At 36.8% G+C, this 57671-nt stretch carries 58 protein-coding genes (2 of these 58 cut by a window edge); 50 read left to right on the plus strand and 8 right to left on the minus strand.

The genetic code is table 11. The features are described 5' to 3' along the window. The 4 genes from IGL93_RS04650 to IGL93_RS04665 all read left to right on the plus strand — a co-directional run. A protein-coding gene (locus tag IGL93_RS04650; RefSeq protein WP_010775746.1) for a DUF916 and DUF3324 domain-containing protein crosses the window boundary here: on the plus strand, positions 1–670 show its 3' portion. The gene continues 392 nt to the left of window position 1, outside the view; the window shows 670 of its 1062 coding nt (coding positions 393–1062); its start codon lies off the left edge, out of view; it ends in the stop codon at positions 668–670. Continuing rightward, complete coding sequence (locus tag IGL93_RS04655; protein WP_002357965.1) at positions 663–875, plus strand: hypothetical protein; 213 nt, start codon at positions 663–665, stop codon at positions 873–875. Before IGL93_RS04650 ends, IGL93_RS04655 begins: the two co-directional genes overlap by 8 nt. A 226-nt stretch (positions 876–1101) precedes the next feature. Further along, a complete protein-coding gene (scrK, locus tag IGL93_RS04660; RefSeq protein ID WP_002357964.1) occupies positions 1102–1980 on the plus strand; it encodes a fructokinase ScrK in 879 nt (292 codons plus the stop codon). 90 nt (positions 1981–2070) lie between these two features. Next, on the plus strand, positions 2071–2319 hold the full coding sequence (locus IGL93_RS04665; protein WP_002357962.1) for a YtxH domain-containing protein: 249 nt from the start codon (positions 2071–2073) through the stop codon (positions 2317–2319). Between the two features lie 57 nt (positions 2320–2376). Here IGL93_RS04665 and nfsA read toward each other — a convergent pair whose 3' ends face one another. Together nfsA and IGL93_RS04675 are read right to left on the minus strand one after the other, a co-directional pair. Beyond that, a complete protein-coding gene (gene nfsA / locus IGL93_RS04670; RefSeq protein WP_002360554.1) occupies positions 2377–3111 on the minus strand; it encodes an oxygen-insensitive NADPH nitroreductase in 735 nt (244 codons plus the stop codon). Between the two features lie 83 nt (positions 3112–3194). Continuing rightward, positions 3195–3653 (minus strand): S-ribosylhomocysteine lyase, encoded by a 459-nt coding sequence (locus IGL93_RS04675; protein WP_002357960.1) that lies wholly within the window; start codon positions 3651–3653, stop codon positions 3195–3197. Positions 3654–3859: 206 nt separating this feature from the next. Between IGL93_RS04675 and IGL93_RS04680 the strand changes: the two genes are divergently transcribed. The 17 genes from IGL93_RS04680 (at position 3860) to IGL93_RS04760 (ending at position 21256) form a co-directional block, all read left to right on the plus strand. Then, positions 3860–4927, plus strand: coding sequence for an aspartate-semialdehyde dehydrogenase (locus IGL93_RS04680; protein WP_010775747.1), 1068 nt, complete (start codon positions 3860–3862; stop codon positions 4925–4927). A 33-nt stretch (positions 4928–4960) separates the two neighbouring features. Next, positions 4961–5833: a 4-hydroxy-tetrahydrodipicolinate synthase gene (dapA, locus tag IGL93_RS04685; protein ID WP_002357957.1), complete on the plus strand. Its 873-nt coding sequence runs from the start codon at positions 4961–4963 to the stop codon at positions 5831–5833. 30 nt (positions 5834–5863) lie between these two features. Then, positions 5864–7552: a ribonuclease J gene (locus IGL93_RS04690; protein ID WP_002375145.1), complete on the plus strand. Its 1689-nt coding sequence runs from the start codon at positions 5864–5866 to the stop codon at positions 7550–7552. Between the two features lie 124 nt (positions 7553–7676). Further along, positions 7677–9059 carry a bifunctional metallophosphatase/5'-nucleotidase gene (locus IGL93_RS04695; protein ID WP_002365512.1) on the plus strand — a complete coding sequence of 461 codons (1383 nt, stop codon included), beginning with the start codon at positions 7677–7679 and terminating at the stop codon, positions 9057–9059. A 34-nt stretch (positions 9060–9093) separates the two neighbouring features. Then, the gene (locus tag IGL93_RS04700; protein ID WP_002357954.1) at positions 9094–9723 is read left to right on the plus strand and encodes a YutD family protein; all 630 of its coding nucleotides are present in this window, start codon (positions 9094–9096) and stop codon (positions 9721–9723) included. 5 nt (positions 9724–9728) lie between these two features. Next, positions 9729–10499, plus strand: coding sequence for a TIGR01457 family HAD-type hydrolase (locus IGL93_RS04705; RefSeq protein ID WP_002357953.1), 771 nt, complete (start codon positions 9729–9731; stop codon positions 10497–10499). Continuing rightward, positions 10487–11140, plus strand: coding sequence for a TIGR01906 family membrane protein (locus IGL93_RS04710; protein WP_025192672.1), 654 nt, complete (start codon positions 10487–10489; stop codon positions 11138–11140). Before IGL93_RS04705 ends, IGL93_RS04710 begins: the two co-directional genes overlap by 13 nt. Before the next feature lie 126 nt (positions 11141–11266). Further along, complete coding sequence (locus IGL93_RS04715; RefSeq protein WP_002361647.1) at positions 11267–11836, plus strand: DUF1836 domain-containing protein; 570 nt, start codon at positions 11267–11269, stop codon at positions 11834–11836. After that, positions 11829–12689, plus strand: coding sequence for a DegV family protein (locus tag IGL93_RS04720; protein ID WP_010775751.1), 861 nt, complete (start codon positions 11829–11831; stop codon positions 12687–12689). The genes IGL93_RS04715 and IGL93_RS04720 overlap by 8 nt, the downstream gene beginning before the upstream one ends. A 117-nt stretch (positions 12690–12806) precedes the next feature. Then, a complete protein-coding gene (locus tag IGL93_RS04725) occupies positions 12807–13508 on the plus strand; it encodes an MIP/aquaporin family protein (RefSeq protein WP_002390101.1) in 702 nt (233 codons plus the stop codon). A gap of 173 nt (positions 13509–13681) precedes the next feature. Next, a complete protein-coding gene (gene yycF / locus IGL93_RS04730) occupies positions 13682–14386 on the plus strand; it encodes a response regulator YycF (protein ID WP_002357947.1) in 705 nt (234 codons plus the stop codon). Positions 14387–14392: 6 nt separating this feature from the next. Further along, entirely contained in the window at positions 14393–16222 is a 1830-nt protein-coding gene (walK, locus tag IGL93_RS04735; RefSeq protein WP_002357946.1) for a cell wall metabolism sensor histidine kinase WalK, read from the plus strand. After that, positions 16219–17529, plus strand: a complete 1311-nt coding sequence (locus IGL93_RS04740; RefSeq protein ID WP_002385989.1) for a YycH family regulatory protein — start codon at positions 16219–16221, stop codon at positions 17527–17529. Before walK ends, IGL93_RS04740 begins: the two co-directional genes overlap by 4 nt. Continuing rightward, complete coding sequence (locus IGL93_RS04745; RefSeq protein ID WP_002365516.1) at positions 17529–18383, plus strand: two-component system regulatory protein YycI; 855 nt, start codon at positions 17529–17531, stop codon at positions 18381–18383. The genes IGL93_RS04740 and IGL93_RS04745 overlap by 1 nt, the downstream gene beginning before the upstream one ends. 56 nt (positions 18384–18439) lie before the next feature. Then, entirely contained in the window at positions 18440–19246 is an 807-nt protein-coding gene (locus tag IGL93_RS04750) for an MBL fold metallo-hydrolase (RefSeq protein ID WP_002357943.1), read from the plus strand. Positions 19247–19456: 210 nt separating this feature from the next. After that, positions 19457–20371, plus strand: a complete 915-nt coding sequence (locus IGL93_RS04755) for a permease (RefSeq protein ID WP_002357942.1) — start codon at positions 19457–19459, stop codon at positions 20369–20371. 18 nt (positions 20372–20389) lie between these two features. Beyond that, positions 20390–21256, plus strand: coding sequence for a TIGR03943 family putative permease subunit (locus IGL93_RS04760; RefSeq protein WP_002357940.1), 867 nt, complete (start codon positions 20390–20392; stop codon positions 21254–21256). Between the two features lie 51 nt (positions 21257–21307). On the opposite strand, the gene IGL93_RS04765 is transcribed toward IGL93_RS04760, so the two are convergent. Continuing rightward, entirely contained in the window at positions 21308–21808 is a 501-nt protein-coding gene (locus IGL93_RS04765; protein ID WP_002382172.1) for a threonine/serine exporter family protein, read from the minus strand. Between the two features lie 5 nt (positions 21809–21813). Next, entirely contained in the window at positions 21814–22566 is a 753-nt protein-coding gene (locus IGL93_RS04770; protein WP_002357938.1) for a threonine/serine exporter family protein, read from the minus strand. Positions 22567–23001: 435 nt separating this feature from the next. On the opposite strand from IGL93_RS04770, the gene ireB reads away from it, so the two are divergent. The 4 genes from ireB (at position 23002) to IGL93_RS04790 (ending at position 25382) form a co-directional block, all read left to right on the plus strand. Next, positions 23002–23271, plus strand: coding sequence for a regulatory phosphoprotein IreB (gene ireB / locus IGL93_RS04775; RefSeq protein ID WP_002357937.1), 270 nt, complete (start codon positions 23002–23004; stop codon positions 23269–23271). Continuing rightward, positions 23268–23690 carry a Holliday junction resolvase RuvX gene (ruvX, locus tag IGL93_RS04780; RefSeq protein WP_002357936.1) on the plus strand — a complete coding sequence of 141 codons (423 nt, stop codon included), beginning with the start codon at positions 23268–23270 and terminating at the stop codon, positions 23688–23690. The genes ireB and ruvX overlap by 4 nt, the downstream gene beginning before the upstream one ends. A gap of 37 nt (positions 23691–23727) precedes the next feature. Continuing rightward, entirely contained in the window at positions 23728–24033 is a 306-nt protein-coding gene (locus IGL93_RS04785) for a DUF1292 domain-containing protein (RefSeq protein ID WP_002357933.1), read from the plus strand. A gap of 500 nt (positions 24034–24533) precedes the next feature. Further along, entirely contained in the window at positions 24534–25382 is an 849-nt protein-coding gene (locus IGL93_RS04790) for a helix-turn-helix domain-containing protein (RefSeq protein ID WP_002382173.1), read from the plus strand. A gap of 73 nt (positions 25383–25455) precedes the next feature. On the opposite strand, the gene IGL93_RS04795 is transcribed toward IGL93_RS04790, so the two are convergent. Next, complete coding sequence (locus tag IGL93_RS04795; protein ID WP_010775754.1) at positions 25456–26625, minus strand: NAD(P)-dependent malic enzyme; 1170 nt, start codon at positions 26623–26625, stop codon at positions 25456–25458. Positions 26626–26656: 31 nt separating this feature from the next. Then, positions 26657–27982 carry a 2-hydroxycarboxylate transporter family protein gene (locus IGL93_RS04800; protein ID WP_284954784.1) on the minus strand — a complete coding sequence of 442 codons (1326 nt, stop codon included), beginning with the start codon at positions 27980–27982 and terminating at the stop codon, positions 26657–26659. Positions 27983–28129: 147 nt separating this feature from the next. On the opposite strand from IGL93_RS04800, the gene IGL93_RS04805 reads away from it, so the two are divergent. The 3 genes from IGL93_RS04805 to IGL93_RS04815 all read left to right on the plus strand — a co-directional run bounded on the left by IGL93_RS04805 (position 28130) and on the right by IGL93_RS04815 (position 31881). Next, the gene (locus IGL93_RS04805; protein ID WP_010775755.1) at positions 28130–29680 is read left to right on the plus strand and encodes a Spo0B domain-containing protein; all 1551 of its coding nucleotides are present in this window, start codon (positions 28130–28132) and stop codon (positions 29678–29680) included. Next, positions 29661–30353, plus strand: coding sequence for a response regulator (locus IGL93_RS04810; RefSeq protein WP_010775756.1), 693 nt, complete (start codon positions 29661–29663; stop codon positions 30351–30353). The genes IGL93_RS04805 and IGL93_RS04810 overlap by 20 nt, the downstream gene beginning before the upstream one ends. Positions 30354–30537: 184 nt before the next feature. Then, positions 30538–31881 carry an NADH peroxidase gene (locus IGL93_RS04815; RefSeq protein WP_010775757.1) on the plus strand — a complete coding sequence of 448 codons (1344 nt, stop codon included), beginning with the start codon at positions 30538–30540 and terminating at the stop codon, positions 31879–31881. 52 nt (positions 31882–31933) lie between these two features. Here the strand turns inward: IGL93_RS04815 and IGL93_RS04820 are convergent, their stop codons facing one another. After that, positions 31934–32845, minus strand: a complete 912-nt coding sequence (locus IGL93_RS04820; RefSeq protein ID WP_002385983.1) for an LCP family protein — start codon at positions 32843–32845, stop codon at positions 31934–31936. Between the two features lie 277 nt (positions 32846–33122). Between IGL93_RS04820 and alsS the strand changes: the two genes are divergently transcribed. The 3 genes from alsS (at position 33123) to IGL93_RS04835 (ending at position 36723) form a co-directional block, all read left to right on the plus strand. After that, positions 33123–34775 (plus strand): acetolactate synthase AlsS, encoded by a 1653-nt coding sequence (alsS, locus tag IGL93_RS04825; RefSeq protein ID WP_002357923.1) that lies wholly within the window; start codon positions 33123–33125, stop codon positions 34773–34775. An 11-nt stretch (positions 34776–34786) separates the two neighbouring features. Continuing rightward, entirely contained in the window at positions 34787–35491 is a 705-nt protein-coding gene (gene budA, locus IGL93_RS04830) for an acetolactate decarboxylase (protein WP_002366507.1), read from the plus strand. Between the two features lie 149 nt (positions 35492–35640). Further along, the gene (locus IGL93_RS04835) at positions 35641–36723 is read left to right on the plus strand and encodes a PA2928 family protein (protein ID WP_010775759.1); all 1083 of its coding nucleotides are present in this window, start codon (positions 35641–35643) and stop codon (positions 36721–36723) included. 114 nt (positions 36724–36837) lie between these two features. Here IGL93_RS04835 and IGL93_RS04840 read toward each other — a convergent pair whose 3' ends face one another. Continuing rightward, complete coding sequence (locus IGL93_RS04840) at positions 36838–37599, minus strand: WxL domain-containing protein (RefSeq protein WP_025192058.1); 762 nt, start codon at positions 37597–37599, stop codon at positions 36838–36840. A gap of 230 nt (positions 37600–37829) precedes the next feature. Here IGL93_RS04840 and IGL93_RS04845 point away from each other — a divergent pair, with 230 nt between their 5' ends. The 19 genes from IGL93_RS04845 to IGL93_RS04935 all read left to right on the plus strand — a co-directional run. Continuing rightward, the gene (locus IGL93_RS04845) at positions 37830–38210 is read left to right on the plus strand and encodes a hypothetical protein (RefSeq protein WP_002393185.1); all 381 of its coding nucleotides are present in this window, start codon (positions 37830–37832) and stop codon (positions 38208–38210) included. 207 nt (positions 38211–38417) lie between these two features. Continuing rightward, positions 38418–39254: an ABC transporter permease gene (locus tag IGL93_RS04850; RefSeq protein WP_002382189.1), complete on the plus strand. Its 837-nt coding sequence runs from the start codon at positions 38418–38420 to the stop codon at positions 39252–39254. Next, entirely contained in the window at positions 39247–40026 is a 780-nt protein-coding gene (locus IGL93_RS04855) for an ABC transporter permease (protein WP_002357916.1), read from the plus strand. Before IGL93_RS04850 ends, IGL93_RS04855 begins: the two co-directional genes overlap by 8 nt. Positions 40027–40064: 38 nt before the next feature. After that, positions 40065–41105: an ABC transporter ATP-binding protein gene (locus tag IGL93_RS04860; protein ID WP_002384674.1), complete on the plus strand. Its 1041-nt coding sequence runs from the start codon at positions 40065–40067 to the stop codon at positions 41103–41105. Between the two features lie 26 nt (positions 41106–41131). Continuing rightward, positions 41132–42196 (plus strand): ABC transporter substrate-binding protein, encoded by a 1065-nt coding sequence (locus IGL93_RS04865; protein ID WP_002357914.1) that lies wholly within the window; start codon positions 41132–41134, stop codon positions 42194–42196. Then, entirely contained in the window at positions 42172–43956 is a 1785-nt protein-coding gene (locus tag IGL93_RS04870) for an adenine deaminase (protein ID WP_024041725.1), read from the plus strand. The genes IGL93_RS04865 and IGL93_RS04870 overlap by 25 nt, the downstream gene beginning before the upstream one ends. Beyond that, positions 43940–45268 carry an amidohydrolase gene (locus IGL93_RS04875; RefSeq protein WP_430600024.1) on the plus strand — a complete coding sequence of 443 codons (1329 nt, stop codon included), beginning with the start codon at positions 43940–43942 and terminating at the stop codon, positions 45266–45268. Before IGL93_RS04870 ends, IGL93_RS04875 begins: the two co-directional genes overlap by 17 nt. A 184-nt stretch (positions 45269–45452) precedes the next feature. After that, the gene (locus IGL93_RS04880; RefSeq protein WP_002385979.1) at positions 45453–46343 is read left to right on the plus strand and encodes a helix-turn-helix domain-containing protein; all 891 of its coding nucleotides are present in this window, start codon (positions 45453–45455) and stop codon (positions 46341–46343) included. Between the two features lie 219 nt (positions 46344–46562). Continuing rightward, positions 46563–47498 (plus strand): FAD:protein FMN transferase, encoded by a 936-nt coding sequence (locus IGL93_RS04885; RefSeq protein WP_002413405.1) that lies wholly within the window; start codon positions 46563–46565, stop codon positions 47496–47498. Between the two features lie 26 nt (positions 47499–47524). Next, positions 47525–48133 carry an NADPH-dependent FMN reductase gene (locus tag IGL93_RS04890; protein ID WP_284954783.1) on the plus strand — a complete coding sequence of 203 codons (609 nt, stop codon included), beginning with the start codon at positions 47525–47527 and terminating at the stop codon, positions 48131–48133. Between the two features lie 18 nt (positions 48134–48151). Continuing rightward, positions 48152–49408: an NADPH-dependent oxidoreductase gene (locus IGL93_RS04895; RefSeq protein WP_002360528.1), complete on the plus strand. Its 1257-nt coding sequence runs from the start codon at positions 48152–48154 to the stop codon at positions 49406–49408. Positions 49409–49819: 411 nt separating this feature from the next. After that, a complete protein-coding gene (locus IGL93_RS04900) occupies positions 49820–51310 on the plus strand; it encodes a helix-turn-helix domain-containing protein (RefSeq protein ID WP_010775763.1) in 1491 nt (496 codons plus the stop codon). Continuing rightward, positions 51261–51935 (plus strand): AP endonuclease, encoded by a 675-nt coding sequence (locus tag IGL93_RS04905; RefSeq protein ID WP_016630267.1) that lies wholly within the window; start codon positions 51261–51263, stop codon positions 51933–51935. Before IGL93_RS04900 ends, IGL93_RS04905 begins: the two co-directional genes overlap by 50 nt. Before the next feature lie 257 nt (positions 51936–52192). Then, positions 52193–53083, plus strand: coding sequence for a metallophosphoesterase (locus IGL93_RS04910; protein ID WP_016617220.1), 891 nt, complete (start codon positions 52193–52195; stop codon positions 53081–53083). 291 nt (positions 53084–53374) lie between these two features. Beyond that, positions 53375–54286, plus strand: coding sequence for an ABC transporter permease (locus IGL93_RS04915; RefSeq protein ID WP_002382199.1), 912 nt, complete (start codon positions 53375–53377; stop codon positions 54284–54286). Between the two features lie 14 nt (positions 54287–54300). Then, positions 54301–55182, plus strand: coding sequence for a carbohydrate ABC transporter permease (locus IGL93_RS04920; RefSeq protein ID WP_002357901.1), 882 nt, complete (start codon positions 54301–54303; stop codon positions 55180–55182). A 17-nt stretch (positions 55183–55199) separates the two neighbouring features. Further along, the gene (locus IGL93_RS04925; RefSeq protein ID WP_010775765.1) at positions 55200–56798 is read left to right on the plus strand and encodes an ABC transporter substrate-binding protein; all 1599 of its coding nucleotides are present in this window, start codon (positions 55200–55202) and stop codon (positions 56796–56798) included. 56 nt (positions 56799–56854) lie between these two features. After that, on the plus strand, positions 56855–57448 hold the full coding sequence (locus tag IGL93_RS04930) for a DUF624 domain-containing protein (RefSeq protein ID WP_010713489.1): 594 nt from the start codon (positions 56855–56857) through the stop codon (positions 57446–57448). Next, positions 57441–57671, plus strand: partial view of an acetylxylan esterase gene (locus tag IGL93_RS04935; RefSeq protein ID WP_002382200.1) — the 5' end (the start) only. The gene runs 687 nt beyond the window's last position; 231 of the gene's 918 nt are visible here — the first part of the coding sequence; it begins with the start codon at positions 57441–57443; its stop codon lies off the right edge, out of view. The genes IGL93_RS04930 and IGL93_RS04935 overlap by 8 nt, the downstream gene beginning before the upstream one ends.

Here is a 57671-nt window from a genome sequence, read left to right on the forward strand (position 1 = left end):
AAAGATGAAGGTGAAGGGACTTGATCAGCCTATCAAAGGAGTTGTTTTAGGCGGGGTTTACGCGCATCTCAAAGATGAAAAAGAGGAAGAGACCCAAACAACGGGCTTAACTAGTCGCTACGGGTTTAATGTTGCGATTGCCATGAGGAGTGCTGAGAATGCTCCTTTAACAGAGGTGAACCAACTGAAATTAGTGAAAGTAACACCTACAATTGCTTTAGGGGCCAAATCACTAAAGGCGGTCATTCAAAATCCGTATGCTGCTATTTTTCCAGAAGTTCGTTTAGAAGGTCAAGTGATAAAAAAAGGATCCTCTAAAAAAATTGCACAACGGACACTAAAAAATGTTCGCTTTGCCCCAAATAGTTCCATGAATTTTCATCTTGATTTGGGCAAACAACCGCTAGATGCTGGGACTTATATATTTACAGGACGTGCTATTTTACAACAAGATGAACAACAGTCTTGGCCTTTTCAACAAGAATTTACGATTAACACTCGTGAAGCAAAAAAATTGAATCAAGAAGCTACGGTCAAATGGGTCCTACCTACATGGTGGTTACCGACTTTCTACACGTTGTTAGTAATCACAATTGGGGCAATTTATAGTGTCATTTGGCGCAATAATTATCAAAAAACAAGCGAAAAGGAGAGTGAGAATAATGGCTAGTTGGTTTTGGTTGTCTGGCGGTTTAGCGGTCATTTGTTTTATGTTTTTCCTCTTTTCTTTGCTGACTAGTATGAGTTTTATTCAGCATGCAAAAGAACCCAGAAGTATTCTAAAAGAAACGCTTTTGAGTTGGTTAATGCTTTTACTTAGTGGTGGGTGGATTACAATCGGACTATTGTTATATTTTTCGCTAAAGAATCAATAAACAAAAAACGAGCATTCATTGTTAGATAACCGTGAATGCTCGTTTTTTTGTTTTAGGAAAATGCTCTTTAGCAACTTGCCAGATTTCATTGGGCAACCTGACTGAAATTGTTAAATTGTTCTGTCGAAACGACAAAAAAGTGGTAAACTAAACGTGTATGTTAGTTATTTAATCAAAAGTAATGTATCCGCTTACTTATAAAATGGAAACGAAGGAGCATATTGCAATGACAGAAAAACTTTTAGGAAGTATCGAAGCCGGTGGCACAAAATTTGTATGTGGCGTTGGGACAGATGATTTGACCATTGTGGAACGTGTCAGTTTTCCCACAACAACCCCAGAAGAAACAATGAAAAAAGTAATAGAATTTTTCCAACAATATCCTTTAAAAGCGATTGGGATTGGTTCGTTTGGTCCGATTGATATTCACGTTGATTCTCCTACGTATGGTTATATTACTTCTACACCAAAATTAGCTTGGCGTAACTTTGACTTGTTAGGAACTATGAAACAACATTTTGATGTGCCAATGGCTTGGACAACGGATGTGAATGCTGCGGCATATGGTGAGTATGTTGCTGGAAATGGGCAACATACATCTAGTTGTGTATATTATACAATTGGAACTGGTGTTGGCGCTGGAGCGATTCAAAACGGTGAGTTTATTGAAGGCTTTAGCCACCCAGAAATGGGGCATGCGTTAGTCCGTCGTCATCCTGAAGATACGTATGCAGGAAATTGTCCTTATCATGGAGATTGTTTAGAAGGGATTGCAGCAGGACCAGCAGTTGAAGGTCGTTCTGGTAAAAAAGGTCATTTATTGGAAGAGGATCATAAAACTTGGGAACTAGAAGCTTATTATTTAGCACAAGCAGCGTACAATACGACTTTATTATTAGCGCCAGAAGTGATTATTTTAGGTGGCGGCGTCATGAAACAACGTCATTTGATGCCGAAAGTTCGTGAAAAATTTGCTGAATTAGTCAATGGATACGTGGAAACACCGCCTTTAGAAAAATACTTGGTGACGCCTCTTTTAGAAGATAATCCAGGAACAATTGGTTGCTTTGCCTTGGCAAAAAAAGCTTTAATAGCTCAAAAATAACCATTTATTCGCAGTTCATGCATTATATTTGAAGGAAATGGCTAAGAATGATACTCTTATTATGTAATTAATTATTTAGGAGGGATTAGCATGGCAGATTTAAAAGGACGTTTTGACGATGCAAAAGATAAAGTAGAAGGTACTGCAAAAGAAGCGCAAGGCAAAGTTACGGATGATAAAGGCAAAGAACTTGAAGGAAAAGCTCAATCAACCTTTGCTGACGTAAAAGACAAAGCACGTGATGCCGGCGACGACCTTAAAGAAGGCGCTGAAAAATTAACTGATAAAGTTAAAGAAGGCTTTGAAGACTTAAAAGACAAATTTAGTAAAGATAAATAAAAATTAACAAAAGAGCGTGGGCTTACGTTATTTCAACGTAAGCCCACGCTCTTTTGTTTAGACATCAAATCCTTGTTTTTGCAAGAAAATTTTTACTTCTGGGCGACGATTATAAGAAAAATAGGACAAAGATTTCTGTGACCAATCCGCTGTTTGGGCGTTACTTGAGCGGCTGGCATAATAATCTTTTAATAATTCATCATATGTGTGCATATCTGTCAATTTGTCTGATTGGTAGTGATTTTCGCTTAAAATATTTTCAAAAGGCATCCGTGGTTTTACACCATTTAACGTTTCTGGTACACCGATTGTTAATCCGAAAAGTGGTACAGTTAATTCAGGCAAAGATAAGCGTTTGGCTACTGTGTCTAAGTCATTTCGAATGCCGCCAATATAACAAATCCCTAAATCCATAGATTCAGCCGCAATGGCCATGTTTTGCGCAGCAATCGTTGTATCAACGGCAGCTACTAATAATGATTCTGGTGTCTTTAAGGGTTCCAATGATTGCCCCTCTTTTGACAAAATCGTTGCATGACGATACAAATCAGCAACAAAAACATAGAACACACCAGTGTTAACGACATAGTCTTCACAATTCGCTAAACGTCCCAATTCTCTGCGTAGCTCAGGATCTTTGATTTCTATAATTGTATAAGCTTGTAAAAAATTGGAGCTTGATCCTGCTTGAGCTGCAGTAATTAACTGTTGTTTCTGCTTGTCCGTTAACGCTTGCTTTTTAAAATGACGAACGGAACGGTGACTTAGTAATTGTTCGATTGTTTGATTCATAAAAAACCTCCGTTTAAATTAAGAAAGAGAACAGAAAAACCCACAGCTTAATAGTGGGTTTCTCTGTCGTTAATTGCTAAAGATTACAGAATACGTTCAAATGGATCTAAACTAATTCCTTGGTCTAAGACGATTTTTGCGTATTCTTTCGCTGCAAATAAAGAATGATCTTTGTAGTTTCCGCACTCTTTTGCAGAGACTGCTGGAACAACTTCTGTATTGATTACTTTGTTTAAAACGTTGACTAATGCATCACGGATTTCTTGTGGTGAATGTTGATCCCACATAATCATATAAAAACCAGTGCGGCAACCCATTGGCGAAATGTCAATGATTCCTTTTAATTCATCACGCATGTTAACTGCTAATAAATGTTCCAACGTGTGTAATGCGCCTGTTGGTAGGGCATCTTTGTTTGGTTGTAAGAAACGTAAGTCATATTTTTCGACTAACGCATCACCATTTTGTTCTGTGCCAGCAAGGCGAACATATGGTGCTTTTACTGTGTTGTGATCTAATTCAAAACTTTCTACGCGTGCCATGAAATTTCGCTCCCTTTATAATTAAATTCGTTTTAACTATAACAAATTTAAGTCAAAAGTCAATGGATAGTCCTTTGATGGGTAATAGTTTTAAAATATCATGGGAAAATAAAAAAATCATTTTTTTGACTATGTAGGTTTTTTCAATACTATGGTAAAATAGGACAAGTAGCTTTTACAAGAAGGTAAGAGGGGAGTATGAAAATATGGAAAAAGAATATCATGTTGCCGTGGTAGGAGCAACAGGTGCTGTCGGGACAAGAATGATTGAATTGTTAGCAGAAACAAGTTTGCCAATTGCCAGTGTGAGGTTATTGGCGTCTAAGCGTTCTGCTGGACAAGAGATTCAGTTTAAAGGGCAACCTCTTATCGTGGAAGAATTAGTCCCGGAATCATTTGAAGGAATCGATTTAGCATTATTTAGTGCTGGTGGGAGTATTTCCGAAAAGTTTGCACCAGAAGCAGTTAAGCGCGGAGCTGTTGTTGTTGACAACACTAGCCATTTTAGAATGGCAAAAGATGTTCCTTTAGTTGTTCCAGAAGTGAACCCGGAAGCCTTGAAAAATCATCAGGGAATCATCGCAAATCCCAATTGTTCTACGATTCAAATGATGGTGGCCTTAGAACCAATTCGGCAAGCGTTTGGCTTAGAACGAATCATCGTTTCAACGTATCAAGCTGTGAGTGGCGCAGGTATCGGTGCGATTAATGAGCTAAAAGAACAAGCTGAAGATTTTTTAGAGGGAAAACCTGTCAGCGAATGGTCAGCTGAAATTTTACCAGCTGGCAGTGACGAAAAACATTATCCAATTGCTTTTAATGCGTTGCCTCAAATTGATGTTTTTTCAGAAGCAGGGTATACCTACGAAGAATGGAAAATGATGAATGAAACAAAAAAAATCATGGGAGACAACAAGCTAAAAGTCGTTGCCACCTGTGTCCGTATTCCGGTAATTTCAGGACATTCTGAGTCTGTTTATATAGAAGTGAAACAAGCAGATGCATCGGTCTCAGCCATCCAAGAATTAATGGCGCAAGCTCCAGGTGTAATTTTGCAAGATGAGCCAAGTGAACAACTATATCCACAAGCGCTAAATAGCGTCAACCAGAAAGAAACATTTGTCGGCCGTATTCGTCAAGACGTTGACGTGAAGAACGGTTTCCATTTATGGATTGTGTCAGACAACCTATTAAAAGGAGCTGCTTGGAACTCGGTCCAAATTGCTGAAACGCTACACGAAATGAATTTGCTTCGTGTACCTGAAAACGACTAGAAGGTTTGTATTGTATACTCGGGAGGGAATAGGATGGATTTAACGAATGCAACAATTATTACGGCAATGGTTACGCCGTTTCAAGAATCGGGAGAAATAGATTTTGATAAACTACCGCAATTGGTAGACTATTTATTGGCCAATCATACAGAAGGCGTTATTTTAGCAGGAACAACTGGTGAATCACCCACGTTAACTCATGAAGAAGAATTACAATTATTCCAGCGAATGATTGAACTGATTGATGGACGTATTCCGATTATTTGTGGTGTGGGTACGAATGATACACGTGACTCAGTCGCTTTTGTGAAAGAGTTAGCGACAATCGCTGGTATCGATGCTGTTTTGGCGGTTGTTCCTTATTATAATAAACCAAATCAAGAAGGTATGTATCAACATTTTAAAACCATCGCAGAAGCAAGTGAACTACCAATTATTTTGTACAATGTTCCTGGTAGAACGGCTGCATGTCTAGAAGTGGAAACTACTTTGCGCTTAGCACAATTGGAAAAAATTGTGGCAATTAAAGAATGTGCAGGGTTAGATGCAATTACTGAGTTGATTGAAAGAGCGCCAAAAGACTTTCTAGTGTATACTGGAGAAGACGGGTTGGCTTTTGCCACCAAGGCACTTGGCGGACAAGGGGTTATTTCGGTAGCCAGTCATGTCTTCGGTTCGTCAATGTATGAGATGTATCAAGCGCTGGAGCAGGGGAACTTGCCGGAAGCGGCTAAAATTCAACGACAGTTATTACCAAAAATGAACGCATTGTTTTCAGTGCCTTCACCGGCACCCGTGAAAGCGGCCTTAAATCATTTAGGTATTCCTGTTGGAAATTTACGTTTACCTCTAGTTGCTTGTACACCAGAAGAAGAGCAAAGAATTATTCGCACGTTAGAGATTTAAAGAACGTGTAATCATAGAGAGGTGAAAAGAGTGAGTACAATAAAAATCGTTCCATTAGGCGGCGTTCGTGAAAATGGAAAAAATATGTACGTTGCTGAAGTGGAAGATGAAATTTTTGTACTGGATTGTGGATTACAATATCCAGAGAACGAACTTTTAGGAATTGACGTTGTCATTCCGGATTTTACGTATTTAGAAGAAAATAGTGAACGAATTGCAGGGGTCTTTTTAACACATGGCCATGCAGATGCAATTGGGGCCTTACCGTATTTGCTTTCAAAAATTCAAGTGCCTGTTTTTGGGACAGAATTAACGATTGAACTAGCAAAACTAAGTGTCAACAGTCATGCGGAAACGAAGAAATTTAAAGATTTCCATGTGATTGACCCGCATACAGAAATTGATTTTGGTCAAGCAACGGTGAGCTTCTTTAAAACAACGCACACCATTCCAGATTCGATTGGTGTTAGCATCAAAACAAAAGAAGGCAACATTGTTTATACTGGTGATTTTAAATTTGATCAAAGTGCGATTGAGATGTATCAAACCGATTATGGCCGTTTGGCTGAAATTGGGAAAGAGGGCGTCTTGGCGTTACTTAGTGATTCATCAAATGCTGAAAACCCAGTCCAAGTTGCTTCCGAAGCCCAAATCGCTGATGAAGTGTTCGATACGATTCGCTATTGGGAAGGACGAATCATCGTGGCATGTGTGGCAAGTAATTTGCAACGGGTTCAACAAGTATTGAATGCAGCGGATCGTTCTGGTCGTAAAGTCGTTTTGACAGGCCAAGATTTTGAACGGATTATTCGGACGGCGATGAAATTGGAAAAATTACAATTGCCAAGCGAAGATCTATTAGTAAAACCAAAAGAAATGAAAAAATATGCACCTGAACAGTTATTAATTTTAGAAACAGGCCGGATGGGAGAACCTATTAAGTCACTTCAAAAAATGGCTAATAATACACATGGTGTCGTTCGAATTGAAGAAGGCGATTTAGTTTATATTACGACAACGCCGACAACGGCCATGGAAACAACGGTTGCCAAAACAGAGGATATTGTCTATCGGGCCGGTGCTACGGTGAAGCAAATTTCCGACAATTTACGTGTGTCTGGTCACGCTAATCCGAATGACTTGCAATTGATGCTGAACTTAATGAAACCAAAATATTTCATTCCTGTCCAAGGTGAATACCGTCAGTTAGCTGCGCATGCGGACTTAGCACACGAAATTGGCATGCCTTATAAAGATATCTTTATTACAGGTCGTGGGGACATTTTAGAGTATACAAAAGGTAGAATGTCGGTAGCTGGCAGCACAACGGCCGAAAATATTATGATTGACGGGATTGGTGTCGGCGATATTGGTAATATCGTTTTACGGGATCGTCGTATTCTTTCCGAAGATGGTATTTTTGTGGCTGTTGTGACAATTAATCGCCGAGAAAAACGAATTGTTTCACCAGCTAAAATTACTTCTAGAGGTTTTGTTTACGTTAAAACAAGTAAAGACCTAATGAAAGAAAGTAGCAATATTGTTACAGAAATTGTTGAAAAGCATTTAGAAAGTGACGATTTCGAATGGAGCAAACTGAAACAAGAAATCCGCGAAAACTTAAGCCGTTATTTATTTGAACAAACCAAACGTCGTCCTGTGATCTTACCAGTTATCATGGAAGCGACGCAACGCAAGCGTCCCAAAAATAACGCATAGTTCGTCCTGATAAAAGCAGGTGATTTTAGGAGAAATTCTTCTAAAGTCATCTGTTCTTTTTTGTAACTTTCTTCTATAAATATGGTACTATTAATCAGAGCGCTGAATAAAGGAGGCGATTTTAGTGGAAGAGATTGTGTTGTTCCATACCAATGATCTTCATTCTCACTTTGAAAATTGGCCCAAAATACGGCGTCTGGTTAAAGCCAAACGTTCGCTGTACCAAAAAGAGGGCAAAACAGTCGTAACCATTGATTTAGGTGACTTTTCAGATCGGTGTCATCCTTTGACCGAAGCAACAGATGGCCGAGCAAATGTAGCTATAATGAATACATTAGCGTATGATCTGGTTACAATTGGAAATAATGAAGGAATCGGCAATTCAAAGAAACAATTAGAGCATTTATATGATCAGGCAACATTTGAAGTGGTCTTAGCTAATTTAGAAGAACCAAAAACCCAAACGTTACCAGATTTTTGTCAAGCATATAAAATTATGACAACTAAAGAAGGCACAAAGTTAGGGTTTATTGGCTTAACCGCACCATTTCCTTTAACGTATAATCCCAATGGGTGGACAATCAAACAAGTGGAAGCAGTCCTTCCTCAACTGATTACAGAAGTTGCGCCTCAATGTGATGTTCTCATTTTGCTTAGTCACTTGGGGATAGATACTGATTTTATGATTGCGGCGAATTATCCTGAAATTCAAGTGATCTTAGGTTCCCATACACATCATTTATTTAAAGATGGTGAAAAAATTAATCATGTGCAACTAGCAGCTGCTGGCAAATATGGACAGTATATTGGTGAAGTGCATCTGTTTGTGGATGCCGACACGAAGCAAGTCACAAGTTATGCGAAAACGATTGAAACAGCAAGTTTAGAAGAGCAAGCAACTGATGCCAAGGAAATTGCGGGTTACTTAACGGAAGGTCATCGACTATTGCAAGCGCAGCAAATTGCACAAATCCCTGAAACCTTGTCAACGGACTTACGGCAACCGCATGCCTTTATAACTGTTGCCTTGAAGGCGTTAAAAGAAGCGGGGCAGACCGAAGCGGCTGTGTTGAACAACGGGTTATTTTTAGCAGATTTACCAGAAGGAATAATCAATGCAGACCAATTACATGAGGCCTTGCCTCATCCAATGCATTTAATCAAGGTTACCTTGAAAGGGTCAGACATGAGCCGTTTGATTCGTGAAATGGAAAAAAGTCGTCAATTTCTGCGGAAATTTCCGATTCGCGGGATGGGCTTCCGCGGGAAAATTTTTGGCGAATTATGTTATGATGGGATTCGTTTTGAGCGAAATAGCCAGACCGTTTTTTGGCAAGGGAAACCTATTCAGCCAGAGCAGAAATATACGCTGACAACAGTGGATCACTTTCAATTTGTTCCGTTTTTCCCAACGATTGAGTTAGTTGGAGAAGTCGAATTTTTATTTCCAGACGTTTTAAGAACTGTCGTGGCGAACTATCTGCATGCCCACTATCCAATCAAATAAAAACAAGGTATAATAAAAACTAGGTGGTGAAAAAATGACAGACAAAAAGACAACCGAAAAAAAAGAAACAGAAACTGCTGCAACCTTTACAGAAGAACTAACAGCAGTTCTTGAAGAAATAAAAGAAGAACCTGTAAAAGAAAAGAAAAAAGGGGAAATTGTCACCATTGTGAATGAAACAGATATTCAAATTGGTGAAAGAGAGTACCGAATTGTTAAAAATCATCGTGATGCCTTTGATCCTGAACGCTTAGGTGAACGGTTTAGTGAAGTATTAGCGCGTTATGATTATATCGTAGGAGACTGGGGCTATGAACAGTTACGCTTGCGTGGCTTTTTTGATACTTCTAATCGTCGGGCAGCGCCGGATCAACGCATTGATACACTAGAAGACTATTTGTATGAATATTGTAATTTTGGCTGTGCCTATTTTGTAATTGAACGAACAGGGGAACGTAAAGAAAAAACAACGCATCGTCGTCGTCGCCATAAAAAGAATAATCGTTCTAACGCGTTTGTCGAGGAAAAGAGTGCGCCCGCTAATAAAAATAGCAAGCCAGTGATTCGTACGCGAAAAGAAGAAAATAAAAAAACGACTACACCCAAACAGCCTAGTCCCAAAAAATCTGGCAAAGGCTTTACGATTCGTCAACGTGAGGAGTAAACAGAGTGAAAAAAGACTATCAAGGATATCTAATTGATTTAGATGGAACGATTTATTTAGGAAAAGAACCAATTCCAGCCGGAAAACGTTTTGTCGAGCAGTTACAGGAAAAAGATTTGCCTTTTTTATTTGTAACGAATAATACCACTAAATCTCCTGAAACAGTGGCACAACGTTTAGCAAATGAATTTGATATTCATGTCCCAGCATCCCTTGTTTATACAGCGACTTTAGCGACGATTGATTACATGAAAGAAACCAATCGAGGCAAGAAAGTCTTTGTCATCGGCGAGGCTGGTTTAATTGACTTAATTTTAGAAGCAGGTTTTGAATGGGATGAAACAAATCCTGATTATGTTGTCGTGGGACTTGATACAGAATTATCTTACGAAAAAGTGGTTTTAGCTACCTTAGCCATTCAAAAAGGGGCGTTGTTTATTGGGACCAATCCAGATAAGAACATTCCGACAGAAAGAGGCTTATTACCTGGCGCAGGTTCAGTTGTGACGTTTGTGGAGACAGCTACTCAAACGAAACCAGTTTATATAGGCAAACCAAAAGCGATTATCATGGAACGAGCGATTGCGCATTTAGGCGTGGAAAAAGAGCAAGTAATTATGGTTGGAGATAATTATGAAACCGATATTCAATCAGGGATTCAAAATGGTATTGATAGCTTGTTAGTTACATCAGGTTTTACTCCTAAGTCAGCTGTTCCAACTTTGCCAACGCCGCCAACCTATGTTGTTGATTCCTTAGATGAATGGACTTTTTGAGTATGATGAGGTCGAAATTGCGTTTAAGGGAAACACTTGGACTCATTTGTTTGTTTTTAACGATTGTGGCTTTAAGTATCACGATCACGATTAATTTTCGTCCATTGTATCTTTTTGATATCCAACACTTAAATATTTTAAAAGACGTAGAGGTTGATCGTGTGACCTTGATTAAAAATTACGATCATTTAATGATGTACTTAAACAATCCTTTTGAAAAAACATTAGTATTTCCTGATTTTCCAATGTCTGATAGCGCGGCTTTTCATTTTTATGAAGTGAAAAAATTGTTTTTATTGTGCTATGGCGTATTACTAGTTACGTTGATGCCTAGTGTCTTTTATTTAAAATATTTGGTAAAAAATCAGCGTTTATGGACATTGATACGGCCATTTCAGTGGGGAATGTTTTTGCCTGTGCTTTTTGGCTTTTTCATGCTGATTGGCTTTGATCAATTTTTTATTGCGTTTCATGGATTATTTTTTAACAACGATGCTTGGTTATTTAATCCGCTGACTGATCCGATTATCAATGCCTTACCTGAAGCCTACTTTATGCATTGTTTTATCTTGTTTTTTGTTTTATTAGAAGGCCTGTTTTTGATAGGTATTTTAATCGGAAAACGTTCTTTAAAAAAATAAAGAGAGAAAAGTGAACAATTCCAAAATTGCTCGCTTTTCTTTTTTATTCAATCTAGTTTTAAAAACTAGATTGAATAATTGTCAAAAGTATGATATTCTTTTTTAGAAATGGTTAGGAGGGTTTTTATGGACGAGATAGAAAAATCACTACAAGATTGGGGCCAACAATTGGAAAATGTTCATTTGCCAAGATGGCATGAGTTACCAGATATTGAATTATATATGGATCAAGTGATTACTCTGATAGAAAAATACTTATCCCCATTGATTACACTGGAAAAACATACTTTGTTAACGTCCTCAATGGTTAATAATTATGTCAAACACGGGTTAATCCCGGCCCCAGTGAAAAAGCGCTACAATCAAAAGCATTTAGCGTTTTTAATTGCGATTACGTTGTTGAAACAAGTGTTAACATTGCCAGAAATTAAGCAAGGCATTTTATTCCAAGGAGCTACGGTTGGTATTCGTGAAGCGTACAATTTATTTTGTCAAGAACAGGAACGAGCGATTTATGTGATTGCTGCTCAAGCGCAAGAAAAAGAAGTTCAGGCCAAATCACAAGAACCTATGGGGATTGAATATTTGGCTGTAAAAGCAGCGACAATGTCTTTTGCTACTAAAATGTTTAGTGAAAAAGTGATTGAATTGGAACAAGAATACTTAAAAGAAATGGATGAGATGACACATGAATAAAGAAAAGATCGCACTACTAGTTGATTCTGGGACAGATGTTCCAGAGGCATTAGTCAAACAATACGGCATGTATGTCTTGCCCTTACAGATTATTTATCCTGAAAAAACCTATACAGATAAGGTAGATATTACACCAGAAGAAGTGTATCAACGTTTAGAGGAAGAAATCCCTAGTACTTCATTACCAGATGGCGCAACAATCCAAGCTATTTTTGACAAAATTAAAGAAGCGGGTTACGAAAAAGTCTTAGCGGTGACCATTTCTAGTGGTTTAAGTGGAACCTATAATGTGGTTCGCTTGCTTGGAGAACAAACCGAAGGACTAGATGTATTTGTTTTAGATACAAAGAACATTGGTATCGGGGCTGGCATTCAAGCGATTCGAGCAGCAGAATTAATTGAAACAGGATTAGGCTGGCAAGAATTAAAACAAAAATTAACAGAAGAAGTAGCCAACGCAAAAGTATTTTTTAATGTAGCCACTTTAGAATATCTACAAAAAGGTGGACGAATTGGTTTAGTCACTTCTATTTTAGGGAATGCGCTAAAATTAAACCCCATTATTTCTTGTAATGAAGAAGGCATTTACTATACGGTGGCTAAGTCTCGCGGCCGTAAAAAAAGTCTTGATAAAACGTTTGAGTTGGTGACGAACTTTATAGGTGAGGCACCCCGTTTTCGTTTGGCAGTCGCTCACGGTGCGGCAGAGGAAGAAGCAAAAGCAATGATGGAACGCTTGAAAGCGGCTTTTCCGCAAGCAGAAGAAATTTACTTTGGAACGATTAGTCCGGCATTAGTTGTTCATACAGGACCAGGACTATTAGGTGTTGGTATACAGTTATTAAATGATTGATTAAATGAAAAATCCTCTCAAATTTTTTTGAGGGGATTTTTCATTTAAGATTTCTCTTTTTCATAGAAATATCATTTTACTGAAAAAACAACGAAAATTATATTGAAAATTTCACGAATGTGTTACAATTTGTCTACAAAGGGGGAATTTTTTGTGAAAAAAGCAATAGCAGAATGTTTAGGAACATTTATTCTTGTCTTTTTTGGGACAGGAACAGCCGTTCTAGGAAATGGTATGGAAGGGATTGGAACAACGGGGATTGCCTTAGCATTTGGGTTAACAATCGTTGCTGCTGCCTATAGTATTGGCACAATTTCAGGTGCACATCTAAACCCAGCTGTTTCTATAGGAATGTGGCTTAATAAACGAATAACAACAATGGAACTAATCTACTATGTAGTGGGACAAATTGTTGGTGGCTTGATTGCCTCATTTGCATTATTAAGCATTCTAAAAGGTGCTGGTAAAAGTATTGAGAACTTAGGTCAAAATGGCGTAGGGGAATTAAGTGTTGCTGGTGCATTGACAGTCGAAATTATTTTAACATTTATTTTTGTTTTAGTTGTCATGACAGTTACAAGTGCTAAGAAAGGCAATGCTTCATTAGCAGGAATCGTAATTGGGTTAACATTAACAATGATTCACTTAGTCGGTATTCCTTTGACAGGAACTTCTGTCAACCCAGCTCGTAGCATCGCGCCAGCCGTTTTTGCGGGTGGTTCAGCGTTATCTGAGTTGTGGATTTTTATCGTTGCGCCATTAATTGGTGGATTATTAGCCGCTCTTGTAGCAAAATTCGTCTTAGATACGGAAGAATAGATTAGCGGAAGAAGAATCTTTGATAACAAGCGTCAATTGTTGTCAGAGATTCTTTTTTTGTTATACTAGGAGAACCTAAAGGCGCATTTTTAACCAAAGATGAAAACATCATCAAAATAAGGTATAATAGGAAAGTATCAAATAAGATTAGAAGGAAAAAGAGGTGTCTCTTTGTGAAGAAAATTTTAGTAGTTGATGACGAGAAGCCAATTTCAGAGATCGTTAAATATAATTTGGTTAAAGAAGGATATGAAGTATTTACTGCTTATGATGGAGAAGAAGCACTTGAAAAAGTGGAAGAAGTGGAACCAGACTTAATTATTTTAGACTTAATGCTCCCTAAAATGGATGGCTTAGAAGTCGCGCGAGAAGTGCGCAAAACACATGATATGCCAATCATTATGGTGACTGCAAAAGATTCTGAAATTGATAAGGTTTTAGGATTGGAATTAGGAGCCGATGACTATGTAACGAAACCATTTTCAAATCGTGAATTAGTTGCTCGTGTCAAAGCCAATTTACGGCGAGGTGCAACCAATGCGAAAGAAGCCGAGGTGACAACACAATCTGAATTAACGATTGGTGATTTAACCATTCATCCTGATGCATACATGGTCTCAAAACGGGGTGAAAAAATTGAATTAACCCACCGTGAATTTGAGTTACTTTATTACTTAGCAAAACATATCGGACAAGTGATGACTCGTGAACATTTATTACAAACCGTTTGGGGTTATGATTATTTTGGGGATGTGCGGACAGTGGACGTAACCGTGCGTCGTTTAAGAGAAAAAATTGAAGATAGTCCAAGTCATCCAACGTATTTAGTTACTCGTCGTGGGGTTGGTTATTATCTAAGAAATCCTGAACAGGAGTAATCAGGTATGAAGAAAAAAGTTCACTTTTTTCAATCTGTTAATTTTAAGATTGCGTTATCATTTATTCTGCTGTTACTGATTGCGATTCAAATCATTGGTGGCTATTTCATTCGTGAATTGGAAGCCACTACAATTTCCGATTTTAAAAAAAATATGGATTCCCAAGTTGTCCAATTGTCAAACACGTTAAGTACGCAGATGAGCAATAAAGATCTCGAACGTAGTGATGTTGATGCAAATTTAAAAAAAGCATTATCTGATTTTTCAAATGCAGATATTTCTGAAGCGAGAATTGTCGATGATAAAGGGATTATTCGGGCAACCAATGATTTAAATCAACAAAATATTATTGGGAAAAAGAATGATTATCGTGATTTAAATGACTTTACGAGTAAAAAATATCAAGCTTTAGATAATGATAAACGCGTGTATGTGAATGTCCAGCCGATTCAATCGCCTACTGGAGAAACAGTGATTGGTGTCCTTTATGTGAAAAGTAATTTAGAAAATAAATACCAAGAAATTACTAACACAGCAAGTATCTTTTTCACTGCTTCTATTATTGCCGCAGCAATCTCGATTATTGTGACCTTACTGATTGCACGATCAATCACGAAGCCGATTGGTGAAATGCGTGAGCAAGCCATTCGAATCGCTCGTGGTGATTACGCTGGAAAAGTAGAAGTCCATGGAAAAGATGAATTAGGCCAATTAGCAGAAACATTTAATCAATTATCAGAACGGATTGAAGAAGCACAAGAAACAATGGAAGCAGAAAGAAATCGTTTAGATAGTGTCTTAACGCATATGACAGATGGTGTCATTGCGACGGATCGCCGCGGAAAGGTGATTACGATTAATGAAATGGCCCTTTCATTATTAAATGTAAAAAATGAAAATGTGATTGGGACCTCGTTATTAGAGTTGTTAGATATTGAAGAAGATTACACATTGCGGAAGCTGTTAGAAGAGCCAGATGAACTGCTGATTGATCGCTCAACGTCTGATCGTGAAGAAGACCAAATGATTATCCGGGTAGACTTTACGATGATTCGTCGGGAATCAGGATTTATTACTGGCTTAGTTTGCGTACTGCATGACGTCACAGAACAGGAAAAAAACGAACGGGAAAGACGGGAATTTGTTTCCAATGTTTCTCATGAGTTGCGAACGCCTTTGACAAGTATGCGTAGTTATATAGAGGCTTTAAGTGAAGGAGCTTGGGAAAACCCTGAGATTGCGCCGAATTTCTTAAAAGTCACGTTAGAAGAAACCGACCGGATGATTCGTATGATTAATGATTTGTTAAATTTATCTCGGATGGACTCTGGGAATACACATCTTCAATTAGAATATGTGAATTTTAACGAATTGATTAATTTTGTCTTGGATCGCTTTGATATGATGATTGAAAATGAGCAAAAAAATTACAAAATTCGCCGTGAATTTACTAAACGCGATTTATGGGTAGAATTAGATACAGACAAAGTAATTCAGGTTTTAGACAACATTTTGAACAATGCGATTAAGTATTCGCCAGATGGCGGCGTCATTACCTGCCGACTAGTTGAAACACATAATAATGTCGTCTTTAGTATCTCGGACCAAGGTTTGGGCATCCCTAAAAAAGATCTCGGGAAAGTCTTCGAACGTTTTTATCGTGTGGATAAAGCACGTGCGCGAGCACAAGGTGGGACTGGTTTAGGTTTAGCAATTTCTAAAGAAGTAATTCGGGCCCATAACGGGAGTATTTGGGTGGAAAGTACAGAAGGTGAAGGATCGACTTTCTATATTTCACTACCATATGAACCTTATGAAGAGGATTGGTGGGAATGATGAAATTATCAGAATGGATTACAAGAATTGGCTTGATTTTGATGGTCATTTTAAGTATATATTTTTCAGTCAATATCTGGCTGAATTCTGCCAAAAAAATACCAGAAATGAAGTCGGGAAGCCAAGTCACAACAGCTGTCAATGAAAAAGCCATTGGCGATGTCTATTTACCTTTGCAATTGATTCGAATAACTGATGGAAAAGCGATGCAAAGTAATCGTGAAACATTAATTAGTAATGTTCAAAATGATATTAAAATGGCTACGTTTGGTAAATTGACACAAGTTGTGACAAAAAATGCAGAGCAACTTAAGCGCTACAACCAAATGGAACAAGGCATTGAACTTCTTTATCAAGGTCCCTTTTTAATCTCGGACTATGCTTCGATTTATAATCTATCCATTAATTTTACTAACTTTAATGAGTTGACGGACCAGTATTTTACGAAAATTCAATTGGATTTTAACGAAAATAAGATACGTTTTTTAGATTATGATCAAGCCAACGTCTATGAAGCACCTATGACTGTCAATAAGGCGCGCTTAATGGGAATTATCAATAAAGAGGGATTACAATATCAAGACGTTTCCGAAAATACGCTAACCAAACAAGGGCAATGTTATTTAACCAATGATATGAAGTTGAAAAAGTACAGTTATATCTTAGCTTCGCAACCAGTTACTCGTTTTAGGAATGCTTTTTTCAATGAAACGGAAGATATCCAAACCAATGAAGACAGTCAAGACTTAACCTATACGAGTAAAGAAGAACGATTGTTTGCAGAAGAAAAACTGGGGAAAATCGATTTTAAAGGGACCTTGCCAGAAGAGAATAAACGGGACTCAATCTATAATCAAAGCTTTTCTTATGTAAAACGTTTAGGAACCAATATGGGGAATTTACGTTACTTTGATCGAACGAAAGATAGTGTCAATTATCGGACTTTTGTGGAAGGTTTCCCAGTGTTCAGTAATGATTTAAAAGGCCAAGTGGATATTCGCATCACGAACAACGATGGTGCTGCACCAAGCGTAACCATTAACACAAGTGTGAATACAATCCAAGTGCCGATTCCTTCAGAAGAAGAAGTGACGCTGGAAAGCACGGAAAAATTGATTAAGCGTTTAGAAACGGCTGGTGCTAAAAAGGAAAAAATCCAATCGGCTGTTATCGGTTATACGTGGCAGACAATTGAAGAAGTCAAACAAGTCGTTGATTTAAGTCCGGAATGGTATGTCCTTTATAACAACAATTGGTACACTGCAACGGACTTGGTAAAACAATTACCAAGCTTGGAGGTGGGCTAATGGATTTTAAACGAATTGAGTGGATTTTCTTCTTAGCATTTTTAGGATTAAATATCTTTTTATTTGGAATTTATCGGGAAGGTCAACAAGAGGAGAGCAACGTCTCTTCTTCCAGCCAAACAGAATCGATTGAAAGTCGGTTGGAAAAAGATAACATCTCGTATAAAGGGACACTTTCTTCAGAACGATTGGAAGGCTATTATTTAAGTGGCGAACAAACCAATTTTTCTGCTGCTTTAAAAATCCAACGTGAAAAGAATAAAAACTTTTTGAGAAATGGGCTGCAAATTGCGGATAATACTTTAACGAGTGTACCTAGTAAAAACTATTTTATTGATCCTAAGAAAATTGATAAAGATTTAAGTACCTTCTTAAATGAAAAAAATGCTTTATTATTCGGAGACGAATATCAATACTTACCAGAATTTTCTCATTTAAAAGAGCCGACGGCAGAAATTGTGGCTGCACAATCATATAAAGGAATTCCCTTTAGAGACGACACGGCAAAATTAAGTATTTTAGCAGATACGTCAGGTGAATTATGGAAAATTAGTAAATATTCGCAAACGCACATTGAAAATATTGAAGAGTTACGAGACAAAACGGATTTATATTCCAATCGTGATGCGATAGACACGCTCTATATGAATAACCGGATTCCTAGTAATTCCAAAATAACATTCATTAAATTGGCCTATTCAAGAATTTATAAAATTCGTGAGAAAAATGTATACGTTCCAGTCTGGTTTGTAGGAATTTCTACTGGTGAAGATTCAGTTGAAATTGAACAGGTGAATGCCGTAAGTAATACCATCATCACAAATAATACTGTGCCAAAGGTGGAAAAACATTAAGGTCCGTTGTATAATGAAACACGTTAATGTTGTAATGTAGAAGGGAAGAGTTTTAAATGGATTCAGAGTTTGCTTTTAATATCAGTGTTCTTGCCAGTGGCAGTACAGGCAATTCCCTTTTTATTGAAACCAACCAAAAGAAAGTATTAGTAGATGCGGGTTTAAGTGGCAAAAAAATCACTTCACTGTTAGCAGAAGTCAATCGCAAACCAGAAGATTTAGATGCGATTTTAGTTACACATGAACATCGGGATCACATTCACGGCGTTGGCGTGTTAGCGCGAAAATATAAGTTAGATGTTTATGCTAATGAAAAAACGTGGCAAGCGATGGATCCCATGATTGGCAAAGTCGATGTCGCTCAAAAACATATTTTTGAAATGGGCAAAGTTTTGACCTTGGGAGATATGGACATTGAAAGTTTTGGTGTCTCACATGATGCGATTGCGCCTCAATTTTATCGTTTTCATCGCAATAATCGTTCCTTTGTTGTTCTAACGGATACAGGTTATTGTAGCGATCATATTCGTGGCACGATTGAAAACGCAGATGCTTATTTAGTCGAAAGCAATCATGAAATTGAAATTTTGCGAGCAGGACCTTATCCATGGAGTCTTAAACAACGGATTTTAGGAGATAAAGGCCATTTATCCAATGATGATGGTGCTCTTGTGATGGCGGATGTATTAGGTGATAAAACAAAACGCATTTATTTAGGTCATCTTAGCAAAGAAAATAATACGAAACTTCATGCGCGAATGGCAATGGAGTCTACTTTGAAGCAAAAGGATTTAGGCGTCGGTGAAGCATTTAAGGTATATGATACAGACCCCGATTCAGCCTCAGAGTTATTTCAAATTTAGAATAATGGTGGTTTATCAGTTTTTGAGCGTGGAGCAAAAATCCAAAGTGATTTTTGTCCCATGCTCATTTTTTGTTCTTTTATCCAGCTGGTTTGACAGAGACATCGGTGATAATACTTTTAAACTCTTAGTTAATTTTTTGACAAATACTTGTGTTTGTCTGGTGTTAGGAGTATAGTTAACTAGATTTTTACTAGTGGGAGGTCTATGATGTTTCAATTTTTACCAAACTCTGTTTTACAGATGAGCACTATTTTTCTTTCGATTATTATCGAAGCATTGCCTTTTGTCATGTTAGGTTGCTTGATTTCAGGCGCTTTACATGTTTTTTTAACACCAGAACGAGTAAAAAAAGTGTTACCTAAAAATAAATTTTTATCAATTTGTGTAGGGAGTTTCCTAGGGTTTTTCTTCCCTTCTTGTGAATGTGGGATTGTACCAATTGTGCATCAATTTGTTAAAAAAGATGTACCAACACATACCGCTTTTGCTTTTATGTTAACGGCACCAATCATTAATCCAATTGTGCTATTCTCAACATACGTAGCCTTTAGTGGCGCAACAAAATTTGTGATTTGGCGAGTTTTAGGTAGTATGATTGTCGCGTGGGTTATCGGCATTTGGTTAGCTTATTTTCGAAAAGAATCAATTTTAACAGAAAAAGAGTTGGCGCAGATTAAAGAAGAGCAGGTTGCTCATACGCATGAACACGTTGATGAAGCTCGTTCATTTTGGAAAAATGGCTGGTCAGCGTTAACCCATAGTATTGATGAATTTTTTGATACGGGTCGTTATTTAATTTTTGGTTCTTTGTTAGCAGCAATCATGCAAACCTATATTCCAACTGGTGCGCTTATGCAATTGGGCCATTCAAAGATTTTAGCGATTCTAGTCATGCTAGTCATCGCTGCCACTCTATCACTTTGTTCAGAAGCAGATGCATTTATTGGTTCTTCTCTTTTGAGTTTGTTTGGCACAGGACCAATTGTCGCCTTCTTAGTTTTTGGTCCAATGGTAGATATTAAAAATTTATTGATGATGAAACGTTATTTTAAGATGTCATTCATTGTACAATTTGTTTTGATAGTGGCGCTTGTCGTAACTATTTATGCGGCAGTAGTTTAGAAAGGAGGCCTACAATCGATGATACGATTTATTATTTTAATTGGATATATGGGGTTGATGATGTATCTTCAAATTTCAGGTGAACTGAACCAATATATCAATATTCATTATAATTACTTAGCTGTTTTATCAATGGTTTTAGCTTTTATTATGGCGATTGTCCAATTGATTTTGTGGAACCAAGCAGATCCATCAATGCAAAAAAAACATGAAGACATGCACCAACATGGGGGACATGAACATCATGGCCATCAGCATAATTTGGAAAAACCCAGCCAAAGAGGGCTTGCCTATCTACTACTTTCTTTACCGTTGATTGTTGGCTTATTATTTCCGACAGTTAGTTTAGACACAACAATTGTTGAAGCAAAAGGCTTTAACTTTCCAGTAAGTAAAGAATCAGTAGGGGATCCTGATATGCAAACGCAATATTTGAAACCTGATACAAGTATGTATTTCAATAAGACGGATTATGACAAGCAGATGGCAAAAGCCATGAAACAATATGATGGACAATCTGTGATTTCAATTACGGATGAAAACTATTTGGAAATTATGGAATTAATCTATAATTATCCAAGTCAATTTGCAGGGAAAAGGATTTCTTATAAAGGCTTTGTCTATAATTCAAAACGAGAAGAAAGTGTTGACCAATTTGTCTTCCGTTTTGGGATTATTCATTGTGTCGCTGATTCTGGCGTTTTTGGCTTGTTGGTTCATTTTCCTGAACATACGCAATTTCAAAACAATGATTGGGTAACGATTACCGGCACGGTTGAGTTATCCTATTATCCACCGTTTAAACGGCAAATACCAACTGTGCAAGTGGAGAAAGTCAAAGCAGATCAAGCACCAAAAAATCAATATGTCTATCGTTCCTTTTAAAAAAAGTTGGTTGCTTCCTTATCAAATGGAAGCAACCAACTTTTTTGCTGTCTATTTTTTAATTTTGTTGCGCTTACGACGAATAAAACCCAAAGATTCTCTTTTTTCCCGAAAGCTGCGGATATTCTGATTGAAAACCTCAGAAGCGACTAAGCCTAACGCAATTGCCCCAGCAATCATTACAGCTTGCACGGTAAAATAGGCGCCTTTTTCATAATTGCCAATTACGATATTCCGAACAGCTTGATAAGCTAAGCCACCAGGTACCAATGGAACAATACCAGGAATATTAAAAATCGTGACAGGCATTTTCAATATTTTTGAGAATAGGTAGCTTACTGCCGCAACACCGACAGCACCGATAAGGGAACCTAATGCTGCATTTCCACTAAAAACTTCAACGATTACCCAATAAAGCATCCAGCTTACACTACCAGTTAGACCACAAGCCACCAGTGATCGTCGGGGAACATTAATAATAATTGCAAACGCCGCAGAAGCTAAAAAACTAAAGATAAATTGTACCAAAACGATTCCTAGCAAGTAAGTCACTCCTTTTAATAGAAAAGTTGAAAGACAAAAGCAATGCCAAAACCAATCATTCCTGAAGTCATTAATGCTTCAGTCCCACGAGAAACACCCGATAAGTAGTGTCCAGCTAGCAAATCGCGAAGAGCATTGGTAATTTGCACACCAGGCACTAAAGGCATGACACAACCAATGATGATTAAATCTTGTGATTGTCCGAGTCCCAATTTGACTGAAAGAATAGCGGCTGCACCAATAAACAGCGAAGCTAAAAATTCAGATAAAAATTTAATCTTGAGAAACTTTAAACTAAAATAATAAAGACTATAGCCGCAACCACCAATCAGAAAAGTCAAGAATAAATCGGACCAGACGCCACCAAAAAGAATCATAATTGTAGCGCTGACAACGGCCGCACTAACAATGCGTGCGCTAATTGGAAAATGGCGGTGTTCACTATCTATCACTTTTAGTTTATTCAGTAATTCCTCTAAAGAAAAATCACCAGCCACATAAGCACGAGACAGCTGATTAACACGAGAGATTTTTTCTAAATCAATGCCACGTTTCATTACTTGAACCATACGAATCGTGGAGGTTCCATCTATGCCAACAAATAACCCGGTTTGTGTCACATAGCTAACCATTCGATAGTTGCCAGAAGCAAGCGCAATTCGGCTCATTGTATCTTCAACACGGTACATTTCTGCATCGCTTTCTATCATAATTTTACCAGCTAACAAACAGGTTTCTAAAAGTAAATCCAAATGAGCAGGAGTCATTGAGCAAGCCTCACTTTATGTATTTTCTTCTAGTGTACTACAAACGAACCAAAAAGAGGAAATAAATAACAGCTGCAATCGAAAATTTACATCGTAAACAGATTGTTAGCGAATTGTAACATTAAAAGGCTGATATTATTTAATCATAGATATTTAAAAGTTTTTAAAAGAAAAACGTCGATTTTTTCGCAAAATGAATTGGAGGGAAAGGTGATATTCTGGCGATTTAGCAGACCTTTATTCTTGTTTTATAAAGTTGTGTATTTGTTTTTATAATTTTAAAATTATCGATGGCTGTCATTTTTTTACGAAGCCTTTATTAATAAAAGACTAAGAAATAACAAAAAAGAGAGAAGGAGAAGAAATTTTGTTTGTAGTTTCGGTTCTTTTCTAGTAAAATGAAATTGTATAAAAGTAGAAGTGAGGTGTAGTAAAATGGGTTTTACAGACGAAACAGTACGCTTTGATTTTGATGATAATCGAAAAAAAGCAATCAGTGAAACGTTAGAAACCGTATATCGGGCATTAGAAGAAAAGGGATACAATCCTATTAACCAAATAGTAGGGTATTTACTTTCTGGGGACCCGGCTTACATTCCTCGTTATCAAGATGCTCGAAACTTAATTCGTCGTCATGAACGTGATGAAATCATGGAAGAATTAACCAAATATTACTTAGCGAACCACGGAATCGATATCAAATGAGGATCATGGGGCTAGATGTAGGTTCACGGACAGTCGGTGTGGCTGTTAGTGATTTATTAGGTTGGACAGCGCAAGGCATCGAAATTATTCGCATCAATGAAGAGGAAGAGAACTTCGGCTTTGAGCGATTAGGTGAATTGGTGAAAGAATACGAAGTCACGAAATTTGTCGTAGGTTTACCGAAAAACATGAATAATTCCATCGGTCCTAGAGCTGAAGCATCCATGGCATATGGTGATAAGATTCAAGAATTATTTCAATTACCTGTTGACTATCAAGATGAACGATTAACAACTGTCCAAGCAGAGCGTTTCTTGGTGGAGCAAGCAGATGCTTCAAGAGCCAAAAGAAAGAAAGTCATTGATAAACTAGCGGCAGTAATGATTCTACAAAATTATTTAGATGCACATAGCCGATAATTATCGAGCTTTGAATACATCAAGGGAGAGAAGAAGAATGACAGAACACAACCACGATCATGATCACGAAGGACATGAACACATTACTTTAGTAGACGAACAAGGAAATGAAACATTATACGAGATCCTACTAACTGTTGACGGTCAAGAAGAATTCGGTAAAAATTATGTTTTATTATATCCAGCAGGAATTCCTGAGGATGAAGATGTTGAATTGCAAGCTTACTCATATGTGGAAAACGCAGAAGGTACAGAAGGCGATTTACAGCAAATTGAAACAGACGCTGAATGGGATATGATTGAAGAAGTTTTCAATACATTCATGGCTGAAGAAGAAGAGTAAAACTGTAACGAGAGAAGCGCTACTTCTCCTATTGAGAAGTAGCTTTCTTAATAATAATTGTTATAATGTACATGTTGTTTCTATCATAAGATACTATCACTATCATTGAGTGTGGTGGATAAAGAAGGACAGCATTGTCTAGTTTTACAAGATGTTGTAAAAACGTAACATCCTTGTAATGACGTTAATTTGGCAACTATCTAGCATAATTTATAATTTGTGTTATACTAAGTGTGAGGTTTTAGAAATACTGTTAATTTTATAATATTAAATAAAAAAATGGCTCCACCTACTGGCATAGGTAGAGCCGTCAGAAATTCAGTTAAACAAACACGTAATTATTGGTGTGGTGCATTGCCACGAACTGAAATTCCAGTTAATAAAGCAAGTAAATCAAACATATATTTCACCTCCTTTATTATGATAGCTTCATTATAACATTATCTGTAAAATGATGGTATGTTTAATACAAAAAAAATAGAAAGATTGGAGTTTTGACTGTGAGAGTAGCGGGAGAAAAAATCAAAACAGCGCGTAAAAAGAAAAAATTATCGCAAGCTGAATTGGCAAAAGGAATTTGTACACAAGCAACAATTAGTAACATTGAAAACAAAAATGTGTGTGACAGTTTAGACATTTTCTCATCTGTATGTCTACGTTTAGACTTACAAGTAGAAGAATGTATCGAAGGTTCTAGTGAGAAAAAACTCGAAAGCTTATTAAATAAAGTAGAAGAATTATGCTTTTACTTTAAGCACGATGAAGCCTATGATTTGTTGAAAGACTATCCAGATGATATCGAAAGTTCAAACAGAATTTTAGAAACAAAATTTTTCTATTATAAAGGAATTACGAGTTTATTAGGTAAGAAAAATAATAGCGAAGCATTGTTCTATTTACATCGTGGTTCTGAAATTAGTCGTGATATTAATATTTATAATATTTTGAGTATGAATGCGATCGGTATTTTATATGAATTAGAAGATGATATTGAAAAAGCAAAAGTTTATTACGATAAATCTTTACAATTGCTAAGCGAATTCAAATTAGATTATCCATTAGAGCAATGCCGTATTTATTATAATACCGCAAAATTCTATTCATTAATTAAAGACTATGCAAAGAGTATTGAATTAAGTGATAAAGGAATCGAAATTAATCGGACGCACAGTTCTATTTACTCTTTAGATTGCTTATTATACGAAAAAGCGTTTAATAAACAAATGCTAGGACTAGATGCTGTTGAAGATTATCGTATTGCGTACTACTTTACACGTTTCTTTGAAAATAAAAAATTACTTGCTTATATTGAAAAAGATATGCAAGAGTTTAATATCAGTTTTAAATAATAGATTAGCGTTTCAGATTTTAAAAAGGAACAACTTAACTCAAGAGGAGTTAGGTTGTTCCTTTTTTCTCTTTTTAATTTGATTCTTTGACAGCGTTACGGACGCTTTCGGCGACGACTTTTGCGACTCCTTCTTGGAATGGATCGGGAATAATATTGGTCGGCGTGAGTTCATTATCGGGAATCAATTTTGCAATACCTTTGGCAGCGGCAATTTGCATTTCAATCGTAATCTTTTTCGCCCGAGCATCTAAGGCACCACGGAAGATACCAGGGAAGGCTAACACATTATTAATTTGATTCGGAAAGTCACTACGACCAGTTCCGACAATATAAGCGCCTGCCGCTAAAGCTTCATCAGGAAAAATTTCAGGAACTGGGTTAGCCATTGCAAAAATAACTGGCTGCTCATTCATCTGTTGAATCCACTCAGGTTTTAAAACACCTGGTGCCGAAACACCAACAAAGACATCAGCGCCTTCAAGAGCAGTAGCTAAATCACCGGTACGGTGTTCCCGATTGGTTAGCTTCGCAATTTCTGCGTGGTGTGGTGGCAGAGCTGTATCTGTTTCGCTCAGAATCCCTGTACGGTCAACAATGATAATATGTTTTACGCCAGCAGCTAAAAATTTTCTTGTGATCGAAAGACCAGCGGAGCCACCGCCGTTGATTACCACATGAATGTCCTCTATTTTCTTGTTGATTAATTTTAAGCTGTTGTACAAAGCCGCTAGAACAACAATCGCTGTCCCGTGTTGATCATCATGGAAAACGGGAATATCTAGTTCATCGATTAAACGCTGTTCAATTTCAAAACAACGAGGAGCGCTGATATCTTCCAAGTTAATTCCCCCAAAGGTTGGAGCCAAAAATTTCACCGTTTGAATAATTTCTTCGGTATCTTGTGTATCTAAAACAAGGGGAATCGAATCCACACCAGCAAAGCGTTTAAACAATGCAGCTTTTCCTTCCATGACAGGCATCGCTGCTTCAGGACCAATGTTACCTAAACCTAAAACTGCTGAACCATCACTAATAACGGCGACGGTGTTTTTCTTTGTCGTTAATTCGTAAGCGCGTTCTTTTTTTTCATGTATGGCAGAAGAAACAGCCGCAACACCTGGTGTGTAGGCAATTCCTAAATCTGCTTTTGTTTCAATCGGAACTTTAGGGCAGACTTCTAATTTCCCCCCAAATTTTTTTGCTTGCTCAATCGCTAATTCTTTTACATCTTTTGTTGACATATCATTTTCCTCCTAAATAATTCACTTATAGTTAAAAAAGCATTCTAAAAATAGCAGTCATTGTTATTACTGTAATGGCACCGCCTAAACGTGTCGCAACTTGTGCAAACGGCATTAAGTTCATTCGATTGGCTGTACTTAAAATAGCTACATCGCCAGTCCCACCCATACCACTCTGACAAGCGGAGACAATGGCAGCCTCAACGGGATTCATATTCATGAAGCGTGAAACGAAAAATCCTGTAGCAATAACAGTGAAAACGACACTAATTACCACAACAAAATATTGCCAGCTAAGCATTCCTACGACATCTTTTAAAGGAATATATAACATACCTAAGCCGACCATTAACGGGAACGTAAAATTGCCAGAGATAAATTTATAAAGCTGTTTTGATCCGCGTTGGGTTTCTTTCGGTACTACGTTTAAGTATTTTAAAAAGGCTGCGACAACAATCATCAAAACAGGACCAGGAAAGCCTGTTAAGTGTTGTAATAAACCGCCTGTAATAAATAAGGTACACGCAATTAAAACACCAGCACCCATTAATTTTATATCAATTGGTGCTTTGTCTTCTTCTAAAGCATCACTTAAATCATCTGAATTGGTAATTTTAATCAACTGACCTTGTCCAGAAAGTTCAGGGCGTTTTTCTCCTAAACGACTAAGTAAACCTGAACACATGATAGCAAAAAAATTACCAATAATGGTTGCGGGAATTAATTGCCCCACTAATTGTTCACTTGGCAACCCAGTAATGGCACTATAACCAAGGGATAAAGGAAGAATACCTTCACCGATTCCACCAGCTAAAACAGGAGTGACGATATAGAAAAGGCTATGTTTCCAACCGAGACCTAACAGTGTTCCAACAAGGGTCCCAACGCCCATTGCTAAAATCATTCCTAATGCCATCGGGACAATCATGCGCATTAAACCTTGGACTAAAATTTTGCGGTTCATTCCAAGGATACTTCCACAGACCAAACATGCAATATAGAAGTAGAGAAAGTTTGCTTGTTTCATTAAAATATCTGTTGAGTCTAAGACATTTTGGTTGAGTAAATTGAAAAAGACCATAATTGATGGTACTAATAAAGATAAAATTGCGGGACCGCCAAAATGTTTCAAAATAGGAATATTTCCACCAATTGTTCCAAGTAACCAACCCATTGTTAAAATTACGGCAAAACCACCTAACATATTGACTGGTAGTTGTTCTAATAGAGCCGTAACAAGAATAATGCTAGCTGTTACAAGATAAACAGGTAACGTAACCGAACCAATCCTCGTTTTGGTTAATTTGTTGCGCCAATCTGTTTCATTAGCAGCTGTTGCGTGCAATTTCTTTTCCATGCTATTTCCTCCTATAACTTTAATCTATATTCATCATAATGTAAACGTTTTCTGTAGAGTAGATTATTTAATTAATTTAACTAAAGAAAAGTTTTTTAACCAAATCTTCCTATGCTATACTTTATTTGAAGAGAAAAGAGGGATGGAATGAAGCGTGGCGGGAAATTATGGTGCTTCTTATCAGTGATTTTTATTGCAACATTAATTATTATGATTACTTTCTTTTACGGAGTAACGACGGTCCAAACAATTAAAGAAGTTCGTAAAAACCAAGAGCAAGCACTTTTAGCCGTCGGGGAACAGTTGGCTATTGAACCGAATGTTATTGAAGCCTTAAAGAATGATCACTATTCAGATGAATTGGAAGCGTATACGGTTCGTTTAGGTGAAATCCATCAGTTGGATTTTATCGTGATTATGAATATGCAGGGGATTCGTTTAACACATCCTGATCGCCAAAAAATAGGTAAGCATTTTGAAGGTGGCGATGAAGTGCGAGCATTAAAAGGGGAGGAACATTTATCTGTTAGTCAAGGGAGTTTAGGAGAATCATTACGAGGTTTTGTCCCAGTCTATGATCAAGGAAAACAAATTGGGGTTGTGGCAATGGGCATTAAAATGACCTCGCTTTCACAATTGATTGAACGAACAAAAAATGATTACACAGTGAGTGTCCTTTTAAGTGTTGGTTTTGGCTTTATATTAGCCATCGTGGTTTCTTATTATTTAAAAAAACAACTTCACGATTTAGAGCCAAGAGAAATTGCTCGTCTATTAGAAGAGCGAAATGCCATGCTTGAGGAAACGAAAGACGCAATCCTTGTGATTGATACCGATCAAAATATTTTATTAGCAAATATTGAAGCAACTAAAATGTATCATAATATAACAAATAGTGAAGAAAATTTACTAGGAAAGAAACTTTCAGCATTGGTTTTATCTCCTGAAAAATTAATCGTACATTCAAAAACAGAGCAATTCTATCGTCAAAATGGCCAGGATTATTTCGTCTCAATCGCCCCGATTAATGTCCGTAAAAAAACAATTGGGCATGTTATCTTTCTGAAAAATGCGACGGAAACGTTTATTGTCGCAGAACAGCTTGTCAGCACAACGACATATGCTTCGGCATTACAAAGTCAATCACACGAATTTATGAATAAGATGCATGTCATTTATGGCTTAGTCGATTTAGAAGATTACGAGGCGCTAAAACATTATCTAGCCGATTTATTGAAACCAGAAAAGGAATTTGCACAGCGCTTAGCTATTTTGGTTAGGAATCCTATTTTAGCAGGTTTTTTAAGTGGGGAAAGAATCAAGTTTGCAGAAATTAAAACACAATTAGCTATTGAAATTTATCCAGAAATTCCACCAAATAAACGAGATGAAGATACGCAAAATTTGATTGCTATCTACCGTTATATTCATCGTTTCCTGATGGAACAACCGTTACCAGAAGAGATCATTGAAACCATTGATTATCAGCCAGGAAGTTTGACGACGACTTATTCGTTTGCTTATCCAAAAGAACAACTGGAACGCTTTGAACAAGAGTTTTTCACTTCTTATTTGGCAAGATTATTAGAGAATGGGGAAGCGACATTGACTTGGGAAAACCAACAAAACAATTGGCTTGTCCTTCGCATAAATGTTCATTACGAAGGAGCAGAGGAAAATGAACCTATTGATTATTGAAGACGATCCTATGGTTGCATATATACATCAAAAATATCTTGAAAAATTAATTCACCAACCGACTATTTTTACGGCGGCAACAATTGCTGAAGGTCTACAACTAACGAAAGAAAAACAACCAGCACTTGTTTTATTAGATGTTCATTTAAAAGATGGCAATGGCTTGACCTATCTGGCAACAATTAGAGATGAAAAAATTGACACAGAAGTTATCCTGATTACGGCTGCCAACGAGTTAGAAAATGTTAAACGAAGCTTACATTTAGGCGTTTTAGACTATTTAGTTAAACCCTTCTCTTTTGAACGATTTCAACAAAGTATCGAAAACTATCAGAAAAAAGCTGCTCAATTCACGCTGGAAACGGAGGAGCTTTCGCAAACAAAAGTGGACCAATTGTTTCATTCTTCACAGACAAACGCACGTAAAAATGAACAAGATATTCAAAACCTATCCTTAGAAAAAGGACTAACACAAGCAACATTACAACTATTGTTAAAAAAAATAGACGAATTTACCGACTATTTTACGATTCAAGAATTATCAGAAGCGAGTCAGCTTTCACATGTTTCTGTTCGCAAATATGTGTTGTTTCTAGAAAAAAATAACCTTTTAGAAAGTAAAAATAGCTATTTAAAAGTGGGGCGTCCCTATCAATCGTATCGGAGAATTTAGTATTTTTTATTTTTTAGTAAATAAAAAAGTAATTGAAAAGAGGCGAAATACAGCGGATACTCCTTTTTATTCTCATTTAAAGAACTTAATTGAGAATGAAAAAGAGGATATTACTTGTTATTTTTTGAGAATATATGATATTCTTTATTATGTAAGAAATAATATTATATGGGAGGAACGAGCGATGAAAGTTATTGTTTTAGGATCATCACATGGAGGTTATGAAGCGGTAGAGGAATTACTAAATCTTCATCCTGATGCAGAAATTCAATGGTATGAGAAAGGTGATTTTATCTCATTCTTGTCTTGTGGCATGCAGTTGTACCTAGAAGGAAAAGTGAAAGATGTTAATTCTGTTCGCTATATGACTGGCGAAAAAATGGAGAGTCGTGGTGTGAATGTCTTTTCTAATACTGAAATTACAGCGATTCAACCAAAAGAACATCAAGTGACAGTGAAAGATTTAGTGTCAGGTGAAGAACGTGTTGAAAATTATGATAAATTAATCATCAGTCCCGGAGCTGTCCCATTTGAATTAGATATTCCAGGTAAAGATTTGGATAATATTTACTTGATGCGTGGTCGTCAATGGGCCATTAAATTAAAACAAAAAACAGTAGATCCAGAAGTCAATAATGTGGTTGTGATTGGTAGTGGTTATATTGGGATTGAAGCTGCCGAAGCATTTGCAAAAGCCGGTAAAAAGGTTACTGTTATTGACATTTTAGATCGTCCATTAGGGGTATATCTAGATAAAGAATTTACAGATGTTTTAACAGAAGAGATGGAAGCTAATAATATTACCATTGCAACTGGTGAAACAGTTGAACGTTACGAAGGCGACGGTCGTGTGCAAAAAGTCGTTACAGATAAAAATGCGTACGATGCTGATTTGGTCGTTGTAGCAGTTGGCGTCCGTCCAAACACTGCTTGGTTAAAAGGTACCTTAGAATTACATCCGAATGGCCTAATCAAGACGGATGAATACATGCGGACAAGTGAGCCAGATGTATTTGCAGTAGGGGATGCTACGTTAATTAAATACAATCCTGCAGACACAGAAGTAAATATTGCTTTAGCAACGAATGCTCGTAAACAAGGTCGCTTTGCTGTGAAAAACCTAGAGGAACCAGTTAAACCTTTCCCTGGTGTTCAAGGATCTTCTGGCTTGGCCGTCTTTAATTATAAATTTGCTTCAACAGGGATTAACGAAGTCATGGCTCAAAAATTAGGAAAAGAAACAAAAGCGGTGACAGTAGTAGAAGACTACTTGATGGACTTTAATCCAGACAAACAAAAAGCTTGGTTTAAATTAGTGTATGATCCTGAAACAACACAAATTTTAGGCGCTCAATTAATGTCGAAAGCAGATTTAACTGCAAACATTAATGCTATTTCATTAGCGATTCAAGCCAAAATGACGATTGAAGACTTAGCCTATGCGGACTTCTTCTTCCAACCAGCGTTTGACAAACCTTGGAACATTATTAATACAGCGGCTTTAGAAGCGGTAAAACAAGAACGTTAATAGAAGAGAAAATAAAACCCATGAGTATTTATAGTACTCGTGGGTTTTATTTTTATTTTGTATTCAATTGATTTTTCAACTCTTGTTGGACACGAGTTAATTCTTGTTCATCCACACGTTGATAGGAAACACCATCTTGCATAAAACCAGTACCTTGAAGTTGGTCTTGTTTCACTTTACCAAAGGCACTGCGATAATCTAAGGCAATTTTTTTCATGTCATCAAAACTTAAATCTGTCTTCATATTATCAGAAACAGCTGTTAAAATTTCTTGATAGTTGCTCACGCTATTAAGACTTAAGACTTTTTGGACGATGCCTTCAATCACTTTTCTTTGCCGTTCTTGGCGGCCGTAGTCACCATTAGGATCTTCGTAACGCATTCTTGAATAGGAGAGTGCTTGTTCACCATCCAATGAAATTTTACCAATCGTAAAATCATATCCGTCTTGTGAAAAAGTCAGATTATTGTTCACTTCGATTCCGCCAACCGCGTTGACTAATTCTTTTAAACCAGCCATATTAATTGAAACATAATGATTAATAGGTATATTTAAATAGTTTTCAACTGTGTCCATTGCTAAAGATGCCCCACCAAAAGCATAGGCGTGATTCAATTTATCTTGTTTTCCTTGACCTGGAATATCAACATAGGTATCGCGAGCAAGACTGACTAAGGTTGTTTGCTTGTCACGAGGGTTAACTGTTGCAACAATTGTTGTATCCGAACGACCTTGCTCGACACGCCCATCATCGCCTGTATCGATCCCTAATAATAAAACAGAAAAAGGCTCCTTATTGTTTAAATTGACCTGACTTTTTTTAGATCGTTCTACTGTTTCATAGGTTTTATCCATTGATTTAGAAACATCCCAATAAAGTTTTGCTCCCATTCCAACAACTGCAAGAAATAGAACCAAGATAATTCCAAAGATAATGGCAAAAATTTTCTTCCCTTTTGACATATTTTTCCTCCAATAATTTATCACAGGTTGTGATTTTTTTCTTATAAGTTAATCTTACTAATTTTTAGTGAAGAAGTATATAATAATTGTTGAAAGACTATAAAACTTTAAGGTATTTTGCATTATTTTTGCTTAATCTTTTGAAATATCTCAATTCTATTAAAATATGCGAATTAGTATATTACACGTTTTCAAGGTGTTTCATTGTTGATTAATTAGAATTTTAGTGGTATTTTTGTATTTGTAATTAGTACAGATTTTAATTGGAGGTATAACAGTGAGTAAAAAAGGATCAGATATCATAGTAGAAAGTTTAATCAATCACGAAGTGCCCTATATTTTTGGGATTCCCGGTGCAAAAATTGATGGGGTTTTTGATGCATTAGTTGATAAAGGCCCAGAATTAATTTTAGCTCGACATGAACAAAATGCAGCCTTTATGGCACAAGGGATTGGTCGTTTGACGGGAGAGCCTGGCTTAGTTATTGCAACTAGTGGACCTGGTGCCAGCAATTTAGCAACTGGGTTAGTAACTGCGACTGCAGAAGGGGACCCTGTTTTAGCATTGGCTGGACAGGTAAAACGGTCCGATTTGTCAAAATTAACTCACCAAAGCATGAATAATGCTGCATTATTTAGTCCAATAACAAAATTCAGTACAGAAATTCAAGATCCAGAAACATTATCTGAAAATATTGCCAATGCTTACCGTATCGCCAAAACAGCGAAAAAAGGTGCAACATTCTTATCGATCCCACAAGATGTCACAGATAGTCCGGTGACAGGCGAAGCAATTAAGCCTTTGTCGGCTCCGAAACTGGGCCATGCATCAGCAGAAACAATCGCAGCTTTAGCTGAACGAATCAAGCAAGCGAAATTACCTGTTTTACTTTTAGGAATGCGGGCCTCTGCACGAAAAGTTACCGCAGCCATTCGTGAATTGGTTGCTATAACTGGTTTGCCAGTCGTGGAAACGTTCCAAGGAGCAGGCATTATTTCAAAAGAATTAGAAGAACATTTCTTTGGGCGTGTTGGTTTATTTCGAAACCAACCTGGGGACCGTTTGTTAAAAAGAAGTGATTTAGTGATTGCGATTGGGTATGACCCAATTGAATATGAGGCACGTAATTGGAACGCAGAAAAAGATGCGCGCGTTATTGTTATTGATGAAGTTCAAATGGAAATTGATCAATATATGCAACCGGAAGAAGAGCTAATTGGTGATATGTCTAAAAATATTTTGAAATTATCAGAAGCATTTAGTGAACCAATATTAACAGAAGATGCGCAAGATTATTTAGAAACGCTTCAAGAAAAATTAACGATTAAAGAAGTAAAAACAAGTACAATTGAAAATCGATTACATCCATTAGAAATTGTTCAAACGCTTCAAGAAAAAACCACGAATGAAATGACAGTTACTGTTGACGTAGGGAGTCACTACATTTGGATGGCTCGCCACTTTAGAAGTTATGAACCGCGTCATTTATTATTTAGTAACGGTATGCAAACATTAGGTGTCGCTTTGCCTTGGGCAATCTCGGCTGCGCTGGTTCGTCCGAATACACAAATTATCTCTGTTTCTGGGGACGGCGGTTTCCTATTTTCGGCGCAAGAATTAGAAACAGCGGTTCGTTTAAAGCAAAATATCGTGCATATTATTTGGAATGATGGTAGTTATGATATGGTTAAATTCCAAGAAGAAATGAAATATAATCGATCCTCTGGCGTAGATTTTGGTCCAGTTGATTTTGTGAAATATGCTGAAGCTTTTGGAGCCAAAGGGGTTCGAGTACATTCACAAGCAGAATTTGCCGCAGCTTTAGAAGAAGGAATGCAAACAGAAGGCCCAGTGATTATTGATGTTCCTGTGGATTATTCAGATAATCAAGAATTAGGTAAAACATTGTTACCAGATCAACTTTATTAGGAGATGGAAAAATGAGCGAACAATATGTTTATCAACATGGTACGCTAGGCGGTTTAATGGAAAGTTTGATGGCAGGAACGGCAGAAATTGGTACGTTACTCACGCAAGGTGATTTTGGAATTGGGACATTAGAAGGCTCAAATGGCGAAATTATTTTATTGGACGGTATATTGTATCATGCGAATCAAACTGGCGAAATTACTATTTTAGAAGGCGAAGAATTAACGCCATATGCCGCAGTTACTCGTTTTCAAGAAGATGGCGCATTCCCTGTATCAACGGAAACCGATGAAAATATTAAAGCACAAATTTTAGAAAAAATTAGTCCTAATTTTTTTGCGGCAATTAAAATTAGCGGTCTTTTTGCGAAGATGCATGTCCGTGTGGCACCTAAACAAGAAAAACCATATCCACCATTTGTAGAAGCAGCACGCAATCAACCTGAATTTACAGCGGAGAATATTCAGGGAACAGTTGTAGGGTTCTTTACACCTAAATTATTTCATGGTGCTTCTGCTGCAGGATTTCATTTGCACTTTATCAGTGAGGATCACCAATTTGGTGGGCACATTCTTGATTTTGGCATTAAACAAGGGACTGTTTCGTGGATGGAAGCAGCAGAATTGCGGCAGCATTTTCCAGTTCATGATGCTGACTATCGGAATAAAGAAATTGATATTGCAAAAGCTTTGTCCGCAATTGAAGAAGCGGAATAACAAGGCACATTTCTCCACGCCCATTCAAGTTGACCTAGTTAGTCAACTTGAATGGGCTTATTGCTGCTCGTCGCTTTTTGTTGTTATTTTTCAAAAAAAAATAGTATCCTTTTTATAATAAGCAAATAACAATTGGAAAGGATGGCGTAATGGACACACTTTATAGAAGTTGGCAATTGTCTGGTTGGCTTTATCATGATATTTTTGTCATCATTGTAGCAATTATTTTTATAGTAATTAGTGGTATTTTGGTTATTTCCTTAATAAGAAGGCGGAGTACAAGGCGACTGGTTCCCTATGCGTTAATTTTGTTGGTTTATCTTGCAGTGGTACATTTTGCTGGTTTAATCTTTTTCGGAATGTTTCGTTCAGTAACGATTGAAGAGAAAAGTGCGACGTTTTATTCTGAAAAAACGAAAGGCTTAACTTCAATCGAGCGAATGATTATCCCAAATGGACGAACGAATGGCATTAGCACCAGTAACTCATTGTTCCAAGTGATTTCTGTTAATAGTCAGACGGGCGAACGAATGTGGAGTAAACGTTTAGGTTGGCGTGATTATTTAATTGGTCAAACAGATCAATATGTGGTTTTGAATAATGCTGATAACGAGGCCATTTACTTACTCGATACAAAAACAGGGAAAAAACAGTTTTCTGAAGCGGATTTAGTGAAGAAATTCCCTGAATTAAAAGACTATTTAAGCTCTGATTTCGTTGATTATCGTTTTATGGATAATCGCTATCTCTATATTTATGGATTAAACAATCGATATTATCAATTAGATTTGAAAAATTGGCAGTTAAAACAATATCCAACTTTCAAAGAAGTCTTTCAAACACAAGAAGCGCCTAAATGGACGGTAGATTCAAATGAGAGTCAAATTGGTCAAAAGCTGTCATCGGAAGAGCGTACAACAGTGCAAGGAAAACTAGAAGAGCAACTAATAGCACCAGTTTTATTAGGCAAGAAAGATGAAGCAAATTATTATGTTCTGTCATACAAGAAAAGACAAAGTAATCAAGCGATAGTTGGCTTATACAATTGGCAGAAAAAAACATACGAGTGGCAAACACCGTTGCTTTTAACTAAAGAAAATGTACCTATTGAAGCTTTTCAAGTAGAGGATGCGTTATTCATTAAAGTCCCGCGTTATTTATACAAAATTAACCTGAATAATGGTAATCAAGAATATCAGTTTGATTACCGTTGGGGCCAAGTGATTCGTTAAACGAAAAGTGGTAAAGCATGCTTAGACAAATAGAAGGAGCAAATAGTCCTTATGATATAAAAAAACGCTTAGAAGAGTAGTGATTCCGCTAGTTTTCTAAGCGTTTTTTTTATTTTATGCAGGTCCAGAGATTAAATTCCAGATAATCGAACCTGTATATGCGCCAGGAAATAATTGTGAAACAGGGGTTTGGATTGCAAGAGAAATATCGGTCATGCGGCCACTCCACATGCCTTGTCCTTTTCTATCACCAGCGTTACTCATTAAAGTCGCACCGTTACCGATAATAATTGGGTTGGTCGGGAAGTCGGGTGCAGCAGGATCTTCTGAAAAATCCAGTCCATACATTGTATTTGTCATAAAGAAACGCCTTAACGTTTTGTCATAGCGGGCATAGCCGCCTGTTAATTGAAACGTAATGATGCCTAGTAAAGAATGAGCTTCGTTTCGCATGTGTGGGATTTCAGCAGTGACATGCCAACCAGTTAAGGCTCCGCGAACATCCCCCATCCCGAAGTGTCTCATTGTATGAGTATTGCCTTCAGAAGGTCGTATAGGAACTGACGTTAAATCACCAGAAATCGCTTGGGTTTCAAAAGTAAATTCTTTCGGAATAAAGAGCAAGTCAAAACTAGTGTTAGGATTTTCTAAGTCAGGATCAATGGCATCGTCAACCGATTCATCGCCAGGCAGCCCTCCAAGTTCTAGTTCAACTGAAACCGGCGTTTTTCCAGAACGGGTGGCAAAAGAAACCGATGGGTCAAAACTAAAGAGACTGAATACTAGCAACAAGGCTGCCATTGATTGATAAGTGAGTAGATTTTTTTTATTCAAGAAAGTTCCTCCTTTAGGTGCTGATAATATAAGTATACGCAAAAAGAGCTGTTTTTATTTATCAGTAATTTACAGGGAATTCGAAAATATTGAGACAAATAGTTTTTAATATTAGTTGAGAAAGGTGAGTCGACAATTTTTACTTGTTGATTCTGTCTTTTTTGAGCACCATTCGTTATATCAAGCATGCTAAAATATAAAAGAAATCATCAGGTATCACTAATGAAAAGGGAGAGGAGGAGAAAACTTTGAGTAAGTGTTTGGGGTTGTTGATGATTTTATTTGTATTATCTGGCTGTTCAGGAAGTAGGGATTCACAACAGGAAGTCGTTATAGAAAAGTCTGCTAATAATGACAAAGTAAGACAATTTGTCGATCAAAAAAATCCGCATTTAGGAACGCAATTAGAAGCAGAATCTTATACTAAACAGGAAGCGATTGAATTTTTACAAAATGGTTTAGGGATACCAACGAATGACTCGGCGTTTCATTATACGTTTAAGCAGTCAAATAAAGGAAGTTATGTTGTTCAAATTATATCTGAAAAGAATAGTGTCTCAAAAGAGAATGAATTGTTCGGATATTATCAGGTGTATCAAGATGGTATTATAGTGAAAATGATGGAAAAGGATCAAACGTTCCAAGAAAATTAAGTGATAAATAAAAAAGTTGACAAAAAACACAAACAGTCTTGTTTGTGTTTTTTTGTTTAATGTTCGTGTTTTATTTTTTAATAACCTTTTTCGAAAAAATATACGAACGTTCGGGTTTAAAAACGAACAAAAAGATGAAAATGTGTTGAAATATACGTTTTCCTTGCGTATACTGATGAAGTGAAAAAACGAACGAGGAGTGTACGAATGAACAAGAAAGTTCCTTATTTAATTGTGGCACCGGGGCTAGTACTATTATTATTTTTCTTAATGATTCCATTAATTACTAGCATTTTGCCAACCATTTTTACTGATCATGGCTTGACACTAAATCAGTATGTTACTTTTTTTAAAGATGACTATAATGTTTCAATTTTCTGGCGAACGATAAGAGTTTCGTTAATAGTGACGGGTATTTCAATTGTGTTGGGCATTCCAACGGCATACTTTATTGCTGGAGTTTCCAAAAAATGGCGTGGCTTTTTAATGGCTATGACCTTGTTTCCACTATTAACCAACTCAGTTATTCGAAGTTTTGCTTGGATTAACATTTTAGGAAAAAACGGTGTAGTGAATACGTTGTTATTAAAAACGGGCTTAATTGAGCAACCGCTGAATTTATTGTATACAGAATTTGCAATTATTATCGGTTCAGTGTATTTATTTTTACCGACAATGATTATGACCTTAGTTGGGGTTATGGAAAACATTGAAGGAGAAATGCTAGAAGCGGCTGAGACGCTAGGCGCCAATCCAATGACGGCTTTTCGGAAAATTGTTTTACCTTTATCAATTCCAGGCACCATTGTAGGAAGTATATTAGTGTTTACAGGAACTTTAACGGCTTATACAACGCCACAGCTGTTAGGTGGTAACCAAAAAATGATGATGTCGACCTTCTTATATCAAAAGGCTAATACTTTAGGTGATTGGCAATCGGCGAGTGTTCTTGCATTTATTATGATTTTAACAACATTAATTGTGATGAAAGGCCTAGACATGGTCGCTAAGAAAGTAGATCGGAGAGAAGCAAATCATGCGTAAGCAAAAAGGACTATCTGTTATTGCAATTCTAGTTTTTCTGTTTTTATTTTTACCATTATGTTTGATTGTGGTGACTTCTTTTGGAACAGCCGCAGCGATTCAATTTCCGATTAAAGGTTTTACTTTAGATTGGTACGCCAAAGCCTTACAATCGGAAACGTTTATGGACAGTTTTAAGTTAAGTTTGTTGATTGGGGTATTAGCGACTGTTTTAGCATTAATAGTAGGGATTCCGGCTTCCTATGCGCTGGCACGTTATTCCGTTCGTGGGCGCAACTTTATTAAAAGCTTTTTCTTATCCCCAACTGTGATTCCAGGAATTGTGGTCGGGTATACGTTATTTCAATATATTGTTATTAAATTAGGTTTGCCTGTCTTTCAAGGATTGTTAATGGGGCATTTTTTAATTAGTTTGCCTTATATTATTCGAGTGGTTGGGTCAAGTATGGAACAACTAGATTATTCAATGGAAGAAGTAGCTTGGACATTAGGTTGTACAAGATTGCGAGCTTTCATTCAAATTGTTTTACCCAATGTGTCTTCGGGAATTTTTGCAGCCTTTATGTTAGCATTTGTCAATTCGTTTAACAATGTTCCTGTATCGATGTTTTTATCAGGTCCCGGTGTGACGATGCTGCCTACTTCTTTATTAAGTTATATGGAATACAATTATGATCCAACTGTTTCAGCAATTTCTGTATTGTTGATGCTACTAACAATGGGCTTAATGTTTTTAATTGAAAAAACGTTGGGACTAGCTTCCATTGCCTAAAACATGGAAGAAGCACGAGATAGAAAGAGGAGAAAATTTTGACTTTTGTGGATTTAAAAGATATTCGCGTCAGCTATGACGGAAAACAAGATATTTTAAAAGATTTAAATATTTCAATGGAAAAAGGAGAGTTAGTTTCTTTATTAGGACCGAGTGGTTGTGGTAAAACGACTACGTTAAGAGTGATTGCTGGATTAATTAAGCCAAACGACGGACAGTTTTTCGTTGACCAAGAAGAACTAACAAAGGTTCCTGTCCATAAAAGAAACTTCGGGATGGTTTTTCAAAGCTATGCGTTATTTCCCCATTTAACGATTGCAGAAAATGTCGCTTTTGGGTTGAAATTACGCAAAGAAAGCAAACAAACCATGGACCAAAAAGTCACGGAAATGCTAAAAGTATGTGGTTTAGAAAGCTTGGGCGACCGTTATCCAAAACAATTATCTGGTGGTCAAAGACAGCGGGTTGCGCTAGCACGTGCTCTGATTATTGAACCTAAACTATTACTACTAGATGAACCGTTGAGTAATTTAGATGCAAAATTGCGAGTGGCAATGCGGATTGAAATCAAACGGATTCAACAACAATTAGGCATTACGACAGTTTTTGTCACACATGACCAAGAAGAATGTTTTTCTATTTCAGATAAAGTGGCCATTATGAATAATGGCGTGATTGAACAATATGATTCACCAGAAACGATTTATCGTTTGCCTCGTACTAAGTTTGTTGCAGAATTTATCGGTTTTGAAAACTTTTTCTCTGTCGAAAAAATGGAAGCCGGTCATTATCGGACACAAACAAATCAAATAGTGAAAACGACTAATCCTGAACCAAATGTTACAACGACGGTGGCAACGATTCGTCCAGAGGACATTGAGATTGTTTCAGAAGCTGCTACTAATACTGTCGCAGGTACTGTCGCTGTCCGAACATTTTTAGGGAAAAGCTATCAATATGAAGTGGAAACAGCGTTAGGTACATTGCTGGTTAATGGAACAAGTGAACAGTTATATGAAACAAACGAAACCATTCACTTGGCTTTTCCAGCTGAGAAATTAGTTATTTTAGAAAAATAAAAACCATTTTGGAGGAAGATTTAAAAATGAAAAAACGCGTAATTTTAGGGACATTAGTCGCTGCAACGTTATTAATGACTGCTTGTGGAAACAGCGAAGCAACTACGAAAAGCGAGAGCAAAGGTGGAAGTAATGCTTTAGTCGTTTCAACTTTCGGATTAAGTGAAGATATTGTCAAAAAAGACATTATCGCTCCATTTGAAAAAGAGAATGAAGCGAAAGTTACCTTAGAAGTAGGCAATAGCGCAGACCGCTTTACGAAATTAAAAAATAATCCCAATGCGGGAATTGATGTCATTGAATTAGCACAAGCAAATGCAGCACAAGGTGGAAAAGAAGGGTTATTTGAAAAAATTACAGAAAAAGAAGTACCTAATTTAAGTCAGTTAACGCCGGGAGCAAAAGAGGTTTTTGAAAGTGGTGCTGGCGTACCAATCGCTGTAAACAGTATCGGGATTGTTTACAACAAAGAAAAATTAGGCAAAGAAATTAAAAACTGGGATGACTTATGGTCAGCTGATTTGAAAGGTAAAATTTCTGTTCCAGACGTTGCCACGACGGCAGGTCCTTTAATGTTATACGTTGCCAGTGAACATGCTGGTCAAGATATTACAAAAGATAACGGGAAGGCCGCTTTTGAAGCGATGAAAGAATTAAAACCAAACGTTGTTAAAACGTATTCAAAATCGTCAGACTTAGCTAATATGTTCCAATCTGGTGAAATTGAAGCAGCTGTGGTTGCTGATTTTGCGGTTGATATTATTCAAGGCGCAGCAGAAAACGTGACGTATGTCGTCCCAGAAAGCGGCACGTATGCCAACTATAATACAGTCAATATTCCTAAAAAAGCACAAAACAAAGAAACCGCCTTTAAATTTGTTAACGCACGGATTAGTGAAGAATCACAAAAGGCCAAAGCGATTTCATTAAATGAAGGACCTACAAATCAACAAGTAACGTTAAGCGAAAAAGAAGCGAAAAATAAAACATATGGTGCCATTGCCGAACGTGCCAAAACAGTCGATTTTAATTTTATTAATAGTCAACTAGCGGATTGGATTGATCAATGGAATCGGACGATGAATCAATAGTTTTAGAAAAGAGGGACAAAATGAACGTCGATGTATTACTAAAAAATGTGTGGCTGTATCAAACAGTCACTCAAACATTCGTTCAACGAAATGTTGCGATTAAAAATGATAAATTTTATTACATTTATGAAGAAGAGAACGTCAATTTGCAGCCCCAAAAAACAATTAATGCCGAGAATCAATGGATGATTCCCGGCTTAATTGATGCACACATGCATATTGAAAGTTCCATGACGACACCTACTATTTTTTCCAAAGCAGTAGTGCGTTACGGTGTGACAACGGTGATTGCCGATGCCCATGAAATGGCTAACGTATTTGGCTTAGAAGGCTTAAAAGCTTTTATGGCCGCTGAAACAGAACTAGATATCTTTCACGCAATTCCTTCTTCGGTTCCTTCGACCACTCCCGAATTAGAAACAACTGGTGGGATTATCGGCTTAGCAGAAGTAGCAGAATTACTCAAAGAGCCAAAAGTGATTTGTTTAGGGGAAGCCATGAATTTTAAAGGGATTTCCTATGAGCCAGATTCTTTAATTCGTCAAATTATCGATTTGTGTCAAAAACAACGACCAACCATGCCTTTAGAAGGCCACTGTCCTAAAATCGAAGATCAAGAGTTAGCAGATTTTCTATATAGTGGTATCACTTCAGATCATACCCATCAATTTCCTAAAACGTTAAAAGAAAAAATTGAAGCGGGCGTCTTTATTCAATTTCAAAATAAATCAATCACTCCTGAAAACATTCAGGTGATAGTAGACAATGACTTCTACAATTATGCAAGTATTATCACGGATGACGTGATGGCCGATGATTTGCTAAAAGGTCATCTAAATGAAAATGTCAAAAAAGCCGTTCATGCAGGATTGCCTATCGAAAAAGCCATTTATATGGCAACTTATACGCCGGCCAAACGAATGGGTCTCCATGATCGCGGCGAAATTGCACCTGGTAAAAAAGCTGACTTTTTGTTATTAAATGACTTAGAAAGTTTTGATATTACTACGGTTTATAAATCTGGAAAGGTCGTTTTTGAAAAAGGCGAGCCCTTCCATTATCCAGAAAAAATCGAAGAGTTTCCAGCCGCTTACCAACAAACCATCCAATGTAAAAAGTTAACAGAAGAAGATTTACTTTTAAAGGTGGCTACAACAAAAGAAACAGTTCGTTGTAATGTGATTCAAAAACAAGAGATTGGCACATTTACAGAGCGAATTACAAAAGAAATTCCTGTTGAAAATGGGTTGTTGCAATGGCAAAAAGCCAACTGTGCCTTATTAATTGTGATGGAACGTTACGGAAAAAATGGTAATATTTCTTTTTCTTTAATGGATCAACCTCTTTCCGAGAAAGGAGCCATTGCGACAACCTGGGCCCATGATCATCATAATTTAATGGTGATGGGTAATACGATTGAGGATATTCTGTTAGCGCAGAATGAATTATTAGCGATGCAAGGCGGCTATTTGGTTGCTTCGGATCAGCAAGTGATGGCAACTTGTCCTTTACCAATTGGTGGGATTTTATCGCAAGCACCGATTGAACAATTAGGCGCTTCTTTACAAAAAGTTCGACAAGCTATGCAAGCGTTAGGCTATCAAAATATGAATGAAATCATGTCCTTTTCCACACTATCATTGCCTGTCTCGCCAGCCATTAAAGTGACAGATTTTGGGATGATGGATACGAAGTCACAACGTTTCTATCCATTAGTTTTTCCAGAGGATGGAGTTCTTTTGCATGAAAACACTCATTAAAAATGTGCATATACTAACAATGGATGAGCAATTTTCAGAAATCAAAGACGGCTATTTAGTGATTGAAGAAGACACAATTGTGGAATTAGCACCAATGACCACACTTGATGAAAAGCGAATGGCTGCAAATCAAGTAATCGATGGTCAAAATGGAATTTTAATGCCTGGGATGATTAACACCCATACCCATGTAGGCATGATTCCGTTTCGTTCGTTAGGAGACGATGTGCCAGATCGACTCCGGCGTTTTCTTTTTCCATTAGAACAATTCATGACAAAAGAATTAGTAGGATGCAGTAGTGATTATGCAATTGCCGAAATGTTACTGAGTGGTATTACGAGCTTTTGTGATATGTATTATTTTGAAGATGAAATTGCTAAAAGTTGTGAAAAAATGAGTGTTCGTGCTTTGCTCGGAGAGACGATCATTGATATGCCCACTTGTGATAGTCCGGAGCCTTCAGGCGGTCTTTTTTACGCGGAAACCTTTATTCGCAAGTGGCAAGGCCATCCGTTGATTACGCCTATACTTGCGCCACATGCACCGAATACCAACTCACCAGAAGTGTTGGCAAAAATTATTGAACTTAGTCGGCGATACCAAGTTCCTGTGACCATGCACGTTGCTGAAATGACTTATGAAATGGCTGAGTTTGAAAAAGCCTATCAAAAAACACCAATTGCTTTCTTAGAAGAACTGGGTTATTTGAGCGAGCCGTTTATTTTAGCGCATTGTATTTTGGCAACAGATGAAGATCTTGCGAGTTTAGCTGCGACTAATGGAAAAGCGCGTGTCGCTCATTGTATCGGTGCGAATACTAAATCAGCCAAAGGCGTAGCGCCGATTAAGCAAATGCTTGATCAAGGGATTATTGTCGGTTTAGGCACGGATGGACCTAGTAGTGGGAATACATTAGATTTATTCACCCAAATGCGTATGGTTGCGAATTTTCATAAGACAGCACACCAAGATCGCTCTTTGTTTCCTGCTAAAGAAATTGTTTATCTGGCAACGATGGGGGGCGCTAAAACGTTAGGCTTGGCGGAGCAAGTCGGCTCATTGGAAGTGGGCAAAAAAGCGGATATAACATTAATTGAAACGCAATCAGTTAATATGTTTCCGATTTTTGATGCCTATTCAGCGTTGGTTTATTCAGCAAATGCTAGCAATGTTGAAGCTGTTTGGGTGAACGGTCAACAGTTAGTTGCCAATAAAGAATTACAACAAGCTAATCTCAAAGAAATCAAGGAAAAATTATATCAGGCCATGAATACGTTTGTGAAAGAAGCTAAAAAAAGAGCTGCTCTCTAAACAGAACAAGTAGGACGTATCGGATTGATTAAATAACGCTGGATTGACGTTTAGTGATTCAGGTTCTAATAGAGCGCAGACAAACTTTTAATGAAAGAGTTGTCTGTGTTCTTTTTTGTTATAAACATTTTTCTTTTTCTATATATATTTTTAAGGTAAGTTGTATTATAGTAAGTTTGAGAAGATGAGAATGAGAGGAAAAGCAATGAATATACAACGGTTTATAGAAAAACGCAAAGCACGTGGTTTGTCGCAAAGTGAATTAGCTAAAGGGATTTGTACGCAAGTTACGGTTAGTCGCTTTGAAAAGAATGGTCAAGTCCCAACTTTAAAAATATTGATCCAACTATGTAATCGTTTAGAGTTACCTTTGGGGGAACTCTTCCCGCGCGTAGGGATTAAACAACCTGAAATTCTTGAAAAAATGGAAGAAGCAGAATTCTTCTTGATTACCAGCGAACATGACCAATTGCAAACAATTTTAAAAAATATTCCTTTTGATGAAATCAAAGATTCCCAACTGTTATTAGAATATTATTATTTACAAGGCTTTGTCATGATTTTTCAAAATGCTTCGTTGATGGATTGCTTATTTACCTTTGAAAAACTTCTGTTTGAAGAGCAAAAATACACGAGCGATATTTACCGTTTGTTAGCTTTTACTGGAATTGGCATGGCCTATGCCAAAGAAGGCGAAATTGAGAAAGCCGAATTTTATTTCAATAAGGTCTTCAAGGAAATTTATCTCTATACTATTCAATCAATGGAAGATACTTGGCGAGTATTAAATGTTGTCTTTCACTGTGGTGTTTTTTATGCAGAAAAAGGCGATTTAGAAACAAGTGATGCTTTGTTAGAGTATGCGATTTCCATCTGTTCTGATAATCACGTCACGTATTACTTGGCAAGAGCAGCTTTCCAACTTGCGAAAAATGCCTTAGCTGAAGAAAAGCCGCAAGAGCAAATTTTAGAACTACTACAAGATGCCCGCGCGTATGCAAAAATCAATAAAAACCGCATCTTGTTGGAAGCAATTCAAACATTGAAAGAAACAATTTTATCTAAGGAGAATTAGTTTATATAGAAAATTATATATTTATTTTAAAAATATAATAAAAAAAGCGTTTTTTAAAAGAGTTAAAGACACGTTACGACCTTAAATGAAAATTTTAAGGTCGTTATTTTATATAAAAAAATATATAAACGACTTGACTGGCATCAAATAAAGGCGTATGATTCATTTGTGAATAAATGTGAAATAAAACACAATCTTTCGTGGAGAGGAAGTCTTGAGGTGCAACAAAGTCAAACTATTTATTTGATGGGCACAGTAATAGATGTATTTGTAGACCATGAAGAACCTGAAAAAATTCTAGAAGAAGTGCATCAACGATTGATCACTTATGAACAACGCTTTAGTGCAAATGATTCAACTTCGGAACTGATGGCTGTCAATCAACAAGCTGGGCAAAAACCAGTCAGCGTTCATCCAGAGTTGTATCAATTAATTGCATTAGGGAAAAAGCATAGTTGTGATCCAGCTAGTCATTTGAATGTTACCATTGGCCCACTAGTTCAAACGTGGCGAATCGGTTTTAAAGATGCCCGTGTCCCGTCAGAAAAGGAGATTAAAGCCTGTTTGAAAAAAATTAATCCAGAAAAGATTCACTTAAATCCATTAAAACAAACGGTTTTTTTGGAAGAAGAAGGAATGAAATTAGATCTGGGGGCTTTAGCAAAGGGCTATATCGCTGATTTACTAATTGCCTATTTGAAAGAAGTCCATGTGACGTCTGCTTTGATTAATCTGGGCGGCAATATTGTGACATTAGGGCCCTCTACGCATCAAAACAAAAAATGGCGAATTGGTATTCGCAATCCGCAAGAATCCAGAGAAACAATCAGCTTACTTGTCGAAGTGGCTAATCAATCGGTTGTGACGTCGGGCATTTATGAAAGAAGTTTAACCGAAGCTGGGCGAGTCTATCACCATTTGTTGGATCCGACAACCGGATACCCATTGGAAACTGAAATGGCCAGCATCACAATTATCTCGGATGCTTCAGTGGATGGTGAGATTTGGACAACGCGTTTATTTGGTTATCCAATTCCAGAAGCGCTTGAAATCCTCAATCAACTAGATGGGATTGAAGGAGTCATCATTACACAAGACCAGCAAATTTTATATAGCAGCGGGTTAGCAGATACTCTTCACATTATCCATTCATAGAACCGAAAAAGAAAGGACAGCTCATTATGAAAAAAATTATCGGCTTAGTAGGAACGAACTCAGAGCAATCAACCAATCGTCAACTTTTGCAATTTATGCAACACTATTTTGCGCAGGAGGCTGATATTGAACTAGTTGAAATTGTTGACTTTCCTATGTTTAACAAGCCAGAAGACAAAGTTTTGCCAGAAATAATTAAAACGGTTGCTGAAAAAATTGAAGCAGCAGATGGCGTCATTATCAGTACGCCTGAATATGACCATGCGGTGCCGGCTTCTTTGATGAATGCCCTAAGTTGGTTATCTTACGGGATTTTTCCGTTTGTTGATAAACCAGTTATGATTACTGGTGCATCCTATGGCACGTTAGGTTCCTCTAGAGCACAAGCGCATCTACGTCAAATTTTAGATGCTCCTGAATTGAAAGCACGAATTATGCCAAGCTCTGAATTTCTATTAGCGCATTCCTTACAAGCTTTTGATGAAAACAATGCGTTAAAAGATTCAGAACAAATAGATAAACTAGCTGGTTTGTTTGCAGATTTTTGTGTATTTATTGAAATTACAGAACAGCTGAAACATGCGCATGCGCAAAATAAAAAAGAAGCAGAAAATTTCTCATGGGAAACGATTTAACGAAATGGAGTGAATAAAATGAAATTAATTGGGATCGTCGGATCAAACGCTGATTCTTCTTATAATCGGTTACTACTGCAATATATTGGCAAAGAGTTTTATAAAATGTTCGACTTGGAAATTTTAGAAATTAAAGATATTCCAATGTTTAATCAAAGTAAGGATCAAACGAACAGTGTCTTGATTCAGAATATGAATCGCAAAATTTTACAAGCAGACGGCGTAATTATTGCGACGCCCGAACATAACCATACCATTCCTGCCGGTTTGAAAAGTGTGTTAGAATGGTTATCATTCAAAATTCATCCGCTGGAAAATAAACCAGTAATGATTGTTGGTTGCTCTTATTATGATCAAGGAACCTCGCGTGCGCAATTACATCTCCGTCAAATTCTTGATGCACCTGGTGTCAATGCAATCGTGATGCCTGGGAACGAGTTTTTATTAGGGAAAGCTAAAGAAGCATTTGATGAAAACGGCAACTTAATTGCGGAGGGAACACGTCAATTTTTAGAAAGCACATTACAAAAATTCGTGGAATTCATTGATGTGATTTCAAAATTAGAAGGAGCTAAGCCAAAAGACTTACCTGAGGATTTACATGCAAAAGGAACCATTGAAACAACGATCGAAGGGGTTGATATGGCAGCAGATGATTGGGTAGAACAAGCAGCAGAAGCGGTTCAGGCTGTGGAAGGCGACACATATGTAAAATTAGATCGAGGCATTTTAACCGTAGATCAGCTAAATTATTTCTTAAAATCAATGCCAATGGAATTGACTTATGCAGACAGTAACAATCAATTTTTATATTACAATAAAAAAATGGCTGCTGAAGAAATGTTTGCTAAACGGCAACCAGGACAAGTTGGTAATCCATTAGCGAATTGCCATCCGCCAAAAGCATTGAAAAATGTAGAATGGGTGATTCAACAATTACGGTCAGGAAAAACAGATGCTATTCGCGTTCATGTTCCAATGCACGGACCAGATACCTATGTAGTGCATAACTATCAAGCGATGTATGATGATAATGGAAATTACGCGGGAATTAATGAGTATATTTTAGACTTTAAACCAATTGTTGATTGGTATTTAAAACAAACTGGGCAAGAATTAGTCGGTGGAAAAAACGTCGATGCAGTCAGTGGTGCCTCCAAAAAAGAAGCGCCAGAAACGGCAGATAGTGTCTCAAGTGCATCAGTCCATGAAGAAGAGTCAGCGACCGAAAAGCCAACAGTTGACAGCGTTTCTAGCGCTTCAATTAAAGAGTAAAATAACAGCAAAAAATAGCGGCAACAAGTAGTCATACTGTATTCAGATTAGCAATGCCAAATGAGGACTTTTATTGACAGAAGCTGATACTTAAAAGAGTAAGAACTTTATAGGAAGATAGTATAGAAGACGAACCAAAAGTTTCAATCATTTTTGACGAATAGGCTAGAAAAGAAACAGAAAATTAGTCAAACAAATCAGCTTTTCTTTAAATTTAAAGTAAAAAAATAACAAAAAAAGCCTCCTTGGTGACGCAAGGGGGCTTTTTTTGGTTAAAATAATACTTTTCTATGAAGATTCCTAAATATTGAAAGAATCATTTTTAAATTTGTGGAAAAAATAAGCAAGATTGACACTCACGTCTTGTTAAAAAAATAGATACTTAAGGCGTGATAGTTTGGAGTTGAAAATGTGACTACTTTGTTAGATGAATTATTAGACCAAGAATTCCGAGATAAATTACTTATTTATCAAACTTTTATGAATAGTGAAGGTCCATTATTAAAAGAAGAATTTTATGGATATTTTGATTTATCCACTCAAAAGTTAGAATCGTTGTGCCGTCAAATAAATTATGAATGTACACAGATTTCTTCAAGGAGTCAAATTCTTTTTCCAGCTAAAGGACTGATTAGTGCGCAAAAATTATCGCAAATTGATTATCAAGCCTTAAGAAAATATTATTTTGATCAATCACTAATGGCCAAGTTGCTTCTTGATGTGGGCCTCTATCAAAAGCACACGATTCAAGAATTTTCTCAAATTCATTTTATGAGCAAAAGCAAAATTTATGCCTTCTCGTATAAACTAAATCTGATTTTAGCTAATTGGCGTATTAAATTAAAGTCAACAGGCTTGGTTGGAGAAGAGAAAAATATCCGAAGTTTTTGTTTTCAATGCTTGTATTATTTTTATGGAAGTAATCAAGAAAGGCTGCCTAACATTTTGATGGAAAATAGTCCTGGCATTAAACGATTTATAAACGATCTACAATTGATGTATCAAAGAACGTTTAGTCTTAATCAAAGCGCACAACTATTTATTCTTTTAACGATCCAACGTTTTCGTGTATTTTCTGATCATGTAGTGGACTCTTTTACGGAAGTTCATGTGCCTAGCTGTTTACAGCATGCGTTTGAAAAAATTTATACAAGCGAAACCCCTCTTTTTAAAGAGGATTTTGGCAAAGAGACTTCATATATTTTTCTTTTTTTAAGTTTAAATGAATACATTGATAGTCCGATTGTTTTTCCAGATAAGTTAACCATGTTAGACGAATTTATTGATCATATGAATAGTGTTATTCCTTTCTTTGAAAAGCGAATTACGGTGGAAACAAAAGAAAAATTAAAGTTGATTTGTTATCGCTGGGACCGCCTATACTTTTCAGTGGCTGCATTTATTCCCGCCAAGCAGAGCAGTTTCTTTGAAGAGCGGTTTCCTCAAATTCATCGCGCCTTAGATGGTTTTATACAAAAGACAGAGTCGCTGCATCAAAAACGATTTTTAATGTATGAACGCGTGCATCTATATTATGATTTTATGTTTTGTTTGTTAAATGATCGTTCTTTTTGCGCAATTGAAAAAACGATTCATGTATTTGTTGATTTTTCTGGTGGGGAGGATTATAACCGCTTTATTGCAAAAATTATTGCTTCTTTCAATTATATGGATGTCATGATTGATCACAAATTAACCTTAGAAACCGATTTGTATTTGTCCGATTTTTATAGTTCGAAAGTACGGTGTCGTCAATTGACATGGCGTCATTTGCCGGAAACAAAAGATTGGCAAGTATTTGCTGAGGTGGTCAGAGAACTAAGAAAGGGAGAGACTCAGAAAAATGAGCACTATGAGAGAGACCCAATCGAGATGTGGCGAGAACAAGAATACGAAGGATAGTCAATTGAGACAAGCAGGTAACTATAAAGATTTAACTGGCCAAAAGTTTGGTGAGTTGACAGTAGTAGCACCAACGGCAAAAAGAAAAGAAGGGCTAATTGTTTGGGCCTGTCGCTGTTCTTGTGGGAGCTATACAGAAGCTTCAAGAAGACAACTAATTCGTGGGTATCGAACCAAATGTGCGCACCATCGCTATCAAACAATGTTGAAAAAAAACTATCATGAATTAGTCGTGGTACGGATCGAAAGTATTCAACAGACAATGAAAGCGTATTGTCTGTGTTCGTGCGGACAATCTTGCTGGGTTCGCTGTGAAAATTTGTTGAATGGCCATACCAAAAGTTGCGGTCATCGTAAAAAGAAGGATTACCGACAAAGAGTTGCTGGTGTAATTCCAGGGAAGTTGCAAAGTAAACGACCCAAAAATAATAGCAGCGGACACAAAGGAGTGAGCCAGACCGCTTCTGGGAAATGGCTGGCTTATATCTCTTTGAAAGGCAAGCGTCATAACTTAGGTATCTTTACGAAAAAAAGTGAAGCAATTTTAGCAAGAAAATTAGCAGAACGTCGTCTATTTCAACCAATTTTACAACAAGAAATAGTGACTACAAATAAGGAAGTTTAGCAACAGAGAGGATGCGAAAGATGTTAGCAGGCTTATTTTCAGTAACTGGAATGATTTTATTGGGGATTTTATTTTGCTTAATTGGTTATCAAACGTTTCGAAAACATCATCATTAAGAGAAGAATGTTCTAGCTAGATAATTTCATCGACAGATGAAATTATCTAGCTTTTTTTATAAAAAAGCTAAGAAAAGGATAAGAGATTGTGGAAATTCTTTAGGTTGTTTAACAAAGCCTTAATTTCCTTTGTTTTAGATTGTGGTTAAGAAGATTTTTCTCTATACTAAGTCTTCGGAAATCAGAGAAAAGAAAGGAGCGAGTGATGTGGTTAAAAAAATTGGTTTAAGTATAATGCTCTTATTTTTTTTCTTAATTATCGCACTCCCAATCTATGCGTGGAAGATTGAGCCGAATTTAGTTCACGTTAATCAGGTGACTTTGGGAAAGAAAAATCAACGAGAACCATTGAATGTTGTGCAACTTTCGGATATACAAGTTTCAGAATTTTATGAAACGAAGCGGTTAGATAAAGTCATAAAAAAAGTCAATCGTGAAAAACCAGATATTATCGTTTTTACAGGTGATTTATTTGACAATTATGCCAAAAATCCGCAACAAAAAGAACCGATGATTGAAAAATTAAAACAGTTGCAAGCGACAATTGGAAAATATGCAGTTTGGGGAAATCATGATTACGGTGGCGGTGCTTCTGCGGTGTATGATGAAGTCATGGAGGCCAGTGGCTTTACCGTTATGAAAAACCAAGGAGAAACAGTAACCTTAGCAGATGGACGCCGTCTTTTTATTGGTGGTTTAGATGACTCGTTATTAGGAAATCCTTCCGTTTCAGAAACATTATCCTATCGAGAAACGTATGACTATGCGTTATTAATGACCCATGAACCAGATGTCGCGGATGCATTTGTTGGTACGGGTACACAGTTAGTTTTAGCAGGACATAGCCATGGCGGACAAATTTGGATTCCTTTTTATCCAATCACAAATGTTTTAGCAGAAAAGTATACCAGAGGATTGTATCAGTTGGACCAAGAAACGCAACTATATGTTAATACAGGCTTAGGGACGACCGCCATTCATGCCCGTTTTGGGGTGATCCCTGAAATTACACATTTTACTATCTATATTTAAAAAGTCTGGTCAATCCGACCAGACTTTTTTCTGTTATTTAACAGAATTATTTTTAAGAAAAAGGTGTTCATATTTTGGTGAAACGTTTCTATAAAATGCTTTAAAATATCTAGAAAAGAGTATTTTTATGGAAAAAGAATCAGGGAAAATAATTTCTTTATAAATGGTCTATAGCGCTTTTTAATGCTGTTATTTTTAAATAAAACCGTAATGTAAGGGTTTACAACTGTTTGAAGTGAATGTATAATCTGTTTGTAGAAACGTTTCACTAAAAAGAAAGGAACCCTGCTTATGAAAAAACTAAAAAAGTTTTATGATCAGCGGCAATTGCATTGGATGGTACTTCCGGGTGTAGCATTCATGATTGTCTTTAACTACATTCCAATTTATGGAATTATCATTGCTTTTAAAAATTATACGATTGTTGATACGGTTTCTTCTGCACCATGGGTTGGACTTGAAAATTTTCGAATCATTATGGAAGATAGTTTTTTTTGGGAAGCAGTTCGTAATACCTTAGCGATTAGTTTAATGAAACTTTTTTTAGGATTCGCTATTCCGATTATCTTAGCGGTAATGATTTTTGAAATGAGAGATGGACATTTAAAAAAAGTGATTCAGACAATTTCTTATATTCCGCACTTTTTTTCTTGGATCGTTTTAGGCGGGATGTTGATTTCGTGGCTTTCAACAAATGGCTTTATCAACCAAGTCATGATGTCGTTAGGCTTAATGAATCAGGGCGTCAATCATTTGTTAGATCCTGATAAGTATTGGTGGATTGCTGTTCTTTCTGATTTGTGGAAAGAAGTAGGTTGGGGCACGATTCTCTATCTTGCTGGTATGTCTCGCATTGATCCAACGTTTTATGAAGCCGCGAGAATTGATGGTGCTTCAAAATTAACACAAATCCGAACGATTACTTTGCCCTTATTAGCGCCGATTATTTCGTTGAACTTAATTCTAAATGTTAGCGGTTTATTGGGATCGAACTTAGATCAAACGTTGGTTTTAATGAATGCTCAAAACCAAAACAAATCAGAAGTAATTAATTCATTTGTTTATCGTATGGGGCTAACGCAAGGGGACTTTTCTTATGCGACGGCAGTTGGTTTAGGGATTTCTGTTATTTCAATTGTTTTATTAGTCATTACAGATCGCATTACTAGAAAAATGAACAATGGTCGGTCGGTTATTTTATAAAGGAGGCAACAGCTGTGATTAAAAGAAAATCAAAAGAAAACAAATGGTTTTACTTTTTCAATACGTTAATTCTTGTGTTGTTTTCTTTATTAATTATCGTGCCAATTTGGAATATTTTAGTTTCCTCAGTTTCGTCAAGTTCGGGTTTAGCCGGTAAAGGCTTGGTTTTATGGCCGAAAGGATTTACGCTAGAAAATTATCGGAAAGTTTTTTCGGATAGTAGCATTCCGCGAGCGTTTTTGATTTCTGTTTTAAAAACAGTCATCGGTGCGTCGACGCATACGCTGTTCTGTGCAATTGTTGCTTATGGACTTAGTAAATCTAGACTAGTCGGGCGTAATATTTATACAACGATGGGTGTCATTACAATGTACTTTGGTGGGGGCATGATTCCCACGTATCTTTTGATTAAGTCATTAGGACTCTTAGATACCTTCTGGGTATATATCATTCCAGCTTTATTTAGCTATTATGATGTAGTTATCTTAATGAACTTTTTCCGAGAAATTCCACCATCTTTAGAAGAATCCGCCAAAATAGACGGCGCCAGTGAGTTTCAAATTTTTTATAAAATCTTTTTACCTTTAACAAAACCGGCATTAGCCACCATTATTTTATTTAATGGGGTTGGTCAATGGAATGACTTTATGACCACGAAATTATACATTACCAAAGAATATTTGTATCCATTGCAGATGAAAATTTATGAAATTATTGTTCAATCAAACTTGAGTACCATGACAGAGAGCGGCAGTACAGATATGGTGGTGCAGGCAACGACACGTGGTGTTCAGCTGGCAACAATTGTCATTACAACGATACCAATTTTAATCATTTATCCATTACTACAAAAACACTTTATCGGCGGTATGATGGCCGGTGCAGTAAAAGAATAAAGAAAGTAGGGAACAATATGAAAAAAGTTTTAGGCGGTTTATTGGTGGCAACGGCGGTCGTTAGTTTAGCGGCATGTAGCGGTGGGGAAAAGAAAGCTAGCTCAGATGTCTCAATTAAGGATCGGTATGAATTAGATGAAAAGACGCCTGCTTGGAAGTTAGATAAGAAGAAAGAACCGACCAAGATTAAATGGTATATTAACTCAGATTGGACGGCATTGCCTTTTGGAAAAGATGTGACCACTGCGCAGATTAAAAAAGATTTAAATGTGGATATTGAATTTATTTCCGGCGATGATTCAAAATTAAATGCCATGATTTCAAGTGGAGATATGCCTGATATTGTGACATTAACTGAAAAAACTGGACAAGCAGCATTGAAAGCAGATTCTTGGGCCTATTCTTTAAACGATTTAGCTAAAAAATATGACCCCTATTTAATGAAAGTTGTTAACCAAGATACGTTTAAATGGTATGCCTTAGAGGATGGAAAAACATATGGTTACCCTAATTACTCTAATACAAAAGCGGATTATGAAAGTGGAAATATCCCAGTAAATGATAATTTTGTTATTCGTGAAGATGTCTATAATGCGTTAGGCAAGCCAGACGTTTCAACACCAGAAAATTTTGAAAAAGTCATGCAACAGATTAAAGAAAAATATCCTGAGATGACCCCAATGGGCTTCACCACAGTGGGCGATGGTGCAGGACCATTTTTAGACAAATTACAAGACTTCTTAGGTGTTCCTTTAGAGGATAAAAATGGTAAATACTATGATCGAAATTTAGATAAAGAATACTTAGAATGGTTAAAAACATTTAATGATGTTTACCGAGCAGGCAATATTAGTGATGATAGCTTCACAGATGATGGGGCGACGTTTGATGAAAAAGTGAAACAAGGAAATTATGCAACCATGCTCGTTGCTGGAACCAGCGGTCAAGGTGGGAACTTCACAGAATTTATGAAAAAATCTGGCACACGTTATATAGCCATTGATGGACCAAGTAGCACTTCTGGCCGAAAACCAACATTAAATCAAACTGGCATTTCAGGTTGGTTAAGTAATTACATTACGAAAGATGCGAAAGATCCAGCGAAAGTCACTCAACTATTCACATATTTAATTGATGAACCGGGACAAATTTTAACAAAATATGGCGTTGAAGGAGTTACTTATGCGTACAATGATAAAGGAAAAATTGATTATTTACCAGAAGTGAAAAAATTAGAACAAACAGACAATGATGCCTACAACAAAAAATATGGCATTAGTCGTTTCCTATACTTTAACAATGACCGTGTTAATAAACTAAAAGTGCCAATGGAAAGTGCTTTAACGCAAATGCAAGAATGGGGCAAAGGAAAATTAGTCCCACATTTCGTAATTGAAAATATTAATCCAGATGCAGGAACGCCGGAAGCTCGGGCGAATGAAGCGATTGAAACCAAACTAAATACAACCGTTATTTCAATGATTCGTGCGAAAGATGATAAAGCCTTTGACAAATCTTTAGAAGACTACAAAGCATTCTTAAAATCAAATAAATGGGATGCAATTGAAAAAATAAAATCTGAGAAAATGGCAGAAAACAGAGACAAACTTAAGTAAGAGAGGAGGAGAGAAAAGCGGATAAAGCAACGAGAAATCCGCTTTTCTCTTTTAATATGAATAAGCTATTTGCATATGAAGGTTGGTATTATCGGATTTTTTCTTTTATTGCCAACTTGATCATTATTAATTTTCTCTTTTTAATTACCTGTATAACAGGCATCTTTAGCGGTGTCGGCTTAATTGCGTTGTATCGAACGATCTATCGTTTGTATCGTGAAAAAGATATTCCTGTTTTACGAACGTTTTGGACAGCGTTAAAAAATAATATCATGCGAGGTTTTATTTTAACAGGTGTCTTGTTCGTTGCTTTTTTACTGGGCGGTATTGTCGTAACAAGTTTATTTAAAATAGCCACTAGTTTAGGTTTCTTAGCTATTTTTCTATTAAGTTTTGTTGCATTATTTTTGACGAGTTTTCTTTTTCTCTTTTCCGTTTTTAATTGGTCCGTTAAAAAGACACTAAGTGAGACGGTTTATGTGGTCTTAAGTAATAGTGCCAATGCGATTATTTTGTTTATTTTACCTCTTTTAACGTTTGTTTTTTTCTATAAGCTTAATTTGTTTTTATATATTGCGTTAGGATTCGGGACAACGGCTTTTCTTCAAGTTGCGTTTTTTCAGAAAGTGTTAGGTGTGGAACATGAATGAGTATTTTGAGTTTTGGCAAAAGACCAAGGAAGAACTTCAAAAAATACCGCTAGATATCCATCGGCGGGTCATTGACTATCCATTGGAAAATGTTCAAGTGGAACAGGTCGACTTTTTAAGTTTCCTAGGTGAGCGCATCTTTGGCTATTTGTTACTTCCTAAAACGGCGGGGAAACAGCCAATAGTGATTGACTGTTTAGGCTATATGAATCATATTCAAGAA

The sequence above is a fragment of the Enterococcus sp. DIV1328a genome (genome assembly GCF_050536905.1).
GTDB classification, from domain to species: Bacteria; Bacillota; Bacilli; order Lactobacillales; family Enterococcaceae; genus Enterococcus; species Enterococcus faecalis.

Coding starts and splice junctions, on each gene's coding strand:
- IGL93_RS04755 (WP_002357942.1), top strand. CDS start 19,457: ATGTTTCAATTTTTACCAAACTCTGTTTTACAGATGAGCACTATTTTT.
- IGL93_RS04810 (WP_010775756.1), top strand. CDS start 29,661: ATGAACCTATTGATTATTGAAGACGATCCTATGGTTGCATATATACAT.
- IGL93_RS04770 (WP_002357938.1), bottom strand. CDS start 22,566: ATGACTCCTGCTCATTTGGATTTACTTTTAGAAACCTGTTTGTTAGCT.
- IGL93_RS04680 (WP_010775747.1), top strand. CDS start 3,860: ATGGAAAAAGAATATCATGTTGCCGTGGTAGGAGCAACAGGTGCTGTC.
- IGL93_RS04870 (WP_024041725.1), top strand. CDS start 42,172: ATGGAATCGGACGATGAATCAATAGTTTTAGAAAAGAGGGACAAAATG.
- IGL93_RS04795 (WP_010775754.1), bottom strand. CDS start 26,625: ATGTCAACAAAAGATGTAAAAGAATTAGCGATTGAGCAAGCAAAAAAA.
- IGL93_RS04895 (WP_002360528.1), top strand. CDS start 48,152: ATGAAATTAATTGGGATCGTCGGATCAAACGCTGATTCTTCTTATAAT.
- IGL93_RS04875 (WP_430600024.1), top strand. CDS start 43,940: ATGAAAACACTCATTAAAAATGTGCATATACTAACAATGGATGAGCAA.
- IGL93_RS04785 (WP_002357933.1), top strand. CDS start 23,728: ATGACAGAACACAACCACGATCATGATCACGAAGGACATGAACACATT.
- IGL93_RS04805 (WP_010775755.1), top strand. CDS start 28,130: ATGAAGCGTGGCGGGAAATTATGGTGCTTCTTATCAGTGATTTTTATT.
- IGL93_RS04750 (WP_002357943.1), top strand. CDS start 18,440: ATGGATTCAGAGTTTGCTTTTAATATCAGTGTTCTTGCCAGTGGCAGT.
- IGL93_RS04715 (WP_002361647.1), top strand. CDS start 11,267: ATGGACGAGATAGAAAAATCACTACAAGATTGGGGCCAACAATTGGAA.
- IGL93_RS04720 (WP_010775751.1), top strand. CDS start 11,829: ATGAATAAAGAAAAGATCGCACTACTAGTTGATTCTGGGACAGATGTT.
- scrK (WP_002357964.1), top strand. CDS start 1,102: ATGACAGAAAAACTTTTAGGAAGTATCGAAGCCGGTGGCACAAAATTT.
- IGL93_RS04710 (WP_025192672.1), top strand. CDS start 10,487: ATGGACTTTTTGAGTATGATGAGGTCGAAATTGCGTTTAAGGGAAACA.
- IGL93_RS04845 (WP_002393185.1), top strand. CDS start 37,830: ATGATTTTATTTGTATTATCTGGCTGTTCAGGAAGTAGGGATTCACAA.
- IGL93_RS04880 (WP_002385979.1), top strand. CDS start 45,453: ATGAGAATGAGAGGAAAAGCAATGAATATACAACGGTTTATAGAAAAA.
- nfsA (WP_002360554.1), bottom strand. CDS start 3,111: ATGAATCAAACAATCGAACAATTACTAAGTCACCGTTCCGTTCGTCAT.
- budA (WP_002366507.1), top strand. CDS start 34,787: ATGAGCGAACAATATGTTTATCAACATGGTACGCTAGGCGGTTTAATG.
- IGL93_RS04820 (WP_002385983.1), bottom strand. CDS start 32,845: ATGTCAAAAGGGAAGAAAATTTTTGCCATTATCTTTGGAATTATCTTG.
- IGL93_RS04915 (WP_002382199.1), top strand. CDS start 53,375: ATGAAAAAACTAAAAAAGTTTTATGATCAGCGGCAATTGCATTGGATG.
- IGL93_RS04745 (WP_002365516.1), top strand. CDS start 17,529: ATGGATTTTAAACGAATTGAGTGGATTTTCTTCTTAGCATTTTTAGGA.
- IGL93_RS04890 (WP_284954783.1), top strand. CDS start 47,525: ATGAAAAAAATTATCGGCTTAGTAGGAACGAACTCAGAGCAATCAACC.
- IGL93_RS04855 (WP_002357916.1), top strand. CDS start 39,247: ATGCGTAAGCAAAAAGGACTATCTGTTATTGCAATTCTAGTTTTTCTG.
- IGL93_RS04850 (WP_002382189.1), top strand. CDS start 38,418: ATGAACAAGAAAGTTCCTTATTTAATTGTGGCACCGGGGCTAGTACTA.
- IGL93_RS04815 (WP_010775757.1), top strand. CDS start 30,538: ATGAAAGTTATTGTTTTAGGATCATCACATGGAGGTTATGAAGCGGTA.
- IGL93_RS04835 (WP_010775759.1), top strand. CDS start 35,641: ATGGACACACTTTATAGAAGTTGGCAATTGTCTGGTTGGCTTTATCAT.
- IGL93_RS04930 (WP_010713489.1), top strand. CDS start 56,855: ATGAATAAGCTATTTGCATATGAAGGTTGGTATTATCGGATTTTTTCT.
- IGL93_RS04865 (WP_002357914.1), top strand. CDS start 41,132: ATGAAAAAACGCGTAATTTTAGGGACATTAGTCGCTGCAACGTTATTA.
- IGL93_RS04925 (WP_010775765.1), top strand. CDS start 55,200: ATGAAAAAAGTTTTAGGCGGTTTATTGGTGGCAACGGCGGTCGTTAGT.
- IGL93_RS04655 (WP_002357965.1), top strand. CDS start 663: ATGGCTAGTTGGTTTTGGTTGTCTGGCGGTTTAGCGGTCATTTGTTTT.
- IGL93_RS04725 (WP_002390101.1), top strand. CDS start 12,807: ATGTGTTACAATTTGTCTACAAAGGGGGAATTTTTTGTGAAAAAAGCA.
- ruvX (WP_002357936.1), top strand. CDS start 23,268: ATGAGGATCATGGGGCTAGATGTAGGTTCACGGACAGTCGGTGTGGCT.
- ireB (WP_002357937.1), top strand. CDS start 23,002: ATGGGTTTTACAGACGAAACAGTACGCTTTGATTTTGATGATAATCGA.
- IGL93_RS04665 (WP_002357962.1), top strand. CDS start 2,071: ATGGCAGATTTAAAAGGACGTTTTGACGATGCAAAAGATAAAGTAGAA.
- IGL93_RS04905 (WP_016630267.1), top strand. CDS start 51,261: ATGAGAGAGACCCAATCGAGATGTGGCGAGAACAAGAATACGAAGGAT.
- IGL93_RS04760 (WP_002357940.1), top strand. CDS start 20,390: ATGATACGATTTATTATTTTAATTGGATATATGGGGTTGATGATGTAT.
- walK (WP_002357946.1), top strand. CDS start 14,393: ATGAAGAAAAAAGTTCACTTTTTTCAATCTGTTAATTTTAAGATTGCG.
- dapA (WP_002357957.1), top strand. CDS start 4,961: ATGGATTTAACGAATGCAACAATTATTACGGCAATGGTTACGCCGTTT.
- IGL93_RS04700 (WP_002357954.1), top strand. CDS start 9,094: ATGACAGACAAAAAGACAACCGAAAAAAAAGAAACAGAAACTGCTGCA.
- IGL93_RS04800 (WP_284954784.1), bottom strand. CDS start 27,982: ATGGAAAAGAAATTGCACGCAACAGCTGCTAATGAAACAGATTGGCGC.
- IGL93_RS04740 (WP_002385989.1), top strand. CDS start 16,219: ATGATGAAATTATCAGAATGGATTACAAGAATTGGCTTGATTTTGATG.
- IGL93_RS04675 (WP_002357960.1), bottom strand. CDS start 3,653: ATGGCACGCGTAGAAAGTTTTGAATTAGATCACAACACAGTAAAAGCA.